57 protein-coding genes and 1 pseudogene (1 of these 58 cut by a window edge) are annotated in these 57,671 nt (G+C 38.3%); 52 read left to right on the top strand and 6 right to left on the bottom strand.

Annotated features, from left to right (window positions below; translation table 11 throughout):
* From ACTJJ9_RS03150 to ACTJJ9_RS03130, 5 genes are all read left to right on the top strand, one after another.
* Positions 1-539, top strand: partial view of a UDP-N-acetylglucosamine 1-carboxyvinyltransferase gene (locus ACTJJ9_RS03150; RefSeq protein WP_145580177.1) — the 3' portion only. The gene continues 751 nt to the left of window position 1, outside the view; only the last 539 of its 1,290 coding nucleotides appear in the window; its start codon lies beyond the left edge, outside the window; its stop codon occupies positions 537-539.
* A 573-nt stretch (positions 540-1,112) separates the two neighbouring features.
* Complete coding sequence (rho, locus tag ACTJJ9_RS03145; protein ID WP_095301763.1) at positions 1,113-2,384, top strand: transcription termination factor Rho; 1,272 nt, start codon at positions 1,113-1,115, stop codon at positions 2,382-2,384.
* A 217-nt stretch (positions 2,385-2,601) separates the two neighbouring features.
* Complete coding sequence (gene rpmE / locus ACTJJ9_RS03140) at positions 2,602-2,808, top strand: 50S ribosomal protein L31 (RefSeq protein WP_095301764.1); 207 nt, start codon at positions 2,602-2,604, stop codon at positions 2,806-2,808.
* 371 nt (positions 2,809-3,179) lie between these two features.
* Positions 3,180-3,806: a thymidine kinase gene (locus ACTJJ9_RS03135; protein ID WP_145580178.1), complete on the top strand. Its 627-nt coding sequence runs from the start codon at positions 3,180-3,182 to the stop codon at positions 3,804-3,806.
* A gap of 433 nt (positions 3,807-4,239) precedes the next feature.
* A complete protein-coding gene (locus ACTJJ9_RS03130; RefSeq protein WP_440768441.1) occupies positions 4,240-10,377 on the top strand; it encodes a lamin tail domain-containing protein in 6,138 nt (2,045 codons plus the stop codon).
* 121 nt (positions 10,378-10,498) lie between these two features.
* On the opposite strand, the gene ACTJJ9_RS03125 is transcribed toward ACTJJ9_RS03130, so the two are convergent.
* A complete protein-coding gene (locus tag ACTJJ9_RS03125) occupies positions 10,499-11,023 on the bottom strand; it encodes a MerR family transcriptional regulator (protein WP_145580179.1) in 525 nt (174 codons plus the stop codon).
* A 211-nt stretch (positions 11,024-11,234) separates the two neighbouring features.
* Entirely contained in the window at positions 11,235-11,621 is a 387-nt protein-coding gene (gene gloA2, locus ACTJJ9_RS03120) for an SMU1112c/YaeR family gloxylase I-like metalloprotein (protein WP_145580180.1), read from the bottom strand.
* Positions 11,622-11,775: 154 nt separating this feature from the next.
* Between gloA2 and prfA the strand changes: the two genes are divergently transcribed.
* From prfA to ACTJJ9_RS03090, 6 genes are all read left to right on the top strand, one after another.
* Positions 11,776-12,846, top strand: a complete 1,071-nt coding sequence (gene prfA, locus ACTJJ9_RS03115) for a peptide chain release factor 1 (protein ID WP_145580181.1) — start codon at positions 11,776-11,778, stop codon at positions 12,844-12,846.
* A gap of 6 nt (positions 12,847-12,852) precedes the next feature.
* The gene (prmC, locus tag ACTJJ9_RS03110) at positions 12,853-13,713 is read left to right on the top strand and encodes a peptide chain release factor N(5)-glutamine methyltransferase (protein ID WP_145580182.1); all 861 of its coding nucleotides are present in this window, start codon (positions 12,853-12,855) and stop codon (positions 13,711-13,713) included.
* Between the two features lie 259 nt (positions 13,714-13,972).
* Positions 13,973-14,641, top strand: a complete 669-nt coding sequence (spoIIR, locus tag ACTJJ9_RS03105) for a stage II sporulation protein R (RefSeq protein ID WP_145580183.1) — start codon at positions 13,973-13,975, stop codon at positions 14,639-14,641.
* A gap of 176 nt (positions 14,642-14,817) precedes the next feature.
* A complete protein-coding gene (locus tag ACTJJ9_RS03100) occupies positions 14,818-15,261 on the top strand; it encodes a hypothetical protein (RefSeq protein ID WP_145580184.1) in 444 nt (147 codons plus the stop codon).
* 154 nt (positions 15,262-15,415) lie between these two features.
* Positions 15,416-16,459, top strand: coding sequence for an L-threonylcarbamoyladenylate synthase (locus tag ACTJJ9_RS03095; protein WP_145580185.1), 1,044 nt, complete (start codon positions 15,416-15,418; stop codon positions 16,457-16,459).
* Between the two features lie 325 nt (positions 16,460-16,784).
* Positions 16,785-17,345 (top strand): manganese efflux pump MntP, encoded by a 561-nt coding sequence (locus ACTJJ9_RS03090; protein WP_095301774.1) that lies wholly within the window; start codon positions 16,785-16,787, stop codon positions 17,343-17,345.
* A 184-nt stretch (positions 17,346-17,529) separates the two neighbouring features.
* Here ACTJJ9_RS03090 and ACTJJ9_RS03085 read toward each other — a convergent pair whose 3' ends face one another.
* Entirely contained in the window at positions 17,530-18,504 is a 975-nt protein-coding gene (locus ACTJJ9_RS03085; protein WP_145580186.1) for a CobW family GTP-binding protein, read from the bottom strand.
* A gap of 241 nt (positions 18,505-18,745) precedes the next feature.
* On the opposite strand from ACTJJ9_RS03085, the pseudogene ACTJJ9_RS03080 reads away from it, so the two are divergent.
* The 26 genes and pseudogenes from ACTJJ9_RS03080 to spoIID form a co-directional block, all read left to right on the top strand.
* A pseudogene (locus tag ACTJJ9_RS03080) lies at positions 18,746-20,158 on the top strand (alkaline phosphatase); the annotation flags it as partial.
* A gap of 129 nt (positions 20,159-20,287) precedes the next feature.
* Positions 20,288-20,653 carry an LPXTG cell wall anchor domain-containing protein gene (locus tag ACTJJ9_RS03075; protein WP_255451759.1) on the top strand — a complete coding sequence of 122 codons (366 nt, stop codon included), beginning with the start codon at positions 20,288-20,290 and terminating at the stop codon, positions 20,651-20,653.
* A gap of 99 nt (positions 20,654-20,752) precedes the next feature.
* A complete protein-coding gene (locus ACTJJ9_RS03070) occupies positions 20,753-22,174 on the top strand; it encodes an alkaline phosphatase (RefSeq protein WP_145580188.1) in 1,422 nt (473 codons plus the stop codon).
* Between the two features lie 152 nt (positions 22,175-22,326).
* Positions 22,327-23,340 carry a permease gene (locus ACTJJ9_RS03065; RefSeq protein ID WP_255451751.1) on the top strand — a complete coding sequence of 338 codons (1,014 nt, stop codon included), beginning with the start codon at positions 22,327-22,329 and terminating at the stop codon, positions 23,338-23,340.
* Positions 23,341-23,370: 30 nt separating this feature from the next.
* Positions 23,371-24,228 carry a TIGR03943 family putative permease subunit gene (locus ACTJJ9_RS03060; protein ID WP_145580189.1) on the top strand — a complete coding sequence of 286 codons (858 nt, stop codon included), beginning with the start codon at positions 23,371-23,373 and terminating at the stop codon, positions 24,226-24,228.
* A gap of 444 nt (positions 24,229-24,672) precedes the next feature.
* On the top strand, positions 24,673-25,122 hold the full coding sequence (locus ACTJJ9_RS03055; protein WP_145580190.1) for a low molecular weight protein arginine phosphatase: 450 nt from the start codon (positions 24,673-24,675) through the stop codon (positions 25,120-25,122).
* A 26-nt stretch (positions 25,123-25,148) separates the two neighbouring features.
* On the top strand, positions 25,149-26,450 hold the full coding sequence (locus tag ACTJJ9_RS03050) for a methyl-accepting chemotaxis protein (RefSeq protein WP_145580191.1): 1,302 nt from the start codon (positions 25,149-25,151) through the stop codon (positions 26,448-26,450).
* 41 nt (positions 26,451-26,491) lie between these two features.
* Positions 26,492-26,938 carry a ribose 5-phosphate isomerase B gene (gene rpiB / locus ACTJJ9_RS03045; RefSeq protein ID WP_095301781.1) on the top strand — a complete coding sequence of 149 codons (447 nt, stop codon included), beginning with the start codon at positions 26,492-26,494 and terminating at the stop codon, positions 26,936-26,938.
* Between the two features lie 18 nt (positions 26,939-26,956).
* Positions 26,957-27,529, top strand: coding sequence for a TIGR01440 family protein (locus ACTJJ9_RS03040; RefSeq protein WP_145580192.1), 573 nt, complete (start codon positions 26,957-26,959; stop codon positions 27,527-27,529).
* A gap of 437 nt (positions 27,530-27,966) precedes the next feature.
* The gene (glyA, locus tag ACTJJ9_RS03035) at positions 27,967-29,208 is read left to right on the top strand and encodes a serine hydroxymethyltransferase (RefSeq protein ID WP_095301783.1); all 1,242 of its coding nucleotides are present in this window, start codon (positions 27,967-27,969) and stop codon (positions 29,206-29,208) included.
* A 199-nt stretch (positions 29,209-29,407) separates the two neighbouring features.
* Positions 29,408-30,037, top strand: a complete 630-nt coding sequence (upp, locus tag ACTJJ9_RS03030; RefSeq protein WP_095301784.1) for a uracil phosphoribosyltransferase — start codon at positions 29,408-29,410, stop codon at positions 30,035-30,037.
* Positions 30,038-30,152: 115 nt separating this feature from the next.
* Positions 30,153-32,375 (top strand): S8 family serine peptidase, encoded by a 2,223-nt coding sequence (locus tag ACTJJ9_RS03025; protein ID WP_440768440.1) that lies wholly within the window; start codon positions 30,153-30,155, stop codon positions 32,373-32,375.
* A 219-nt stretch (positions 32,376-32,594) separates the two neighbouring features.
* On the top strand, positions 32,595-32,816 hold the full coding sequence (locus ACTJJ9_RS03020; RefSeq protein ID WP_095301535.1) for an AtpZ/AtpI family protein: 222 nt from the start codon (positions 32,595-32,597) through the stop codon (positions 32,814-32,816).
* 7 nt (positions 32,817-32,823) lie between these two features.
* On the top strand, positions 32,824-33,192 hold the full coding sequence (locus tag ACTJJ9_RS03015; RefSeq protein WP_095301536.1) for an ATP synthase subunit I: 369 nt from the start codon (positions 32,824-32,826) through the stop codon (positions 33,190-33,192).
* 21 nt (positions 33,193-33,213) lie between these two features.
* Entirely contained in the window at positions 33,214-33,948 is a 735-nt protein-coding gene (gene atpB / locus ACTJJ9_RS03010) for a F0F1 ATP synthase subunit A (protein WP_095301537.1), read from the top strand.
* A gap of 81 nt (positions 33,949-34,029) precedes the next feature.
* A complete protein-coding gene (gene atpE, locus ACTJJ9_RS03005; protein ID WP_095301538.1) occupies positions 34,030-34,242 on the top strand; it encodes a F0F1 ATP synthase subunit C in 213 nt (70 codons plus the stop codon).
* A 244-nt stretch (positions 34,243-34,486) separates the two neighbouring features.
* Positions 34,487-35,005 carry a F0F1 ATP synthase subunit B gene (gene atpF / locus ACTJJ9_RS03000; protein ID WP_095301539.1) on the top strand — a complete coding sequence of 173 codons (519 nt, stop codon included), beginning with the start codon at positions 34,487-34,489 and terminating at the stop codon, positions 35,003-35,005.
* The gene (locus ACTJJ9_RS02995; protein ID WP_095301540.1) at positions 35,002-35,547 is read left to right on the top strand and encodes a F0F1 ATP synthase subunit delta; all 546 of its coding nucleotides are present in this window, start codon (positions 35,002-35,004) and stop codon (positions 35,545-35,547) included. Before atpF ends, ACTJJ9_RS02995 begins: the two co-directional genes overlap by 4 nt.
* Before the next feature lie 15 nt (positions 35,548-35,562).
* The gene (gene atpA, locus ACTJJ9_RS02990) at positions 35,563-37,074 is read left to right on the top strand and encodes a F0F1 ATP synthase subunit alpha (RefSeq protein WP_145580194.1); all 1,512 of its coding nucleotides are present in this window, start codon (positions 35,563-35,565) and stop codon (positions 37,072-37,074) included.
* A gap of 137 nt (positions 37,075-37,211) precedes the next feature.
* On the top strand, positions 37,212-38,072 hold the full coding sequence (locus ACTJJ9_RS02985) for a F0F1 ATP synthase subunit gamma (RefSeq protein ID WP_145580195.1): 861 nt from the start codon (positions 37,212-37,214) through the stop codon (positions 38,070-38,072).
* Between the two features lie 165 nt (positions 38,073-38,237).
* Complete coding sequence (atpD, locus tag ACTJJ9_RS02980) at positions 38,238-39,656, top strand: F0F1 ATP synthase subunit beta (protein WP_095301543.1); 1,419 nt, start codon at positions 38,238-38,240, stop codon at positions 39,654-39,656.
* Positions 39,657-39,681: 25 nt separating this feature from the next.
* A complete protein-coding gene (locus ACTJJ9_RS02975) occupies positions 39,682-40,077 on the top strand; it encodes a F0F1 ATP synthase subunit epsilon (RefSeq protein ID WP_095301544.1) in 396 nt (131 codons plus the stop codon).
* A 682-nt stretch (positions 40,078-40,759) separates the two neighbouring features.
* A complete protein-coding gene (locus tag ACTJJ9_RS02970) occupies positions 40,760-40,990 on the top strand; it encodes a DUF1146 family protein (RefSeq protein ID WP_095301545.1) in 231 nt (76 codons plus the stop codon).
* Positions 40,991-41,258: 268 nt separating this feature from the next.
* Positions 41,259-41,984, top strand: a complete 726-nt coding sequence (locus ACTJJ9_RS02965) for a YwmB family TATA-box binding protein (RefSeq protein ID WP_145580196.1) — start codon at positions 41,259-41,261, stop codon at positions 41,982-41,984.
* 32 nt (positions 41,985-42,016) lie between these two features.
* Positions 42,017-43,321 (top strand): UDP-N-acetylglucosamine 1-carboxyvinyltransferase, encoded by a 1,305-nt coding sequence (murA, locus tag ACTJJ9_RS02960; RefSeq protein ID WP_095301547.1) that lies wholly within the window; start codon positions 42,017-42,019, stop codon positions 43,319-43,321.
* Positions 43,322-43,757: 436 nt separating this feature from the next.
* Positions 43,758-44,765, top strand: a complete 1,008-nt coding sequence (gene spoIID, locus ACTJJ9_RS02955) for a stage II sporulation protein D (RefSeq protein ID WP_145580360.1) — start codon at positions 43,758-43,760, stop codon at positions 44,763-44,765.
* Positions 44,766-44,788: 23 nt separating this feature from the next.
* Here spoIID and ACTJJ9_RS02950 read toward each other — a convergent pair whose 3' ends face one another.
* The gene (locus tag ACTJJ9_RS02950; RefSeq protein ID WP_095301548.1) at positions 44,789-45,169 is read right to left on the bottom strand and encodes a VanZ family protein; all 381 of its coding nucleotides are present in this window, start codon (positions 45,167-45,169) and stop codon (positions 44,789-44,791) included.
* A 139-nt stretch (positions 45,170-45,308) separates the two neighbouring features.
* Between ACTJJ9_RS02950 and ACTJJ9_RS02945 the strand changes: the two genes are divergently transcribed.
* The 13 genes from ACTJJ9_RS02945 to ACTJJ9_RS02885 all read left to right on the top strand — a co-directional run bounded on the left by ACTJJ9_RS02945 (position 45,309) and on the right by ACTJJ9_RS02885 (position 55,280).
* Complete coding sequence (locus ACTJJ9_RS02945) at positions 45,309-46,295, top strand: M23 family metallopeptidase (RefSeq protein ID WP_145580197.1); 987 nt, start codon at positions 45,309-45,311, stop codon at positions 46,293-46,295.
* Positions 46,296-46,745: 450 nt separating this feature from the next.
* Positions 46,746-47,048 (top strand): DUF4212 domain-containing protein, encoded by a 303-nt coding sequence (locus tag ACTJJ9_RS02940; protein WP_145580199.1) that lies wholly within the window; start codon positions 46,746-46,748, stop codon positions 47,046-47,048.
* Positions 47,049-47,112: 64 nt separating this feature from the next.
* Positions 47,113-48,762, top strand: coding sequence for a sodium:solute symporter family protein (locus ACTJJ9_RS02935; RefSeq protein WP_145580200.1), 1,650 nt, complete (start codon positions 47,113-47,115; stop codon positions 48,760-48,762).
* Positions 48,763-49,163: 401 nt separating this feature from the next.
* On the top strand, positions 49,164-49,439 hold the full coding sequence (gene spoIIID, locus ACTJJ9_RS02930; RefSeq protein WP_095301552.1) for a sporulation transcriptional regulator SpoIIID: 276 nt from the start codon (positions 49,164-49,166) through the stop codon (positions 49,437-49,439).
* A 153-nt stretch (positions 49,440-49,592) separates the two neighbouring features.
* Positions 49,593-50,594: a rod shape-determining protein gene (locus ACTJJ9_RS02925; RefSeq protein ID WP_095301553.1), complete on the top strand. Its 1,002-nt coding sequence runs from the start codon at positions 49,593-49,595 to the stop codon at positions 50,592-50,594.
* Between the two features lie 204 nt (positions 50,595-50,798).
* A complete protein-coding gene (locus ACTJJ9_RS02920; protein ID WP_095301554.1) occupies positions 50,799-51,605 on the top strand; it encodes a flagellar hook-basal body protein in 807 nt (268 codons plus the stop codon).
* Positions 51,606-51,620: 15 nt separating this feature from the next.
* Complete coding sequence (locus ACTJJ9_RS02915; RefSeq protein ID WP_145580201.1) at positions 51,621-52,457, top strand: flagellar hook-basal body protein; 837 nt, start codon at positions 51,621-51,623, stop codon at positions 52,455-52,457.
* 12 nt (positions 52,458-52,469) lie between these two features.
* Entirely contained in the window at positions 52,470-52,751 is a 282-nt protein-coding gene (locus ACTJJ9_RS02910) for a DNA-directed RNA polymerase subunit beta (protein ID WP_233452341.1), read from the top strand.
* Positions 52,752-52,855: 104 nt separating this feature from the next.
* Positions 52,856-53,290 carry a 3-hydroxyacyl-ACP dehydratase FabZ gene (gene fabZ, locus ACTJJ9_RS02905; protein WP_095301556.1) on the top strand — a complete coding sequence of 145 codons (435 nt, stop codon included), beginning with the start codon at positions 52,856-52,858 and terminating at the stop codon, positions 53,288-53,290.
* A 269-nt stretch (positions 53,291-53,559) separates the two neighbouring features.
* Positions 53,560-53,859 carry a hypothetical protein gene (locus ACTJJ9_RS02900; RefSeq protein WP_095301557.1) on the top strand — a complete coding sequence of 100 codons (300 nt, stop codon included), beginning with the start codon at positions 53,560-53,562 and terminating at the stop codon, positions 53,857-53,859.
* A 308-nt stretch (positions 53,860-54,167) separates the two neighbouring features.
* Positions 54,168-54,422: a spore coat associated protein CotJA gene (locus ACTJJ9_RS02895; protein WP_095301558.1), complete on the top strand. Its 255-nt coding sequence runs from the start codon at positions 54,168-54,170 to the stop codon at positions 54,420-54,422.
* A gap of 1 nt (position 54,423) precedes the next feature.
* Complete coding sequence (locus tag ACTJJ9_RS02890) at positions 54,424-54,690, top strand: spore coat protein CotJB (protein ID WP_095301559.1); 267 nt, start codon at positions 54,424-54,426, stop codon at positions 54,688-54,690.
* A 20-nt stretch (positions 54,691-54,710) separates the two neighbouring features.
* Positions 54,711-55,280, top strand: a complete 570-nt coding sequence (locus tag ACTJJ9_RS02885) for a manganese catalase family protein (RefSeq protein WP_095301560.1) — start codon at positions 54,711-54,713, stop codon at positions 55,278-55,280.
* 48 nt (positions 55,281-55,328) lie between these two features.
* On the opposite strand, the gene ACTJJ9_RS02880 is transcribed toward ACTJJ9_RS02885, so the two are convergent.
* A complete protein-coding gene (locus tag ACTJJ9_RS02880) occupies positions 55,329-55,775 on the bottom strand; it encodes a YwpF family protein (protein WP_095301561.1) in 447 nt (148 codons plus the stop codon).
* A 284-nt stretch (positions 55,776-56,059) separates the two neighbouring features.
* Positions 56,060-56,446, bottom strand: a complete 387-nt coding sequence (locus tag ACTJJ9_RS02875) for a helix-turn-helix domain-containing protein (RefSeq protein WP_174881473.1) — start codon at positions 56,444-56,446, stop codon at positions 56,060-56,062.
* A 297-nt stretch (positions 56,447-56,743) separates the two neighbouring features.
* On the opposite strand from ACTJJ9_RS02875, the gene ACTJJ9_RS02870 reads away from it, so the two are divergent.
* Both ACTJJ9_RS02870 and ACTJJ9_RS02865 read left to right on the top strand, forming a co-directional pair.
* Entirely contained in the window at positions 56,744-57,157 is a 414-nt protein-coding gene (locus ACTJJ9_RS02870; RefSeq protein WP_145580204.1) for a hypothetical protein, read from the top strand.
* Between the two features lie 159 nt (positions 57,158-57,316).
* Positions 57,317-57,664, top strand: coding sequence for a single-stranded DNA-binding protein (locus ACTJJ9_RS02865; protein WP_095301564.1), 348 nt, complete (start codon positions 57,317-57,319; stop codon positions 57,662-57,664).
* Positions 57,665-57,671 lie beyond the last annotated feature (7 nt).

Genomic DNA, 57,671 nt, shown 5'->3' with positions numbered 1-57,671 from the left:
TCGATAATGTAATTCCTCTTCACCTCGAATCACTTATTGCGAAGCTAAGAGAAATGGGGCTTCATATTGAAACAAGTAATGATCAAATTCTCATCATTGGTGGTCAAAAGGAATTGAAGCCTGTTGATATTAAAACCCTTGTATATCCAGGGTTTCCTACAGATTTGCAACAGCCCTTTACTTCGTTTTTAACGAAAGCAACAGGCACAAGTGTTGTGACAGATACGATTTATTCTGCACGCTTTAAACACATTGATGAGCTTAGAAGAATGGGTGCAACGATTAAAGTAGAAGGTCGATCTGCGATTGTAACAGGACCGACAAAGCTACAAGGTGCAAGAGTGAAGGCAAGTGATCTCCGTGCAGGTGCTGCGCTCGTATGTGCAGGATTAATGGCAGAAGGAATTACAGAAATAACAGGTTTAGAACATATCGATAGAGGGTATAGTCAACTTGAAGATAAATTAACAGGTCTTGGTGCAACGATCTGGCGGGAGAAATTATCAGATAAAGAAATAGAACAGATGCAAAATTCATAAATAAGAGATGCAAGGAGAAAGTAGGGGTATCCTGCTTTCTTCTATGTTATCATGCGTGTTCTTAAAGCAAAATTGTATTCTAGTAACAAAGGTATTTAACTTTTGTTTAAGTGAATTGTAGACAAAGAAGACACTATTTCCTTGCATCTTCTTATCCAAAGCTGTTTAAGCTCGATGAAAGCATTTCAAATATCCCCAAACTTCTAATAGATTTTCCGAAAAAGATTGATTAAATTCGAAAAATAGGGTAAAAATAAAGAGTGCTGCATAGAATGCAATTACTGCATAATCTACTTCAAGCTCACCTTCATTTTCCTTCTAATCCCAATGTACTAGTTTCTTCTTAAAGTACAATCGATGGTAAATCTCTTATAACATATATTTGTTATCTGACTAGACTTCATTATTTATCGAATGAACTACCTTAAATAAATGATAGATGGAAAACGGTTAAATGCATGTTCAAACGTGGACAAAACAAGTTGAGATGGTGAAGGGGAACGCTCAACAGTAATGTTTACGAATGAATTGAACACAATACATGAATTGAAAAATAAAAAGAGTGGTGTTTTTATGAGTCAAGTTTCAATTTCTTCATTGGAACATATGAAACTGAAAGAGTTGTACGAGCTTGCCCGTCAATATAAAGTATCTTATTACAGCAAGCTAACGAAAAAGGAATTAATTTTTGCAATCTTAAAGGCGAATGCGGAACAAGAAGACTTATTATTTATGGAAGGTGTTTTAGAAATAATTCAGTCTGAGGGCTTTGGTTTCTTAAGACCGATTAACTATTCACCGAGCTCGGAAGATATTTATATTTCAGCTTCACAAATAAGACGTTTTGATTTACGAAATGGAGATAAAGTATCAGGTAAAGTTCGTCCTCCAAAAGAAAATGAGCGGTACTATGGTTTGCTGCATGTAGAAGCGGTAAATGGTGAAGACCCAGAAACGGCAAAGGAACGTGTTCACTTCCCAGCATTAACTCCTCTTTATCCAGATAGACAAATTTACCTTGAAACAAAACCAAATTATTTATCAACAAGAATCATGGATTTAATCGCACCTGTTGGCTTTGGACAGCGTGGTTTAATCGTTGCCCCGCCGAAAGCAGGGAAAACGATGCTTTTGAAGGAAATTGCGAATAGCATTACGACGAATAATCCGGAAGCTGAGCTTATCGTTTTATTAATTGATGAAAGACCTGAAGAGGTAACAGATATTGAACGTTCAGTTGCGGGTGATGTCGTTAGCTCAACCTTTGACGAGGTTCCAGAAAATCATATTAAAGTTGCTGAGCTTGTATTAGAGCGTGCTATGCGTCTTGTTGAACATAAGAAAGATGTTATTATTTTAATGGATAGTATTACTCGTTTAGCAAGAGCGTATAACCTTGTTATTCCGCCAAGTGGAAGAACATTATCCGGTGGTATTGACCCAGCTGCGTTCCACCGTCCAAAACGTTTCTTCGGTGCTGCCCGTAATATCGAAGAAGGTGGAAGCCTAACAATTCTTGCAACAGCATTAGTTGATACAGGCTCACGGATGGATGACGTTATTTACGAGGAATTCAAAGGGACAGGTAATATGGAGCTTCACTTAGATCGCTCACTTGCTGAAAAACGGATTTTCCCTGCGATTGATATTCGTCGTTCAGGAACTAGAAAAGAAGAGCTTCTAATTCCAAAAGATCATCTTGAAAAGTTATGGGCAATTCGAAAATCGATGTCTGATACACCAGATTTCATTGAGAAGTTCCTAAGAAAGCTACGTCAAACGAAATCGAATGAAGAATTTTTCAGTAATTTAGATGCTGAAATGAAAACAGCTAGAAATCGATAAATCTTTGAGCAACACGGTTCAAATTTGAAGGGAACATGTTTAATAATTAAGTCCCCTTTAATTTCCATATACTACCCTAGAACTTCGGCTTGCTTTTAGACCGTGTCCTTGTTATAATTTCATCATGTGCTTTTCTAGAATTGAGTTGTCAATCGGACGAGTCATTCTAGATGATAACTCTGTTTCAGATGATTCAGGGCGGAAGGAGATGAAAAGAATGAAAACAGGAATTCATCCAAACTATAATAAAGTTATGGTGAAATGCGCTTGTGGTAACGAATTCGAAACTGGTTCTGTTTTAAACGAAATCAAAGTTGAGGTTTGTTCTGAGTGCCATCCATTCTACACAGGACGTCAAAAATTTGCAGATGCAGGTGGACGTGTAGACAAATTCAACAAAAAATACGGCATTACACAAAAGTAATAATGGTAACTTACAACAGGCAAGACGAAATGGCTCTTGCCTGTTTTTTCACGTCTATTTTTAAATGAAACCAATCGTTTCATGCCTGAACCTGTATGTTCAGGAAGTTTAAAGCCACCCTATTAATAGGGAATTAGATAACGAGTCACAGTACATCTGTGCTAAATAAATGAGTGCTTAACGGAAGGCATAAATCGGTAAAAAGACAGATAACTAAGTAGAAATATTACTTTTTTAGTGTCTAGAGAGCACCTAAATCATGAGGTTCAGCTTATTCCTATATTAAGAGAAAAACCTTCTTATATTTAGAAATGTGGGTGCTTGTGCTTTTCTTAAAATGAAACAACGTAGCGAAGGGAGAGGCCGTTTTAATGTATGTAATGAAGCAAAGTGGCTGGCTTGAAGTGATCTGTGGCAGCATGTTCTCAGGGAAGTCTGAGGAATTAATTCGCCGCGTTCGCCGAGCACAATTTGCAAAACAAGAAGTAAAGGTATTTAAACCAGCTATTGATAACCGCTACAGTGAAGAAGAAGTCGTATCACATAATGGAACGGCGATTATTTCCAAACCAATTAAATCATCAAAAGAGATTTTTGACCATATTTCAGAAAATACCGATCTAATTGCTGTTGATGAAGTCCAATTTTTTGACGAAGACATTTGTCATGTTCTTACATTGCTAGCAAACCAAGGCTACCGAGTAATTGCAGCGGGACTTGATCAAGACTTTAGAGGTGAACCATTTAGTGTTGTACCACAATTAATGGCCGTAGCAGAGCTTGTTACAAAGCTACAAGCAGTATGCTCTGTTTGCGGTTCACCTGCAAGCCGTACGCAACGACTAATTAACGGAAAACCAGCATCATACGATGATCCAATCATTTTAGTTGGTGCATCTGAGTCGTATGAACCAAGATGCCGTCATCATCATGAGGTGCCGGGGAAGCCTGTTGTTGATCTTAAAATGCTCAATCGTAATGAGATAAATAGTCTATAAGCATAGAAAGTACATGGGCTAATTTTCTTGCCGGGTTAAACAAAACAAAAACTTCGAAAACGAAGCAAATAATCACAAAAAACACCATGCCAAATGGACGGCATGGTGTTTTTTGTGCTAATACCATTGGAACTTTATGAAAAAACACAAAAAAAACATACATTTTAATCAAATTTAAAGAATTTTAAGGAAATAGATAATATTTTAAGTGATGTACCGTTACCAGATGATTGGATTAAGAAAGATGTCGGTATAAGAAATTGGATTTACTGTGAGTAGGTATAGTGAAAAGGTCTAGGCATTCCTAGACCTTTTTTATTTTTAAGGTTAAAGGGAATTTACAAAATATTAAAGAAACTTTACGTAACCTTTAAATTCCATTTACAAAATTCGATTAGTATTGACATGTATAGCAATTTTTAAGGAGGTACATATGATTAAACATGATGTAAGGCTTCAATGTAAAAGGATTTTTATCCTAACATGTATGGTAACCATTATCTTTTCAAATTTTATGACATTTATCCCAGCAAAGAAAACGTTTGCGGAAGAATTAAATGTCGAAGCAAATCCTTCATCAACTGGTAATGAACAACAACCAACTTCAACTGATCTTAATCTAGAAGAAAAATCAAATCAGGATGCTACCGAAGAGGAGTCCCCAACTGGCGGACAAACGGCTGAACAACCAGCACCGGAAGAAGAACCGGTACCAATAGAAGAACCTCTTCAAGAAAATAATCAAACTGAACAGCCTCAACAAGAAAACACAGCTCAAGAAGAAGCACCCGCGAATGTACAAGAAGAAGCACCTACAAATACACAAGAAGAAGTACCTACAAGTGCTTCAGAAGAAAAACCGCAACTAGAAACACCGACCCAGGAAGAGACAGAAGCAACAGAATTAGAAGTACAAGAGGAACCCTCTATTGAGTCTGAAGACTTTAACAAAAATGCTCATCTCTTAATAACAGAAATTTCTCCAAATAGTAAAGGCACTGATAACTTTGAGTACTTTGAAGTGTACAATAATACAAATCAGCCCTTATCTCTAGCAAATTATACATTTTTATACCGTTATACAGATTCTGGTGAAGAAAAGGTATTCCAAGTACCTGCAACAACAATTGACCCACAGGAAACACTCGTATTTTGGTTTAATAATGCGGGACTTTCACTAGATGACTTTAACAATCATTTTGGAACACAATTAACAAGCGAGCAGGTTGTCGAATACAAAGATGTTTTCCCGGGATTTGCCAACGGTGGAAACCGCGCAGCAGTTATTAAAGATAAGGATGGAAATGAGATAACGGCTGCAACCTATTTACCTAATGAAACAGACAATACCGGGCTTGTCGTTCAATATAAATATGCTCCAGCTAAAACGGAAATGGAAAAACTTCAAGTTTTAGCAGCTCCAAGTCCAGGAGCAATTGAAAACACTCAAGTACCGGCAAAGACAGTCGAGCTACCTGAAATACCTGCTGATACAGAGCCGCCAGTCATTTCGCATAACGCAGTAACCGAAGGTAAGGCGTTACAATCGTTAAAGATTGAAGCTAACGTAACTGATGATCACTTCGTTCATAATGTAACCCTTCATATTAAGGCTGAAGGTGAAAATGAGTTTATACAAATTCCGATGACTAAAAGCACTGAAAATGAGTCAATCTTTACTGTTGAAGTTCCAGGAACAGAAGTCCAAGGAAATATTGTGTACTATATTGAAGCAACAGATGGAACGAATTCCTCTAAAACAGATGAGTACTTAGTTAAAATCGAAACGCCACAGGAAACATATAGTAATCAGCCTTTATTAATTACTGAGCTTTCACCGAACTCTGCTGGTGGAGGAACAGACTACTATGAATTTTTTGAACTCTATAATAATACAAATCAGCCATTAGCATTAACAAATTATTCATTTGTATACAAATATACGGATACTGGAAGTGAGGTAGTCTTCCAAGTTCCTGCGACTACGATTGAGCCACAAGAAACCCTTGTATTATGGTTCAATAACGGGAATCGCACGTTACAGCAATTTAATGAAAACTACGGTACAAACCTACCAGCTGAACAAGTAATAGAATATACAGATACAGCTTTTCCGGGCTTCGCAAACGGTGGAAACCGCGCAATCGTTATTAAAGATAACAATGGAACAGAGCTAGTTTCTGCAGCTTATTTAGGGAATGAAAACGATAATACTGGAGCAGATATTCATTATTTATTTTCAACAGAAGGGACAGAAATGGTTAAATACCGAGTCCTTTCACCACCAACTCCAGGTGTAATTGATTCCGTACAAATACCGACAAAGCCGATTGAAATTGATGAACAACCTAAAGACGTAGAAGCACCTGTTATTACTCATACACCAATTAAATCGGGTGAGGCGTACGCTCCGATAGTAGTTGAAGCAACTGTAACAGATGATAAGGCAGTGCCGTTTGTTACATTGCATTATAAAAAGGCAAGTGATGACTCGTTTACAGCTCTTTCAATGAGTGTAAGTGCGGATACAGGAAGCTATTCGGCTGTTATTCCGGGAACAAAAGTAGATGAATCAATTACGTACTATATCGAAGCTTCTGACGGAACAAATTCTGCAAAAACAGATGAATACGTAGTCGAAGTGAAGAAAGAGGAAGTAGATTATACGAAAATTCCGAAGTTCCTAGTAACAGAAGTTGTCCCAGACTCAGAAAATGTCGGGTCAGCAGATGGCTACGAATTTATTGAAATCTATAATAACACTGATAAGGATATAAGCTTTAAAGATTATAAGATTCAATATCGTTATGGAACAGATCCGGCAAGTGATGTTGTGTGGCCTTCAATTCCAGATGATGTTGTCATTCCGGCACAAGACACGCTTGTTTTTTGGATTATAAACTCACAAAACACAGAACAAACTGTTGCTGATTTTAACGCTAACTATGGCACGAATTTAGTTGAAAATGAAGATATCGTTCGAATTTATAGCGACGGAATGGCTAACGGCAGTACAAGAGGTCTAGTTGTTGCTACAAATACGAAGGAGGAAATATCTGTTTCCTACTACAATGAGGTAGCAAACGTTGATGATACTGTTCCGAATAAAGGGATAGTCTATAAATATCCTGAAGATGGCTCGACACAATCTATAAAAGTGAGCGCAGGAACGGAAGCTGCAACACCAGGTGCGGTAGAATCGTTCCAAGTTCCAAAACAACCGATTCATATCGAGGATGATTCAGTAGCACCAACTGTAATCAATAAAACGAAAGTAACCGAAGTTGAGGAAACTGAAGATATTGAGATTGCAGCTGAAGCAAATGATAATGTTGGTGTTAAATCTGTCACTTTATATTATCGAACAAATGACCAAGAACAGTTTACTCAAACATTACTAAGCTTAGATTCTGAAACACAATTGTATAAAAATATGATTTATGCATCTGATTTAATTGCTAAGCAATCTGTTGAGTATTACTTTGTCGTATCAGATGGGGTAAATGAAACAAAAAGTGATACTTATCAAATCGACATTAAGAGCAAGAATGATGATTCAGATATACGATTGAATGTAAAAGACAATGATATATTATCTGGTACAAAAATCATCAAAGGAACGTCAAAGGAAGAAACTCCTGATGATGTAAAGCTATTTATTGATGAAGCAGAAGTACAAGCAGGTGCTTATAAGTCATTAGAAACTCAAGCTTATTTTGCACTAGAAGTGAACGGTTTAAATACGTACTTTAAAAATGCCGTAACAATGGGTGCGGATGTTCTATACTTAATGGATAAGGATTGGCTATCACATTGGAAAACCTTTACGATTCCGGTGGATGCTGACCGTTTACAACTAGGTGAAAACACTTTAACTGTTCGTGCTGGAAATAAAGCTTCACCATTCCAGTTAGAGGAAAGTGAAGAAAATCGTGATGATTATACGATAAGAAATGTCCGTTTAATTCTAGCAGATGGTACGGTATTAAGGGATCCTGCTAAGAGTGATCCAACTAAGGTTTATGATATGGGGGATGATGGTACATATCGCCCATTTGAGGATTTCACCTTTACGATTTCTGAGGAGCATACACATGCAAAGACATATGCATGGGATACGACAAAGGTTGCTGATGGAAAGCATATTGTAAAAGCTCAAGATCGCGACAATGAAGTTACATCAACAATCTTCGTTGATAATACAGCACCACAGGTGAAGACAACTGTTGAAGAAGGCAAGGAATACAAAGGTGCATTCACAATCGATACAGATGTTACAGATGAAATTGCTGGCGTGAACACTGTTCAAGTGCTGCTTGATAACGAGCAAATTACCGTTCCGTACGAAACAGCATCATCTCAGTTAACACCAGGAGAGCATACGTTAACAGTTGTTGCAGAGGATAAAGTAGGTAACGTAACAGAGGAAGTTGTCAAATTCTCTGTAAACAATGAAAATCCTAGTCTACCCGAGCTTATCTCACCAGCAGATAGCCTAACGACACCGGTAGATGGTGATGCGAAATTAAAGGTAAAAGTAACAGACCCAACAAATGATGAGTTAGATGTAACGTTCTATAAAGGCTACCAATATGACGTTGCTGATACGAATCATGTAAAAGCCTTCAAAAATGCGAATGATATTGAGCCACCATCTGTTATGGTACCGGATGGAGAGGAAAGCTTTACATCAGATGATATTTCGTTAGTTGCGGAAAAGGATGGGGAATATTTAACGACAAATTCTGATACACAGTTCCCATACCATCGCTTTGATGTAACTGTAGATGAGTCAGTTGATGAAAATGATAAGATTGAACTCTCATGGACTGGTCATTCCCTAGAGGGTAGAAAGGTTTCAATGTATGCATGGAACCATCAAACGAATAAATGGGATTTAATTACGTATAACATCGCTGGCAAGGAAGATTTTGAACTAAAGGGCAATGTTACGGTAAATGAATATGTAAAGGATTCAAAAATAAATGTACTCGTTCAAGATGAAATTCCAAGCAGTCCAGATGAGTATGATTACACATTCGTATGGATGTCTGATACACAATATTATTCAGAATCCTACCCATATATCTTTGAAAAGCAAACAAATTGGATTGCCGAAAAGCAAGAAGAAATGAAAATCAAATATGTCTTCCACACAGGAGATTTAGTTGATGAATCAGATAAGCTAGAACAATGGCAATATGCTGACCAATATATGAAGGTGCTTGATGATAATAATATTCCGTACGGCGTTCTAGCTGGTAACCATGATGTTGATCAATTATCAAATGATTACACGGAATACTATAAATGGTTTGGCGAAGACCGATTTGTAGAAAAAGACTACTATGGTGAATCATATAAAAACAATCGAGGACATTATGATCTCATCTCAGCAAATGGCAATGACTTTATCATGGTTTACATGGGCTGGGGAGTTGAAGCTGAGGATTTACAATGGATGAATCAGGTATTAAGTGAATACCCAGATAGAAAGGCGATTTTAAACTTCCATGAATATTTACTAGTTTCAGGAAATAGAAGCCCGATTGGTGAAACGATTTATAAGGAAGTTGTAGAAAAGAATCCTAACGTTATCGCCGTTCTTAGTGGTCACTACCATGATTCTGAAACATTAGTAAGTGAAATTGATGATAATGGTGACGGAGTAGCGGACCGTGAAGTTTATCAAATGCTTGGCGACTACCAAGGTGGTCCTGAAGGCGGTCAAGGCTATATGAAACTATTACATTTTGACCAGGATAATAATCGAATTATCGTCAACACATATTCACCATACTTAGATGACTATAATTTCTATGATCCCGCAGAATTCCCTGGAAAAGATGAAATGATAATCAACCTTGATTTACAAGTAGATAAAAAGCAAGTAGCAACTGATTATTTCACTGTCAATGTAAAAACAGATGAGGAAATTGGTAAACAAGAAAATGTTGCAAGTGGTTCAACTGCTGAAGTCACATGGGAAGGACTGACTGAGAAACAAACCTATTCCTGGTATGTGATAGCAGAGGATGACTATACGGGAACATCTGAATCACCGATATGGTCATTTACAAAGGGTAAAAATGAACAACCTAATCCAGGAAATGGCGAAGAAAAGCCAGGCGATGGAGAGAACCCACCAGGAAATGGTGGAGAAAAGCCGGGCAATGAAGAGAACCCGCCAGGAAATGGTGAAGAAAAGCCAGGCAATGGAGAGAACCCACCAGGAAATGGTGAAGAGAAGCCGGGCAATGGGGAGAACCCGCCAGGCAATGGTGAAGAGAAGCCAGGCAATGGGGAGAACCCGCCAGGAAATGGCGAAGAAAAGCCAAATAACGGAGGAATCACTCCAGACAAAGATGGAGACACTCGAGGAAACGATGATAAAACACCTACAGGTAACTCAGGTGAGAAGGAGCGTCCATCTATAGGGCAGGAGCAAAATGGTTTAAATATTTTACCGAATACGGCAACAAGTAACTTTACTTTCTTGCTTATTGGTATGATCATTTTTGCGGCTGGTGTAGCGTTTATGATTATCCGTAAAAGAGAAAAAAGTATTTAATCAAAACAAAAGGCTGTCTCTAAGAACTTCTTAGAAGACAGCCTTTTTCTATAATCAACATCTTAAATGTCTAGCTTACTGTGAGATTAATGACTTCAAAGAATAAGATTTGCTTACCCTATTAAAAACTAAAAATCGAACTGATTAAGTTTTTCCGCTTCGTCTTTTTAGGTGCAGGAGATTGATCGAAAACTAAAACATTATCTTTTACATGCTCACGTTTTTGTTGGTTTTGTTCAAGCTCAGCAACCTTCTCTTCTAAAGACGAAATTTTTGCTAGTAATTCCTCCATCTCTTTACGATGCTGAAGAACTTGGTATGATACAACATCATCAGCTTTACTTCTTATTTTTCTCTCTAGCTCATCGATCCGGTCATTTAATACTTTCATTTTGGAAGAGTCATAAGTTGGAGTAATTTTTGCAGTACCTGTTCGTTGTTCGGTTTTGATAGGTTTTTGAGTAGATGGCTGATTTTCTGTTGAAGCAGTCTGCTGCTGAACCTGCTTTAATCGCTTGACATCCTCTTCCGTAAATTGATAATGGCCAAGCTCATTTTTTTCTAATTGCATGTCCAACTGATTTACCCATCTCATTAATGTCCGTCTTGAAACCCCGAGCTCTTTTACGACAGTAGCTGTATTCATCCGTATTCCTCCCTGAAATTGAGTAGTTATGAAGGAAAAGTATTTCTCCTTCGAATTCCATTGACTATTCCTTCGTCCCAGAATTAGCAACCTGTATATGTACCTTTTCTATTCTTATAGCTAGTTCCCTTCACGTTAGACAAAACAAGTTTATATTCGGCAAAGAAAGTGGAAGTTTTACATAATATGAATACAGCCTGTCGATGTTTGCTTAAGCTTCGTATAGCTCGATAGGAAGCCCATCAGGATCCTGGAAGAAGGTGAATTTCTTATCTGTAAGTGGGTCAATTCGAATCGGTTCTACTTCAACACCTTTACTTGCAAGCTCTTTAACAGCCTCTTCAATTGCTGAAACTTCAAAGGCAAGATGTCGTAAGCCAACAGCTTCAGGCTGTGTAGGTCGCTTAGGTGGATTTGGGAATGAAAATAGTTCGATTTGATAAACATCATTCACCATTAAGTCTAATTTATAGGAATGTCGCTCCTCACGGTAAACCTCATTAAGGATACGAAGCCCAAGTATTTCTGTATAAAACGCTTTAGATATCTCATAGTTTGAGCAAATAATCGCAATATGATGGATTTTGTTTAGATTCATCTTTCTACCTCTTTTCCTATAAGTGCATTCATATAATCATAGTTTACCATCAAAATTTTCCTCTGACTGTATCTGGATGTCAATTTGCTTTTGACGCTTTATCTGACCTATACTATAATTAAAACGTTATGCATGAAAATTGAGGTGAACATGTATGTTAGATCGTTTACAATCGGTTGAAGACCGTTATGAAAAACTAAATCAGCTTTTAATGGATCCGGATATTATCAGTGATTCAAAAAAGCTACGTGAATATTCTAAAGAACAATCAGATTTACAAGAAACAGTTGAGGCTTATCGTGAATATAAAGAGGTTCGTGAGCAGATAGCTGACACGAAATCAATGCTTGAGGAGAAGCTCGATGCTGAAATGCGAGAAATGGCAAAGGAAGAGCTTTCTGAACTAGAAGAACGGGAAGAGGAACTAACAAATCGCTTAAAACTGCTTCTAGTTCCAAAGGATCCGAATGACGATAAAAACGTTATTATGGAAATCCGTGGTGCAGCAGGTGGTGAAGAGGCTGCATTATTTGCCGCAAACTTATATCGTATGTACACCCGTTATGCTGAAACACAAGGCTGGAAAATTGATGTAATGGAAGTAAATGCGACAGGTACGGGCGGATATAAGGAAATTATCTTTATGATTAATGGAAAGGGAGCCTATTCAAAATTAAAATTTGAAAATGGTGCCCACCGTGTTCAACGTGTTCCTGAAACAGAATCAGGCGGACGTATTCATACATCAACCGCAACAGTTGCAGTTCTCCCTGAGGCAGAAGAGGTAGAGGTTGAGATTCATGAAAAGGATATTCGTGTTGATACGTTTGCATCAAGTGGACCAGGTGGACAAAGTGTTAATACAACAATGTCTGCTGTCCGTTTAACACATATCCCAACAGGGACAGTTGTTTCCTGTCAGGACGAAAAATCACAAATTAAAAATAAAGAAAAGGCTATGAAGGTTCTTCGTGCCCGTGTTTATGATAAATTTCAACAAGAAGCACAAGCAGAGTATGACCAAAACCGTAAGCTAGCGGTTGGTACAGGTGATCGCTCTGAACGGATTAGAACGTATAACTTCCCGCAAAACCGTGTAACGGACCATCGTATTGGTTTAACGATTCAAAAGTTAGACCAAATTTTAGAAGGAAAGCTTGATGAAGTGATTGATGCATTAATCGTTGAGGATCAATCAAGCCGTCTTCAAGCTGCGCAAGATTAAAAATAGATGAAATATGTATTCGAAGCCCTGAACTGGGCTTCTTCTTTTTTAAAGGAAGCGGGAAGAGATGAAAATGCGGCTGAGCTATTGCTCAAGCATCATTTACAAATGAGTCGGGCATCGATGCTTGCAAATTTGAGACTGGTCCTCTCAGATGAGCAGCTTGAAGCCTTTAAGTCTGATGTTATGAAGCATGCTTCAGGAATACCTGTACAGTATTTGATTGGCTATGAGGAATTTTATGGACGACGTTTTTACGTAAATGAAGAGGTGCTTATTCCCCGTCCTGAAACAGAAGAGCTTGTAGAAGGAATTTTACAGCGAACAAATCAGTATTTTGATGGGGATGAACCGTTAGAAGTTGTAGACGTTGGGACAGGAAGTGGTGCAATTGCCATTACGCTAGCTCTCGAAAATCCAAGATATCATGTACGAGCAATTGATATCGCACAAGAATCATTACAAATCGCAGAAAAAAATGCGCTTGAGCTCGGGGCAAACGTCCAATGGCTTCACGGTGATTTACTTGAACCGATATCAAGTCAAAATAATCTTAAGAAAGTGGATATTCTCGTATCAAACCCACCATATATACCTGACGCTGATATTGAGACACTATCAACAATTGTCAAAGACCACGAACCAATCCGAGCCCTAGCTGGTGGAAAGGACGGATTAAACTTTTACAGAAGGCTTATCAAAGACATGGTGCCTCTACTCAACGAAAAAGCACTAATTGCCTTTGAAATCGGAACAGGACAAGGCCAAGATGTAAAACAACTAATCGAACAAACCCTCCCAACAGCTAAAATTGAAATTATCTCCGACATCAACGGAAAAGAACGCATGGTCTTCGCAGCAAAATAATTGGTTGGGGGACAACTTTTGGTTGGGGGACAGTCCCCCAACCAAGCTTAAAACATGATTTTATGAGATTAACACTCAAAATGGGGGACAGTCCCCACTTCACACAAATCCCCCTAGGACAAGGGTTTGTTCGCTAATAGATTTAGTCTGTGCCCCTTTTTGGGGACAGTCCCCAAAAAAACTAGCAAACTATTTTTGAAAAACTAGTTTAGGAATCTCTCTCTCTGTCCATACTGTTTACCAAGGGAGGAGAGAGATGATGAAAAAACAAAAACTTGCATTTATATATATATTTCTATTATTTATTGGGGCTGTTGCAAATGTCTATAAAGAGCCGGTAGCAGCAAGCACAACAAGTGCTGAGGAGCCTGTCGTTATTCCGGAAGAGGCGATTCGTTTACGGATTCTAGCGAATAGTGATTCTGATGAGGATCAAGCGTTGAAAAGAAAAATCCGTGATGAGGTAAATAAAGAAATCACGCAATGGGTTGCCAAGCTAACTTCAGTAGAAGAAGCGAGAAAATTAATTCAATCAAGATTACCAGAAATTGAAAATATTGTTGAGCGTGTTCTTGATGAGGAAAATAAACAGCAGTCGTACTCAGTAGATTTTGATAATGTTAGCTTTCCAACAAAGCTCTATGGAAATTTCATCTATCCAGCAGGTGAATATGAAGCGATTTTAATTAGTCTTGGTGAGGCAAAGGGTGCTAATTGGTGGTGTGTATTATTTCCACCGCTATGCTTCTTAGACTTCTCGAATAGTGAAGCAGTTCAAGCCGCAGAACCAGAAGATAGCAATACAAATGACAAAGAAAAAACGGATGAAAAATTAGCAGTACTAGTCGTTGATGAGGAAGAAGAAAAAGAAGAGGAAGTAGAAGTAAAATTCTTCTTAGTAGAATGGTTCCAAGGCTTGTTTTCATAGAAATAAAAAAAGGGTGGGGACAGTCCCCACCCTTAAAAGATCCTATCAACACAACGTTTTCACTAGTAAAATAATCTGTAAAGCGCTTAATTGGGGACAGTCCCCAAAAAAATAGAATAAATCTAGTTTTTGCCTCATAGAGTTGAAGTAGAAATAACAAATTATGAGGTGAGAGTATGTTTTATCAGTTAAAGGTTGCAAAAGAGAAGGATTTAAATAGGCTTGTAGCGTTTGTTGATATGGCTGGGGTCAGTTCAGAGGGATTTGAACGTTTAATAGATTATTTTGTCATAATGGAAAATGAGGAGCGAGAGATTGTCGCCTGTATCGGGATTGAACCAATGGAGGACACAGGGTTATTACGTTCACTTGTCGTATCGGACAAGCTGAAGCAAGCCCACATCTTAACTCTTTTTCAAAGCATTCAATCACTTGCTGAACAAAAAGGATTAAAAGATCTGTATTTAGTCACAAACAAAGAAGCATCTGTCCAATTTTTATCATTAATGGGCTTTGATGAAATTGACCAGGAGAAAATCCCCTCAAAATTAATGGCTTTACAGCATATGAAGGAATCAGCAAATGACACAAATGCAAAAATAATGGTAAAATCCACATAATGTGGATATATCCACATAGTTTTCCACAATAACCACAGCCTTATCCACAAAATGTGGATAAGGCTTGTTTTCATGTCGTTCATTTTATATACTACAAGGACGAATATGCTATGATTAGTAATAGAATTGAACGGTGAAAAGGGAGTTAGAGTAAATGAATACAAAAATATGGACTGTGGATGACTCGGAAAACTTATCCACTAGTTATTCACATATTTCACAAGCAGCAAAATTATTAACAGAAAATGAAGTAGTCGCCTTTCCGACAGAGACCGTTTACGGATTAGGTGCTAACGCTTATTCAGATGAAGCGGTCCAAAAGATTTTTGCAGCAAAGGGGAGACCAGCCGATAACCCGTTAATCGTCCATATTGCTTCGAAAAAAAGTCTGGATGATATCGTGACAAATATTCCTGACTATGTGTATAAACTGATCGATGAATTTTGGCCAGGTCCGTTAACGTTTATATTACCCAAAAAAGGTGAGAGGTTATCGAAACTCGTCACAGCTGGACTTAATACAGTAGGCGTAAGAATGCCTGATCATCAGCTCGCCCTTGCTTTAATTAAGGAGGCAAATGTTCCAATTGCAGCACCTAGTGCAAATCGTTCAGGAAAACCTAGTCCAACCCTTGCCTCACATGTATATCATGATTTAAACGGGAAAATTGGTGGAATTGTTGACGGGGGCCCAACAGGTGTTGGCGTTGAATCAACAGTATTAGATTGTACAACAAACATCCCGGCAATTTTACGCCCAGGTGGAATAACAAAGGAGCAACTTGAAAAGATAGTTGGTGAAGTATCCGTTGACAAGGCGCTTGTTGAAGAGGGACATGCACCGAAGTCACCCGGAATGAAATATACACACTATTCACCAAATGCGCCCGTCATTATAGCAAACGGAAATTATTCATTTATTCAAAAGCTAGTAAATGAATATAAGGAAGCAGGAAAATCTGTAGGTGTACTAACAACAAGTGAAGGAATCCCCTATCTTCAAGCAGATAAAGTCATCGCCTGTGGAAGCAGAGATGATTTACGTACGGTCGCAACAGATCTTTATGATACGTTAAGAACATTTGACGAAACGGATATCGATATTATCATCAGTGAAAGCTTTCCGAAGTCAGGAGTTGGAGAAGCGATCATGAATCGCCTGCTTAAGGCAGCGGGTAACCGTGTAGTAGAAGAATAAAGAATGAATGTCCCAAGCTATTCAAAGATAGCCTTGGGATTTTTTTAATGAATTGATAATGGCAGGTAAAATAGGGCCTCCTGCTCCCTCCACTTGTAAGTTTTCCGCTGACACACTTAGTGCCTCCATCCATGCCCATCCTATAAATTAAAAATTCAAGTGAATAACAAATCATCGTAATGTTTTTAGACACAATCAAAAAATATATCTGACACCATAGGTATCATCAGCTATTAAGGAATAAATAGAGCGGTCTACCCCTTAAAAGTTCTAATTCGAATCGGACGTGCATAAAGTTAACTAGGCGTGTCCGAGGAGGGTAAAGATGAGTTTAGAAACGGTGATAAATGAACTTTTTACATTAATAATTATGGCATTGGCACTTGGCATGGACGCATTTTCTGTAGGCCTTGGGATGGGCTTAATTAGACTTAGAATGAAACAAATCTTTTACATCGGTGTCACAATCGGTGTATTTCATATAGTAATGCCATTAGTTGGAATGGTAATTGGAAGGCTATTAAGTGATACCTTTGGAACGATTGCAACATTGCTTGGCGGTGGATTATTAATATTACTCGGAGCGCAAATGATATTTGCGTCATTTAGTAAGGAAGAAAAGCCGTTAATAACACCTGTAGGAATGGGGCTCATCGTGTTTGCCCTTAGCGTGAGCTTAGATAGCTTTTCAGTTGGTTTAAGCTTAGGAATCTATGGGGCAAAAACGATTTTAACAGTTGCTATTTTTGGAATCATTAGTATGATTTTAACATGGTTTGGACTGCTTATTGGCAAAAGGGTTCAATCATGGATTGGCTCATATAGTGAAGCTCTTGGAGGCAGTATTTTATTTGCTTTTGGCATAAAATTACTTTTTTCCTTTTAACTAGCTCTGAAATTACGGGTAGTTCGGAGCTCTCCATTGCCTCTTGAGATAATCTATTGCAGCAATTCCGAGAGTCACCATATCGCTGGCGTTCCTGTGTATAGAATGACTGCATTACTTATGATGACAAGAAAAAGCCGGGTCTCTATTCATGAATCAAAGAGACTCGGCTTTTTGCTTTAAATTATTTATTTTGTAATAGAAGCTCATATGACTCTTTAATACGCTCACTATCGAGACGATCGCCTATCAAAATAATGATGGAGGGCTGTGATGTCTCAACTTCTTCAACGTAAAGGCGCCCTGAGGAATATTGAAAAGAGTAGGCAGTCGCACCATCGTTAAACGTAATGATTCCCTTTCCTCTAATAACATCGTTAGGAAGTTGTTTAAGCCATGCTTCAAATTCCTTTTTAGTAAACTTAGGGACGTCTGTTAATTTCACTGCTTTTAGCGTTGCATGTTGATGATCGTGCTTATGATTACAATCATCTGAATGACAGCTACATGTTGGCTGCTCAGCTTCTTTCGTAAGCTCTAATGTCTGCACTCTAGATAGCAGCAACTCGTTTATTGCTACATCACCAAATGTTGATTTTATAATTGGCGTTTCGACACTAGTTGTTTTACGTATGGAGGCAAGAATCTTTTCTAGTTTTTTCTCTGTTACTAAATCGGTTTTATTCAATACAATGAGTGAAGCGCAGTTGATTTGTTCCTTTAATAGCGTTCGAATTTCCTTTGAGCTTGAAAAGATACTTTGATATTCAAGATATTGACTCGCATCAACTAAGCTAATGATGGAGCGGATTGCAAAATGATCAATATAAACAGGGGCTGTTATCGCCTCGACGATTTCAGATGGATTGGCAACACCTGTTCCTTCTATGAGCAAAATATCAACAGAGTTGTCAATAAATTGGTTAAGCGTTAATTTTAAATCCTCCTGCATCGAGCAACAAATGCAGCCATTTAATAATTCAACCATTTTTTCTGTCTTAAAAAGATGTGATTCGACATTTGTATCACCGAGTTCATTTAAGATAATGCCAACCTTTTTTCCTTTAAGCTGACTATCCTCTACTAATCTCTTTAATACAGTAGTTTTTCCGCTACCTAAAAACCCACTAATGATATAAACATCGGTTACTTGACTCATAAAAGTACCCCCGTTCTTTTCTGTAGCTAGAAAATATCGTTTTTGTTTTACCTCAAATAGGAAGCATTACGACTAGATCCTTTCTATCATATTTCTTCCTTCGCGCTTCGACAATATTCTTTTCGAAAATTTACAAAATCTTAACGAAATCTACAAAATACGAAAAAGGTAGCTTAACAATATAAAACTACCATTGTATTTGTATGGGAAAAATATATTCAAAGGAGGAAATGTAGTGGTAGTGAAACGTGGATTATCAAAAAAACTAGTCACCTTTGGCGTTTTGTCTACTTTAGTCATTGGAAGCTTTGCAGGATTAAGACAAGAATCGGCAAAGGCGAATACTGAAGAGACACCTGAAATAAAAAACGTCATTTTTTTAATTGGTGATGGGATGGGGCCTTCCCCGATTGCAGCACATCGTTATATGAAGGATGATCCTTCGACAAAAGAAATGGAATTAACGGAATTTGATAAACACTTAGTCGGTATGCAAACAACATATCCTGATGACCCAGCACAGAATATTACAGATTCAGCATCAGCAGCTACTGCTATGGCATCTGGTATCAAAACATACAACAATGCTATTGGGATGGACCCTAATAAAAATCCATACGAAACAGTTCTAGAGCAAGCGAAAGAGGACGGAAAGGCGACAGGTCTTGTTGCAACCTCTGAAATTACACATGCAACACCTGCATCATATGGTGCCCATGATGAAAGTCGTAAAAACATGGATGCGATTGCTAACGACTATTACGATGAATTAATTAATGGCAATCATAAAATTGATGTATTACTTGGTGGCGGCTCTAGCAATTTTATTCCAGAAGACGGTCGCAAAATCGATAATCGCAACCTTGTCGAAGAATTTCAAAAAGATGGGTATAGCTATGTGACGACAAAAGAAGAATTACTAGCTGACGAAAATGAGCAAGTTTTAGGGTTATTTGCAACAGGTGGTCTTCCTAAAATGATCGACCGACCAGACAGCATTCCTTCTTTAGAGGATATGACAAAAGTAGCTATTGATAAATTAAGCAGTGATGAACAGGGCTTTTTCTTAATGGTAGAGGGAAGTCAAATCGACTGGGCTGAGCATGATAATGATATTGTTGGCACAATGAGTGAAATGGATGATTTTGAAAAGGCGTTTAAAGCAGCAATTGATTTTGCTGAACAAGACGGTCACACATTAGTTGTAACAACAGCTGACCATGCAACAGGTGGATTATCACTAGGCGCAAACACAAAGGCTACTCCAAATGGAGATTATAACTTCCATGTAGGGCCAATCAAAGCCTTCAGCAAAACACCTGATTATATTGCGGCAGAAATTTTCGCTGCTGGTCCAAATGCTGATGTAGAAGCAATTATGAAGAAATATATTGATGCTAATTTTTATAGCCAAATTTCAGCGGAAGAAATTCAAGCTGTCAAAGATGCAGTCCAAACAAATAATTTAACAGAAATCGATAATGCAATTGAAGCGATTGTTAATGAGCATTCTGTAACAGGATGGACGACAGGTGGTCATACTGGTGAAGATGTTCCTGTTTATGCATATGGCCCACAAAAAGAACGTTTTGCAGGATTAATTGACAATACAGAACAAGCAAAAATTATCTTTGCATTATTAGAAGAAAATAAAATTCCAGTAACCGAAGATCCGGGGACAGAAAATCCAGATCCAGGTACGGAAAACCCAGACCCGGGCACAAATAACCCAGACCCAGGCACAGAAAATCCAGATCCGGGTACAGATAAACCAGATCCAGGTATGGAAAATCCAGACCCGGGCACAAATAACCCAGATCCAGGTACGGAAAACCCAGACCCGGGTACAGATAAACCAGATCCAGGCACGGAAACGCCAGACCCAGGAGCAGATAATCAAGATCCTGGCACAGATAACAAAGGCAATGACACAAAAGACCCAGGTAACGGCACAGATAAACCAAGTGACGGTACAAAGGATCCAAGTAATGTCTCTGATAAGCCAAGTGTAGATACCGATAATAATGGATTCAACTTACCGAAAACAGCAACAAATGTTTATAACCTATTAATAGTAGGGTTCATCATTCTTATTGCAGGTGGGGGCTTTGTTCTTTACCAAAGAAAGAAAGCAAAAATGAATGCTTAATAGAATGTTACTTTAATAGAAATGCGGGGACGCGCGTACGATTGCGTTCCTAAAATCCCTTATTCATTTTTTATAAGTAAATAAACAGGAGGTAAACCAATGGTCTTTAATCGAGCGATTACGAAGAAGCTTGTCACAGCTGCTGTGTTATCTACAGTCGTTGTTGGTAGCTTTGCGGGTCTGAACCAGGATTCAGCAAAGGCTGAGGATGAATCTGCATCTAAAGTAAAAAACGTCATCTTCCTTATTGGTGACGGGATGGGACCTTCAACAATAGCTGCGCACCGCTATATGATCGATGATCCTTCAACAAAAGAAATGGAAGGTTCGGAGTTTGATAAATATTTAGTAGGTATGCAAACAACATATCCAGATGATCCATCGCAAAATATTACCGATTCAGCATCTGCTGCTACAGCGATGTCTTCAGGATATAAAACATATAACAATGCAATCGGTATGGATAACGACAAGAAGATTTACAAAACGGTTCTAGAACAAGCGAAAGAGAACGGAAAAGCAACAGGGTTAGTTGCCACATCTGAAATCACTCATGCTACACCTGCATCATATGGTGCCCATGATGAGAGTCGTAAAAATATGGATGCTTTAGCAGATGATTATTATGATGAGTTAATTAATGGCGAGCATAAAATTGATGTCCTTCTAGGTGGCGGAGCTTCAAACTTTATTCCTGAGGCAGGACGTAAGAAGGATAATCGTAACCTAGCAGAAGAATTTGTAAATGATGGCTATAGCTTTGTTACAAATAAAGAAGAATTATTAAATGATACAAATGGACAGATTTTAGGATTGTTTGCAAATGGTGGGTTGCCAAAGGCGATTGACCGTGATGAAACAATTCCTTCTTTAGAAGACATGACTAAGGCAGCTCTTGATCGTTTAAGTCAAGATGAAGATGGCTTCTTCTTAATGATCGAAGGAAGTCAAATCGACTGGGCTGAGCATGACAATGATATCGTTGCAACAATGAGCGAAATGGCAGAATTCGAACGTGCATTTAAAATGGCGATCGACTTTGCTGAGCAGGATGGTGAAACATTAGTTGTAACGACAGCTGACCACGCAACTGGAGGATTAACTTTAGGAGCGAATACGAAGGCGGTTGCTAATGGTGATTATAATTTCCATGTAGGACCAATCAAAGCATTTAACAAAACTCCTGATTATATTTCAGCAGAAATCTTTGCGACAGGTGCAGAGGCAGATGTTGAGGCAATTATGAAAAAATACATTGATGCAGACTTCTACAGCCAAATAACAGCTGAAGAAATTCAGGCAGTTAAAGATGCAGCAGCTGCAAACAATGGTACAGAAATTGATAATGCGATTGAGGCCATTGTCAATGAGCATTCTGTAACAGGCTGGACAACAGGTGGACATACCGGTGAAGAAGTTCCTGTCTATGCGTATGGACCAGAAAGCTCACGTTTTAAAGGGTTACTAGACAATACGGACCAAGCAAAAATCATTTTTGATTTATTTGAAAAAGCGAAGTAAATAAGGGGAGAGTAGAAGGTTTTATTGTAAAAACCTTCTACTCTTTATCCATATCCTCATCCACTCACTCTCTTAACAAGATATATCCCAATGATGAATGTTTACTAGAGATGAAAAAATTGTAATGAAACTTGGATAAAGGGGTTTTTATTATGAAAACAACAATGCTGAAGCAATCGAAGGAGATAATTGGTCTCGTTTTAGTTGCACTATTTATCTACTTTTTTATTTTTTGGGACTATAAGCAATTTCAGTCTGAATTTTCGATCCCTCAGCAATGGTTAAATTTGAATACAATATTTTTAAGTATTGTTATTGAAGCAATTCCGTTTATTTTACTAGGTGTTTTTGTCTCTTCACTTATTCAAATCTTTGTGTCGGAAGAAACAGTTAAAAAGTATATACCGAAAAATGCAGTCATTGCCGTTATTCCTGCTGCTTTACTCGGGGCGATTTTTCCTGTTTGTGAATGTGCAATTGTCCCTGTTGTCAGAAGGCTAATTAAAAAAGGAATGCCTCTTCATGTTGCATTTGTCTTTTTAGCATGTGCGCCGATTTTAAATCCTGTCGTTGCAGCATCAACATACTTTGCTTTTCAGTCTAATCCATCTATTTTAGTCGGGCGCATGGGCTTAGCATTCGTATTATCAATGATTATAGGACTTGTCATCTATTTATTTTTTAAAAATAGTAATCAATTAAAGCTAACTTCAGAAGAACTAGTAGGTAATGAAGCGCAAAAGCAAGAAACAACATTGCAAGTAAATAAATGGAAGGCGACCTTTTACCACGCTAGTGATGAGTTTTTTGATATGGGGAAATACTTGATTCTAGGTGCATTTATCGCTAGCTTATTCCAAACCTTCTTAAATCGAGAGGTGCTTTTATCCTTAGGATCAAATGAATTTAGCTCACCGCTTGTGATGATGGGCTTTGCATTTGTTCTGTCACTATGCTCAGAGGCAGACGCCTTTGTTGCAGCATCGTTTGGTACGACATTTGCACCGGGTGCTCTGCTAGCATTCCTCGTTTATGGTCCGATGCTAGATATGAAAAATACGATACTATTATTTGCCTATTTCCGGACGAAATTTGTTCTTTGCTTCATTATCATTGTTACAGCTATCGTCTATTTTGGCGTTATCATCTATCAACAGTTTATTTAAGAAAATAAAAAGAAGAACGGAGGAAAGCAGATGGATCAAACGAATGACTTAGGCTTTCAAAAATATATTCGAGGCATTATTTTAGTAGGCTTCACTTTACTATTATTTAAATTAATTATTTCAGGTGATATTACAAACTTCATTGCCCCTAAAATGCTCCCATTCGTCTATTTTGCAGCGGGGACGTTTTTGATATTAGGGATTCTCCAAATTTGGCGAAGTGATTCAAAGAAGGAATTAGACATTTATTGCGATTGTGGGCTTGATCATACAGGGAAGAGATCACCAGTGAAATCCTTATTTGTATATTCTCTATTTCTCTTTCCTGTTTTAACAGGGTTTATGTTTCCTGAAGTAGTGTTAGATAGTTCCGTCATTAAAAATCGTGGTATAAATTTTGGTACTGCGAATACACAGGTTGAATCAGCACAGACAGCAAGCAATGAAACGAAAACGACGACGGCTGAAACGAGTAGCCCAGAAGCGAAGAGTGTTGATGAAATGTATTTAGAAGGCTTGCTGAATAGTGATAAAATTACAGTAACCGATGCTGAATACTCAAAAATAACAAAGTATATTGAAACTAATTTAGATAAGTTTGTAGGGAAAGAAATTGAAATTGTTGGCTTCGTTTATCGTGAACCTGATTTTGCCCAGGATGAAATGTCGATTTCTAGATTTACAGTTTCATGCTGTGTAGCTGACCTTCAGGTAATGGGAACGATGGCAACAGGGGAAGCAGCAAAAGATTTGAAAAATGATGAATGGGTAAAGGTAACGGGAGTCATTAATAAAACAAACAAAAATGACCGAGACATTCCTTTAATTGAAATCGGCAAGCTTGAAAAAATAGAAGCTCCATCAGACCCGTATATATACGTATTTTAATTGTTAAAAAGTAAAATAGAAGATAGAGGCAATGGTGTTCTCGCATCATTGCCTTTTGTTATGTTTTTTAGCTGAATAGAATAAGAAGATAACAATTTCTACAAAGGAAGTGTATGTCCTTGATGAATTCCCCTTACAATTGAGTAAAGTACATACAATGAAAACGAATTGAATAAAAAGAATACGAGAACAGCTAATGAGAAAAATTCAATAATTGTGATTTTGATTCCTCTGTTTTAAACTGTGAAAGTATCCTATGTTAAATAATAGAGGATAGAAGCTTTTGATTTCTTGTCATGAGGTTATGTATTCAGGAATAATGTAGATAACTACCCTTTCCGTGGAAGGGTTAGAACTAGGTATAAAGAATTATATAAAAATTTCAAAACTTGACTATTTTCTTAATAATATTTCCATTATAATGATAAAAGGGAGTGTTTTTGTATGACTAAAGTACTATTTGTTTGTACAGGAAATACGTGTAGAAGTCCAATGGCAGAGGCATTATTGAAGCATCTGAAAACATCTGAACAAATTGAGGTGAAATCAGCGGGAGTTTTTGCTATGGATGGGAATAACGCATCCCCCAATGCGATTGAGGCGCTACGTGAAAAGGGTATTGCGTGCGAGCATCAATCTTCAAGTTTAAGCCCTGAACTAGTTGAATGGGCAACGATTATTTTAACGATGACGAATAGTCATAAACAATCAGTGATCGATTATTATCCAGACGCGGGGCGCAAAACGTTCACACTTGCAGAATATGTTGGTGAGAAAGGAATGGGGAATAAAGACATTACCGACCCGTTTGGAGGCTCGTTATCTACTTACAAGCAAACATTAGAGGATTTAGAAAAGTACATTTCAAAATTGATAGAACAACTTGAAAGTTAGAAAAATGTTGAAGAGGAGAAACAAGGATGAAAAGCAGAAAAAAATATAAGTTTAGTCTTAGACTGAAGCTTGTCGTGTTTACAACAGTATTGGCGTTAATAACCTATTCAACTAGTGCGTTTTTTATCTATTATCTAGTCAATTTTGCTGACAATATTATTGATGAAGAAGTTTTTACATTAATTACTTTAATATTGGGGATTATTTGGTCAGGGATTCTCACATACTTTGGTGCAGGCTTTATAACAAGAGCCTTACACAGACTTGAAACTGCAGCATATAGAGCAGCAGATGGTGATATTCATGAGGATGTTCCAGTACCGAAAAGCGATGATGAAATTAAAGGCTTAACACTTGCGTTCAATCAAATGCAACAAAATATGAGAAGTATGGTGCAAAGCATTGAGGACAATTTTCAGGAAACAAATGAGCAGGTGAAAAAAATGGCAGTCGCTTCAAGTAATGCTGCAAAGCAGGCGGAAGCAATTTCGACAACTGTTCAAGAAATTTCACGCGGTGCTGATCAATCTGCTAGTTCAATTCAAGAGACAGCCTCAGCGGTAGAGGATATTATTGAATTTGCAACACAAGTAGAAAACAAAGCAGCCTCTTCTGAAAAAATGTCCAATGAAATGGTTTCATCTCTTTCAGAAAGTAAGCAGGTGTATGATTCCTTAATTTCAGGGATACAAAAATTAGCAGAAGAGAATGAAGCATCGATGACAGCGGTACGTCGCTTAGAGGAACATGCGAATGAGGTTTCAACAATTGTTTCGTTAGTTGGCGATATTGCCAATCAAACAAATTTATTAGCATTAAACGCATCTATTGAAGCAGCGAGAGCAGGTGAGCATGGTAAAGGATTTGCTGTCGTGGCAGAGGAAGTAAGAAAGCTTGCTGATGAGAGTGCAAAAGCAGTTCAAGGGATTACAGGGCTAATTGAAAATATACAGCAAGAGGTTCAAAATGTAGTTGGTCAAATCGGAGAACAAGTAGAAACCGCAAAGGCACAAGCACACAATGGCCAAACGTCTGGTAAAATGCTTGAAGAAACGAGTCAATCTATTATGGAAGTTGCTAAAGCTGTTTCGCAAATTAGCGGACTTGTCCAACAACAAATGAATTCTCTACAAACGACTGGTGCACAATCAGAGGAAGTGGCGGCAATTGCTGAGGAGACGTCAGCAGGTGCTCAAGAAGTCGCATCTGCTATTGTCGACCAAACAAACCATATTGAGCAGTTAAATGATTTAAGCGCAAGCCTTGCGGAAAGTGCGGACAAACTAAGGAAAAACATTGATCGATTCAATATCCAAGCGGTAAAATAAAAGGATAGAGATTAAATGTCAAAATTCTTTAGGAGGATACAATGAAAGTAGCAATTGCGTCAGATCATGGTGGTATCAATATTCGTAAAGAAATTATTGCATTATTAGAAGAAATGAACATTGAATATAAAGATATGGGCTGTGAATGTGAAACATCTGTCGATTATCCAGATTATGCGATTCCTGTTGCAAATATGGTCGTAAGTGGTGAAGTAGATAGAGGAATTCTAATTTGTGGGACAGGTATAGGAATGAGTATTGCAGCGAATAAAGTAAAAGGAATCCGTTGTGCCTTAGTCCATGATACATTCAGTGCTAAAGCAACACGGGAGCATAATGACACGAATGTTCTTTCAATGGGTGAGCGTGTTATCGGTCCAGGACTTGCTCGTGAGATCGCGAAAATTTGGTTAACAACTGAATTTCAAGGTGGGCGTCATGCAACACGTGTAGGCAAAATCAGCGAATACGAAAACGAACATTTATAAGAAGGAAGCGGAAAACAAATGGCAAATCTCGAAGGTTGGCAGCGTAATTTATCGGTGCTGTTAGAGGATTTTCATGCCCAGGCCCAATTGGAGGCTGGCGATTTGCTTGTCATTGGGTGCAGTACGAGTGAAGTAATTGGAGAAAAGATAGGTACAGCAGGCTCTGAGGACGTAGCCAAAATGATTTTTCACTTGCTTTCTCAGTTTCAGCAAAGCACAGGTGTGCACCTTGCCTTTCAATGCTGTGAACATCTTAACAGAGCGTTAGTAGTTGAAAAAGCCGTTGCAAAGGAAAAAGGCTTTGACGAGGTGACGGTCATTCCTGTCAAAAAGGCAGGAGGTTCAATGGCGACCTATGCATATCAGCACATGGAACATCCAGCTGTTGTAGAGTTTATAAAAGCAGATGCGGGTATTGATATCGGTGATACTTTTATCGGCATGCATCTAAAGCATGTCGCAGTGCCACTTCGAAGCAAAATCAAACAAATTGGTTCTGCCCACGTTACAATGGCGAAAACCCGTCCAAAGTTAATAGGTGGTTCTAGAGCGGTTTATGAATTAGACATTGATAATCAGACGTGCCGCTAACCAAATGACCTCGGAATTGAACCGAGGTCATTTTTTTGTAGCTTTCGTTCTTCTTTAAACGTTTGTTAAAAATACTAGGCTCTTTTCTAAAAACGGATATATTAATAAGAAATCAACCTTTACTCCAATTTCGCATTTAAATAAAATAGTTGCGGAATTTTCAAACATTATAGTTGACATTGTCAGAAAAAGTAACGAAAATAGGTGTATTAATCTTTTGAACAAAGATGAACTCAAATCGTAATAAAACGAATAATTAAAACATTATTTGCGAATAATATTCGTTTTTAAGGTTCGGTTTTTTGAAAAATAGTAAGATTTACGAAAATATTTTAGAAAATCTATTACATTCTTGCTAATTACCGTGTACAATATAGATGGAATTAGACGTTGTAATTTATCTTATAGGTTTGAAATGAAGGGAGATACGATTCAGAATGAAACATTTACCAGAACAAGATGCGAAAATTTTTGAAGCGATTCAGTTAGAGCGTAAGCGTCAAGAGTCGAAAATTGAATTAATTGCATCAGAAAACTTTGTTAGTGAAGCAGTAATGGAAGCTCAAGGTTCAGTCCTTACAAATAAATATGCAGAAGGATATCCTGGCCGTCGTTATTATGGTGGTTGTGAGCATGTTGATGTTGTCGAAGATATTGCAAGAGAACGTGCAAAGCAAATTTTTGGAGCAGAATATGTTAACGTACAGCCACACTCTGGAGCACAAGCAAACATGGGCGTGTATTTCACGATTTTAGAGCATGGTGATACTGTTTTAGGGATGAACTTATCTCACGGCGGTCACTTAACTCACGGTAGCCCAGTTAACTTTAGTGGTGTTCAATACAACTTTGTTGAATACGGTGTTGACGAAGTAACACATCGCATTAATTATGATGATGTGTTAGAAAAAGCAAGAACACACAAACCAAAATTAATCGTTGCTGGTGCTAGTGCATATCCTAGAGCAATTGACTTTAAGAGATTCCGTGAAATTGCTGATGAAGTAGGAGCGTATTTCATGGTCGATATGGCACACATTGCAGGACTTGTTGCTGCTGGCTTACATGAAAATCCAGTGCCATATGCAGACTTTGTTACAACTACAACACATAAAACACTTCGTGGACCACGTGGCGGTATGATTTTATGTAAAGAAGAATTCGGTAAGAAAATCGATAAATCGATCTTCCCTGGTATTCAAGGTGGCCCGCTAATGCACGTAATTGCTGCGAAGGCAGTTTCATTCGGTGAAGCACTTCAAGATAGCTTCAAAACGTATGCTCAAAACATCATTGATAATGCAAAGCGTTTAGCAGAAAAATTACAATCAGAAGGCTTAACACTTGTTTCGGGTGGTACTGATAACCATTTATTATTAGTAGATGTTCGTTCACTTCAATTAACTGGTAAGGTTGCTGAACATGTGCTTGATGAAATTGGAATCACTGTAAACAAAAATACAATTCCTTTTGAAACAGAAAGCCCATTCGTAACAAGCGGAATTCGTATTGGTACTGCAGCTGTAACAAGCCGTGGCTTCGGTTTAGAGGAAATGGACGAAATCGGTAGCATTATCGCGTTTGCTCTTAAAAACAATGAAGATGCAGCAAAATTAGCAGAAGCTAAGCAACGTGTAGAAGCTTTAACAAGCAAATTCCCTTTATATCGTAATCTATAAGAAAAGATAACAGGACGACAAGTGAATTGTCGTCCTTTTTGCATTGATAAACAAAATAATAAAGCGAGCAATGGAACTAAAAATCCCCTCACTAGTGTTTAAGTCCTGAAAATAATGTATAAATCCATTGATATAACTTGAAACTATTATCGATTTTCTGTAAAATTTATTGAAGTGTTTAAGAAAAGGAGATGATTTGGTGGGGAAGGTATACGTTTTTGATCATCCATTAATTCAACATAAACTTACATATATTCGTGATAAGAATACAGGAACTAAAGAATTTCGTGAGCTAGTTGATGAAGTAGCAAGCTTGATGGCCTTTGAAATTACAAGAGATTTGCCTCTTGATGAGGTTGATGTAGAAACACCTGTTACAACAGCAAAATCAAAAGTTCTTTCTGGGAAAAAGTTAGGAATTATTCCAATTTTACGTGCAGGTCTTGGGATGGTGGACGGTATTTTAAAGCTTATCCCTGCTGCAAAAGTTGGACATGTCGGTTTATATCGTGACCCTGAAACACTTCAACCAGTAGAATACTATGTAAAGCTTCCATCAGATATCGCAGAACGTGAATTAATTGTCGTTGATCCAATGCTAGCAACTGGCGGCTCTGCAGTAGAAGCGATTGATAGTCTTAAAAAACGCGGTGGAAAAAACATTAAATTTATGTGTTTAATCGCCGCGCCAGAAGGCGTTGAGGTTGTGAAGGAAGCACATCCTGACGTTGATATTTATATTGCAGCTTTAGATGAAAAGCTAAATGATCATGGTTATATTGTCCCTGGGTTAGGAGACGCTGGTGACCGATTATTTGGAACGAAATAATTTTGAAGAGAACCTATTTGTAGGTTCTCTTTTTTCATAGAGCAAAGTAGACGTAACACTACACTCTCTACATGATTTTTTCATAATGGAGCAAACTAAGAGTGAGGTGGAACGAATGAACTTAACAACAAGAGCTTCAATCCTTTTTCTCCTAATCATGCTTTTTACAAGCAACGTCCATGCGATTACATATCCTGGACGCCCGCCACTCCCGACTGAAGAGCATTCGAAAATAGAGCAAATGCTATTCGTCGTCGATAAAGAAAATGTCACTTCCTTTAAGCGTAAAGTAAAATCATTTCCAAGCATCAAAATCCGCCAAACGTTTAATCATGTTTTCACTGGATTTTCTTTAGAAGGTCCTCCTAATCTTTTAACACAATTAAAAAAAGAAAATGCCGTTGTACACGCTAGTCCTGTCGTTCCTTTTCAAGCTCAAATTGATGAAAGCGTCCCGTTTATTGGTGGTAAAGATGTTAGAGGGTTATTTGATCAGGTGAATCATCGATTAACAGGGAAAGGTGTGAAAATTGCTGTCATCGATACAGGGATTGATTATCATCATCCTGATCTATCACGGAATTACCGTGGAGGATACGATTTTGTGGATAATGATGATGATCCGATGGAGGCAAGCGATATAAGAGGTAGTGAAACGTTGCATGGAACACATGTAGCAGGTGTCATTGCGGCTAATGGAAAGCTAAAGGGTGTTGCTCCTGAGGCGGAAATTATTGCGTATCGAGCGTTGGGGCCGACTGGTATGGGAACATCTGAGCAAGTAATAGCAGCGATAGAAAAGGCGATTGAAGCAAAGGTCGATATTATTAATCTTTCCCTAGGAAATACGATTAATGGACCTGATTGGCCTACTAGCTTAGCTCTTAATAAGGCGGTTGAGTCAGGGATTGTTGCGGTTACGTCGAGTGGTAATTCTGGCCCGAAGGTTTGGACGGTTGGTTCACCTGGTACGTCTGAGAAGGCAATCTCAGTAGGGGCATCATCCCCACCTTTGCAAATGCCTTATCTAAAACTACATGGTACAAGGCACTTAATTAGAATGAATGAGATGCAAGGTGCCAATGCTTGGGATTTGAAAGGGTCTGAAACGATCGTCTATAAAGGATTTGGAGAAGAGAAGGACTTTAAGGAATCAGTCCATAAACAGGTTGTCCTTGTTGATAGAGGAAAAATGACCTTTACCGAAAAGGCGATCAAAGCCAAAAAGGCTGGTGCAAAGGCGGTTATTATTGCGAATAATGTAAAAGGGCCGTTTGCAGGAGCATTAGAAATGGAACTAGACATTCCCGTTGTTTCTATTTCTAAAGAGGCAGGAGACAGAATAAAGCGAGAGCTAAAGGAACATGATCGTGCACAAACGATCTATATAAAGGAAGAAGACAAGCTAGCCAACTTCAGCTCAAGAGGACCTGTGACAAATACATGGGCAATAAAGCCAGATGTCGTTGCACCGGGTGTAGCCATTACAAGTACGGTTCCACATGGATATTTAGCCCTTCATGGTACAAGCATGGCGGCGCCACATGTAGCAGGGGCATGTGCTCTTATTAAACAAGCCCATCCTGACTGGAGCCCTGAACAGATTAAAGCCTCTTTAATGAATACAGCAAAACGATTAATGAATAAGGAAAAGAATAGACTGAAGCCAACTGAGCAAGGCAGTGGGCGGATAACTATAAAAGAAGCTATTAAGGCAGAAGTGCTAGTCTACCCTGGCTCACTCACTTTTGGGCAATACAATAAGAAGGATTTGCGCACGAAAAAAACGGTAAAACTAACATTAGATAATCAATCCACACAAAAGAAAACGATATCATTCGAAATGCCAAAAGCGAAAATGGGTATCCAATGGAAGCTGCCCACGCCAACCCAGCTAAAGCCAGGTGAGAAAAAACAAGTAGAAATAAGCCTTGATATCACGCCAACCCGCTTAAAAGCAGGAATACATGAAGATTGGCTCGAGCTTGATGCAGGTAAAGAAAGAATAAGTCTTCCGTATATTTATGTTGTGGATGAACCTAACTACCCGCGCTTAATGGGCTTTGAATTTACACATGGGGACAGTCCCCATGAATATAAGTACCAAACGTATTTACCTGGTGGGGCAGATGAGATGGGAATTGCTCTTTATGATCCGGACACATTAGCGTTTATAGGATTTTTGGACTGGCAAAAAAATGTGTCTCGAGGCATTGTAGAAAAAGTTGTGACGAAGGAAAAGCTATCGTTAAAACGAGAAAGCTATAAGGCTGTAGTTTTTGCGAAAAAGGATGGAAAGGAAGATGTAATTGAAACAAATATTTTACTTAGTGAATGATTAATGAGATTGAATAAGTCAAGGGGTTTTTTAGCAAAAATGTGAACAATTTGTGATGGTTCGGTAAGATTGTGAATATTTTAACTTTAAACGGATTGACATGACCTTTATGCTATTGTATGCTAAACGAGGGTGTAATGATAAGGTTTACAAAACCTTTTCAAAACCCTTTTTAACCCCTTATACCATTTATAAATCAAGTAACGAGGATTTATATATATGCGACAAAAACCACGACACCCCTTGCATGCAATGGGGCTGATGTCAGCTATCTTATCTCAGTTGGTTGGATCAACTTTAATTGGGATTTTTGGCGGAAAATGGCTCGATCATCATTTTAAAACGGAACCATTGTTTTTAGTCGTAGGCCTTCTGCTTGGACTAGCTACTGGTATTTATGCCATGTATAAATTAGTCCACCACTATTTCTCAGGAGAATAAACATTTCATGTTTGATATGCATCTGATGTTTCGCAGATATCGTAAATACATATTTTATCTACTCGCCATCTATGTATTAGGATGGGGTTTTACGGAATATCAGTCTGTCTTTCTAGGGCTCATTCTAGGAACAAGCATTACTCTGTATAATTTGTGGATTATGGTAAGAAAGCATCGTCAATTTGACCTTGCCATAAAAGAAGGAAGAAAAGCGGGGTCGTTAGGAACAACGTCACGAATGGCCGCAGCAGGTGTTGCAGTCTTTTTTGCTATTAAGTTTCCTGACTATTTTAATTTGTACAGTGTTATCATTGGATTAATGACGATGTATGTCGTTATTATGATAGATTATGTTATTCAACATTCACGCGCTTAGCTGGGAAGAGAGGTGAATCTATTGGATCACGGAGCTCCTGTGGTAAAGTTTTTAGGTCTTACTTTTAATTTATCAAATGTACTGATGATTACGATTGCTAGTTTAATCGTTTTCTTAATCGCTTTTTTTGCTACGCGTAAATTAGCGATGAAACCAACGGGAATGCAGAATTTTATTGAATGGGTTGTCGATTTTGTTAAGAATATTATCGGCAGTACAATGGATTGGCAAACAGGTGGGCGTTTTTTAACGTTAGGCATGACATTATTAATGTATGTATTCGTAGCAAATATGTTAGGTCTACCATTTGCAATTGTAGTTGGACATGATCTATGGTGGAAGTCACCAACTGCAGATCCAGCCATCACTTTAACTCTAGCAATTTTAGTAGTAGCATTAACACACTACTATGGCATTAAGATGAAAGGTGTTTCTGAGTATGGTAAGGATTTTATCAGACCAATGCCTTTTATGTTCCCACTTAAGATTATTGAAGAATTCGCAAACACATTAACATTAGGTCTTCGTCTTTACGGGAATATTTATGCAGGTGAGATTTTATTAGGCTTACTTGTAGGTCTAGGTACAAGTGGTTATGCTGAAAGTTTAGGAAATGGTATTCTCGGCTCGCTAGTAGCTGCAATACCGATGTTAGCATGGCAAGGTTTTAGTATCTTTGTTGGTGCTATCCAAGCGTTTATTTTTACTATGTTAACGATGGTTTATATGGCACATAAAGTGAGTCATGACCATTAATCAATATATGTTCAAAACATTTGAACACTTATTAAGAAATGAAATACTATTTTTCATACATTTAAAGGAGGAAATTTAACAATGGGTTTATTAGCAGCTGCAATTGCAATTGGTTTAGCGGCACTAGGTGCTGGTATTGGTAACGGTCTTATCGTATCTCGTACAGTAGAGGGGATTGCACGTCAACCTGAAGCTCGTGGAGCTCTACAAACAGTTATGTTCATCGGGGTTGCATTAGTTGAGGCGATTCCTATTATCGCCGTTGTTATCGCGTTTATCGTTATGGGTCAATAATAAAAAGATAAAATATTCTATATGGCGAAGATCATTCGAACCGAACCTTCGCCATTCCTTTATTACAAACATAAGGGGCAGTAAGTTTCTACTTGTGCTTTCGTACTAGTAGATGAACTGCCCTTACTTGTCGGTAGTCTATCAACCTCAAATGAAAAAGAGGTTGAGCTTAACTTAGAAAAAAACAGTTTACTGTCATTATCATAACCCATCATGGAACTCTTGAAGGGAGTGAAACCGAGCTATGTTAACTTTTGATCTAGTATTAGGTGCATCAACTGGCCTAAACACAGGTGATATCGTATTCCAGCTCTTAATGTTCTTAATCCTTCTTGCATTACTAGGAAAGTTTGCATTTGGACCTGTAATGAACATTATGAAGCAGCGTGAAGAGCATATTGCCAATGAAATTAATAGTTCTGAAGAAAGAAATAAAGAAGCACAAAAACTAGTAGAAGAGCAACGTGAAATGTTAAAGCAAGCACGTGTTGAAGCTCAAACATTAGTAGAAAATGCGAAAAAGCTTGGTGAGCAACAAAAGGAAGATATTATCCAAGCTGCTCGTGCTGAAGCTGGCCGTTTAAAAGAATCAGCATTGAAAGAAATCGAACGTGAAAAAGAACAAGCTGTTGCAGCGTTACGTGAGCAGGTTGCTTCTCTATCTGTCTTAATTGCATCGAAAGTAATCGAAAAAGAGTTGGATGAAAGAGAGCAAGAAAAATTGATTAACGACTACATCAATGAGGTAGGCGAAGGTCGATGAGCAAAGAAATCGTTGCGAACCGTTATGCATTAGCTCTTTTTCAACTTGCAAAAGAACAAAACACGATTGAAAAAACTGAAAGTGAATTACTCGTTGTTAAAGAAGTATTTTCTTCGAATAAGGAGCTTTTAAATGTACTAAACCATCCGAAATTTTCTAAAGAGGCGAAAAAGTCAATTGTAACTGAAGCATTTCAATCGCTGTCACAGCATGTTGTAAATACTTTATTAATACTAGTTGACCGTCATCGTACAAACCTCGTTACAGAGGTAGTAGATGCTTTCGTTCAAAGTGCAAACGAAGCGCGTGGTACAGAGGATGCGATTGTATACTCTGTTCGTCCACTTACAGATGTTGAATTATCATCAATCTCATCTTCATTTGCCAAGAAAATCGGTAAGGTATCATTGCGCTTGCAAAATATAGTCGACAAAAACCTAATCGGTGGCGTAAAGCTACGTATCGGTAATCGTATATATGATGGAAGTATAAGCGGAAAGCTTGAACGTATAGAGCGACAAATTGTCGCAAATAGATTGTAGATAGGGGTGAAACTCATGAGCATCAAAGCTGAAGAGATTAGTGCGCTTATAAAGAAGCAAATTGAAAACTATCAGTCAGAAATAAAAGTTAGCGATGTAGGTACAGTCATTCAAGTTGGGGACGGTATCGCTCGTGCTCATGGCCTCGACAATGTCATGGCTGGAGAGCTTTTAGAATTCTCAAACGGCGTTATGGGTATGGCTCAGAACCTAGAGGAAAATAACGTTGGTATTATCATTTTAGGACCATTCACAGATATTCGTGAAGGTGACGAAGTTCGTCGTACAGGACGCATCATGGAGGTTCCTGTAGGTGAAGCGTTAATCGGACGTGTTGTTAACTCATTAGGACAACCGGTAGATGGCCTTGGTCCAATTGAAACGACAAAAACTAGACCAATTGAAAGTCCAGCACCAGGTGTAATGGATCGTAAATCAGTTCATGAACCACTTCAAACTGGTATTAAAGCGATCGATGCGCTTGTACCAATCGGACGCGGACAACGTGAGTTAATTATCGGTGACCGTCAAACTGGTAAAACATCTGTAGCAATCGATACGATCTTGAACCAAAAGGATCAAGATATGGTTTGTATATATGTTGCAATTGGTCAAAAGGAATCAACGGTTCGTGGTGTTGTTGAAACATTACGTAAACATGGTGCATTAGATTACACGATCGTTGTAACTGCTTCTGCATCACAACCAGCTCCATTATTATACTTAGCTCCTTATGCTGGTGTAACAATGGGTGAGGAATTCATGTACAATGGCAAGCACGTGCTTGTTGTTTATGATGACCTTTCTAAACAAGCTGCGGCATACCGTGAGCTTTCATTATTACTTCGTCGTCCTCCAGGTCGTGAAGCATACCCTGGTGACGTTTTCTATTTACATTCTCGCTTGCTCGAGCGTGCAGCAAAATTAAGTGATGCAAAAGGTGGCGGTTCACTAACTGCATTACCATTTATTGAAACACAAGCAGGTGACGTTTCTGCTTATATTCCAACAAACGTTATCTCGATCACTGATGGACAAATCTTCCTTCAGTCTGATCTATTCTTCTCAGGTGTTCGTCCAGCGATTAACGCAGGTTTATCTGTATCTCGTGTCGGTGGTTCAGCACAAATCAAAGCGATGAAGAGTGTAGCTGGTACATTGCGCTTAGACTTAGCGTCATTCCGTGAGCTCGAATCATTCGCTCAATTCGGTTCAGATCTTGATAAAGCAACACAAGCAAAATTAGCTCGTGGTGCTCGTACTGTTGAAGTATTAAAACAAGGTCTTAATAAGCCATTAAAAGTAGAAAAACAAGTTGCGATTCTTTATGCATTAACAAAAGGATTCTTAGATGATATTCCGGTTGCGGATATTACTCGTTTTGAAGAAGAATTCTATGCATATTTAGAACAAAACCATGCAGCTCTTCTTGAAGAAATCCGTACAACGGGTAAACTTCCGAAAGATGAAGATATGGCAGCGGCTATTGAAGGCTTCAAAAAGACTTTTGCTCCTTCTGAACAATAATTTTCTGATTGATATGATAGGGTCTGATTCCACCCACAATTGTCATAGTTAGCGGATTTCATTAATTTGCTTATCTATTTATTTAAGTGGGGTCTGACCCTTGTTAGATGATTTTTTTAAAAAGGTGGTGAGAACCTTTGGCATCATTACGCGATATAAAATCAAGAATTAATTCAACGAAAAAAACAAGTCAGATTACGAAAGCGATGGAAATGGTTTCTGCTGCGAAATTAAATCGTGCAGAAAACAATGCAAAAGCATTTGTACCTTACATGGAAAAGATACAAGAGGTTGTTGCGAGCATCGCAAACGGTAGTTCTGATGTAAGCCATCCGATGTTGGAGAGCAGACCGGTTAAGCGTACTGGATATTTAGTCATTACGTCTGACCGTGGACTTGCAGGTGCCTTTAACAGTAGTGTTATCCGTGCTGCCTATCAAGCTATCCAAAAACGACATAATTCAAATGACGAGTTTGTTGTCATTGCAATTGGACGAATGGGTCGTGATTTCTTTAAAAAGCGTGGAATGAACGTCATTTCTGAAATCATCGGTGTTGGCGATGAAACGAACTTTTCACAGATTAAGGATATTGCTAGCGGTGCAGTTAATATGTACGCTGACGAAACATTTGATGAGCTATATATGTATTACAACCACTTTGTAAGTGCGATACAACAAGATGTAACGGAGAAAAAGCTTCTTCCATTATCTGATATCGCTTCTTCTGATCAAAAGCTAACATCATATGAGTTTGAGCCAAACGAGGAAGAAATTCTTCAAGTGTTGTTACCGCAGTATGCTGAAAGTCTCATCTATGGAGCATTACTCGACAGTAAAGCTTCTGAGCATGCAGCACGTATGACAGCAATGAAAAATGCAACGGATAATGCAAAAGAACTTATCGACGGCTTAACATTAACATATAACCGTGCTCGTCAAGCAGCAATCACACAAGAGATTACTGAAATTGTCGGCGGTGCGGCTGCATTAGAATAGTATAACAATTGATAATCATTTAGTTTGGTGTCTAGCTCCAATGCCTAGCCAGTTAAGTCTAGCCAATTAGGAATGGAAGGCAAAGAACGCCTTCTTTTCGTGATTGTCTTACTTACTAAACGGCTTTGCGAGGTGCTAACGCATTTTATGATAGGAGGGAAAACGATGAATAAAGGACGCATTACCCAAATTATGGGTCCGGTTGTTGACGTTAAATTCGAAAGTGGTCAACTGCCAGATATTTATAATGCCCTTACAATCAAAACAGAAGGTAGTGAAACTGAAGTAGCTGTAGATCTTACTTTAGAGGTTGCCTTACATTTAGGTGATGATACAGTACGTACAGTTGCGATGTCTTCTACAGATGGACTTGTGCGTGGCTTGGAAGTAACAGATACAGGTGCTCCTATCTCAGTTCCTGTAGGTGATGTTACTTTAGGTCGTGTATTTAACGTATTAGGAGATAACATCGACTTAGATGCTCCAATCCCAGCTGATGCTCGTCGTGACCCAATTCACAGACAAGCTCCTAAGTTTGACCAGCTTTCAACAGAGGTTGAAATTTTAGAAACAGGGATTAAAGTAGTTGACTTATTAGCACCTTATATTAAAGGTGGTAAAATTGGTCTATTCGGTGGTGCCGGTGTAGGTAAAACCGTATTAATTCAGGAGTTAATCAACAACATCGCACAGGAGCACGGTGGTATTTCTGTATTCGCTGGTGTTGGTGAGCGTACTCGTGAAGGAAATGACTTATACCATGAAATGACTGACTCTGGTGTTATTAAGAAAACAGCAATGGTATTCGGACAAATGAACGAGCCGCCTGGTGCACGTATGCGTGTTGCGTTAACAGGTCTTACAATGGCTGAATACTTCCGTGATGATCAAGGACAAGACGTTCTTTTCTTCATGGATAATATCTTCCGTTTCACACAAGCAGGTTCAGAGGTTTCTGCCCTACTTGGACGTATGCCATCTGCCGTTGGTTACCAACCGACATTGGCTACAGAAATGGGTCAATTACAAGAACGTATCACATCAACTAACGTTGGTTCTGTTACATCTATCCAAGCGATTTATGTACCTGCCGATGACTATACGGATCCGGCTCCAGCTACAACGTTCGCTCACTTAGATGCAACAACAAACCTTGAGCGTAAATTATCTGAGATGGGTATTTACCCAGCGGTAGACCCACTTGCTTCAACTTCTCGTGCATTGTCACCAGAGATTGTTGGAGAAGAGCATTATGAAGTAGCACGTAATGTTCAACAAACATTACAACGCTATCGTGAGCTTCAAGATATTATCGCTATTTTAGGTATGGATGAATTATCTGACGAAGATAAGCTTACGGTTGCTCGTGCTCGTCGTATTCAATTCTTCTTATCTCAAAACTTCCACGTTGCAGAGCAATTTACAGGACAACCAGGTTCATATGTACCTGTAAAAGAAACTGTACGAGGCTTTAAAGAGATTCTTGAAGGTAAGTACGATCACCTTCCAGAGGATGCGTTCCGTCTAGTTGGACGTATTGAAGAAGTTATTGAAAGTGCAAAACAAATGGGTGTAGAAGTCTAATTTTGGGACCTAGGAGGGTATGAGTATGAAGACAGTATTAGTCAATGTCGTTACTCCCGATGGCCCAGTTTACGATGCAGACGTAGAGATGGTGAGTGTAAAAGCTCAAAGTGGTGAGCTTGGTATTTTACCAGGTCATATTCCTATGGTTGCTCCATTAGAAATTGGTGCAGTTCGCCTAAAGCAAGGGAGTGGCACGGAGCTTGTTGCAGTAAGTGGTGGCTTTATCGAGGTTCGCCCTGATAAAGTAACGATTCTTGCTCAAACTGCCGAGAAAGCCGAGGATATTGATGTTGCTCGTGCTGAGGCGGCGAAGAGACGTGCTGAAGAACGTCTAAATCATAAATCAGACGAAATCGATTTTAAACGTGCTGAATTAGCACTTCGCCGTGCGATCAACCGTTTAAACGTAACGAAATAATAGAAAAAGGATGATATAAGAGAGCATTCTCCTATGTTATCCTTTTTTCATTTAGGTGTTTAAGCGCTATCATAAGGAAAAATCAACGAAACATACTCCACAATTCCAACGAAAACTATCCTTTACTAAACACATTCAAAAAATCTGCTTAATAATGAGTGAAATACTGGAAAAAGAAGGGCGAAATCGTTTTTAGAAACATTTAATTTACAGCCTTAAATTTACTTTTTTTGTAACAATTTATACATAAATAATAAGGTCATTTTAAGGATAGCTGTAGTAAAATAATAAGGTTGAAACAAGAAATTAATGTATTATTTTTTAAAAATTTGTAAACTAGAACCTTTATTCATTAAATTTTTGATAAATTTAAAAATCAATCATGTTAAAAGAAATTTTATATATACTATTCAAGGGTATATACCAAGTGTAAAAAGGTTCTTATACAAATTCTTCGTATTATAGAAGCTTGAAAAACTTAGGATTATTTGATTTATGTAAAAAGTAAAATAATCCACAAAAATGAAGTTTTACCCAGTAGGTCAAATTATGCTTGTATTTTTAGAAAAATATTGTATGATGTAATTTGCTTTGTTGAATTTGATTCAAACATGCATAATTGACAGAGATTAATTCCATCCAAATGGATCAGATTAATCATCATTATTGGAGGGATGAAGGGATGCCCGATTATAGCCATATGGCTCTTATTAGTATGGTTGTAAGTCTTGCCTTTATGATTATCACCTGGTGGGCTTTACAGGCATTGAATATTGAAAAATGGATGAAACCGGGCAAAGTAATACAAGCAAGAACATTATTAATACTTTTGACGATTGCTATAGGATCAATTGTTAGTAATTTTTTTCTTGATTATTTGTTATGGTCTCAACAACTCCCTTTTTTATTTTAAAATGAGCGATGTTCTTCTTGGTTAAATGTGGCTAACGCCGCTTTATAGTAACAAAGGTTAAACGACAAGGAGTCATTGCTATAAAAGAAATTATCTGCACTATTCCTTCTTAAATGGAGAGCATCGTCTTGATAAAAGCTGTTTATAGGTCTTATGTCCAGGTACTTGGCTACATAGACAAAGGATTCTGTCTAATAATGACGACTATTTCCACGTATGTCATTTCCTAATCCGGTAACAATGTTATTAAGGAGAGGAAGTGACCGTTATGAAAAAAAGAGAAATAGCAGTTATTATATTTACAATGATGCTTGTATTCACTATGGTGACGAATAGAGGAGTAGCTGAAAACGAATCAAAATTATCTATACTTGCAGAAGCTATGCAAGAGCAAAGCGTTCAAATCGACGATTGGACTTTATATGCAAAGAAGAATGTCGAGAAAAAAACGATAGAAGAAATGAAACTATTTACAGAGCAATATCGTCATTATAATTGGACGTATGAGCAAGATGAAGAAAAGATTAAAGCGATCGGTGTATTTGACAATAAAAAAGAAAAAAAGCTTGAAAAACTTCAATTAATAACAACCCTCAAAAATGAAATGGAGCAAACGTATATCCTTTATGAGGTTAAAGGTGTAGGTGTGCAATCAAACTGGGACGAAATTGAACAAGACTTTAAGGAAAATGCATTCGACATTTTTCATGAAAATCCCACAATTTTCGCTTGTATCAATGGAACATTTGATGATATGATTGAAGTTAGTTTGAATAACAATGCTAATAAATTTTTAAAACAGTTTAAAGCTCATTCTGTAGAGAAGCTTCAAGAGGAGAATTTTCTCTCAGTATCAGCCAAAACAGCATTATGGGAAGATTTTATTCCAACAACTAACGATGAAATGAACTTGCAACTTGCATTGAGAACTGACGGATTGGGCGATAGTACTACGGTCGTTATAGGAACACCAATCATTACGTCTGAATATTAATATAGAGAAATTGGGACGCGGAGGGGAATACTTTGGAAAAAATCATCGTCCGCGGCGGTCGTAAGTTAAACGGTACTGTAAAAGTAGAGGGAGCAAAAAATGCCGTTTTACCTGTCATCGCTGCATCTTTGTTAGCTAGTGAAGAAAAAAGTATCATCAATGATGTACCTACGCTCTCCGATGTGTATACAATTAACGAAGTTCTGCGTCATTTAGGTGCAGATGTCCATTTTGAAAATAATCAAGTTATTGTAGATGCATCAAAAGAGCTATCAACTGAAGCACCATTTGAATATGTTAGAAAAATGCGTGCCTCTGTTTTAGTCATGGGAGCACTATTGGCTAGAAAGGGTCGTGCACGTGTTGCATTACCAGGTGGCTGTGCAATTGGTTCACGTCCAATCGATCAACATCTTAAAGGCTTTGAAGCAATGGGCGCTACAATTAAAGTCGGAAATGGCTTTATTGACGCTGAAGTAAAGGGAAGATTAAAAGGCGCTAAAATTTATTTAGACTTCCCAAGTGTTGGTGCAACAGAAAACATTATTATGGCGGCTGCATTAGCAGAAGGAACTTCCGTTATTGAAAACGTAGCGAAAGAACCAGAGATTGTTGACCTTGCTAACTATATTAATGCAATGGGCGGAAAGATCCGTGGTGCTGGTACTGGAACAATTCGAATCGAAGGAGTTTCAAAGCTAAAAGGGGCATATCATACGATTATTCCTGATCGCATTGAAGCTGGTACGTTTATGGTTGCTGCTGCTATTACTGGTGGAAATGTATTAGTACAAGGAGCAGTGCCAGAACATTTAACATCACTTGTAGCGAAAATGGAAGAGATGGGTGTTACGATTATTGAAGAGAAGGATGGTCTGCGTGTAATTGGACCAGAAACCTTAAAATCCGTTGATATTAAAACGATGCCACACCCAGGCTTTCCAACAGATATGCAATCACAAATGATGGCATTGTTACTACAAGCAAATGGTACTAGTATGATCACAGAAACAGTTTTCGAAAATCGCTTTATGCATGTCGAAGAATTCAGACGCATGAATGGAGATATTAAAATCGAAGGACGCTCTGTCATCATTAATGGACCTGTTGGTTTACAAGGTGCAGAAGTTGCAGCGACTGATTTACGTGCTGGTGCAGCCCTCATACTTGCAGGTTTATGTGCAGAAGGTCATACAAGAGTTACGGAACTTAAGCATCTTGATAGAGGCTATGTAGACTTCCATAAAAAACTTGCGAGCATCGGTGCTGACATCGAACGAGTAAAAGAAGAAATCGTCGAAACTTCTGACCAACAGCAAGCTGCTGTCTCAGATTAATTAAAAACATCATAATGCCTTCATAAAAGAAGCAGGAGTCTTAATGGCTATCCTGCTTCTTTTAATTTTCCCTGATACCAAAGAAAAGCGGAAGCTCCTTGCTTAGCCCCAACAAGCCAAGTGGCATAATGGGCTCGTGACCTAGAGGGGCTAGGAGCTAAAGCTAGAGAAAGAAAGCCCCTCACTAAGCCTTTCGAGTAAGACATGAAATAGGCTTACTTTAATTGTAAAATAAAGACTTTACTAGAGTACCTTTTTCTGTGAGATTTTATACATTTATTTTAAAAAATACTTTAATATATGTAGATAATTTAATACAAAAACAACTTTTCCAAAACAATCAAACAAACAGTCATAAATGCTTGTCCAAGCCCATAAGATGGACTAGAGAGTGATACTTACTCTAAATCTTATTGGAGGCTTATACATGAATCAAATGAAACCAGTTCTATTTGCACTAGGAAGCTTATTTATCATCATACTACTCATTCCAACACTATTAGTAACCCCGTTTATGGATGAATCCAAAGGGAAGTTAGGTAAGGAGGTTACGGTTACAAAGAATGAGGAAGTTCCCACATTAGCCGAATCTCCAGTAGCAGTTCCAGTATATCGGAGTCAATCAAAGCAAATTGAAAACATTCCTTTAGAAGAGTATGTCATAGGTGTTGTAGCGTCAGAAATGCCTGCAGAATTTGAGACAGAAGCTCTAAAGGCACAGGCATTGGCAGCGAGAACGTATATAACGAAGCAATTAATGAATGAGCAAACATTAAGCGCCCCAGAAGGCTCAGTTGTGACGGACACACAAATGCACCAAGTATTTAAAAATAAGGAAGAACTCCAGAAAATCTGGGGAGATGATTATACGTGGAAGCTAGAGAAAATAACCGAGGCGGTAGCAGCGACACAAGGCCAAATTCTTACATATGATAACAGGCCGATTGATGCATCCTTTTTCTCGACAAGCAATGGCTATACGGAAAACTCCGAAGCATATTGGAAGGAATCGATTCCTTATTTAAGAAGTGTTGAAAGCAAATGGGATGAGGATTCCCCCAAATTTTACGATCAAAAGGTTATCCCGATCGCAGAATTTGAAAGTAAGCTTGGAGTTGATATCGACAAATCAATTGGTGAAATCAAAGAGCTTACACCAGGTAAACGTGTAGCAAAGGTTGAAGTTGGAGGTAAGGAATTTACAGGTCGAGAAATAAGAGAAAAGCTTGAGCTCAAATCCTCTGATTTCACCTGGGAAATAAAAGGTGACTCTGTCGTTATCGAAACAAAGGGATTCGGTCACGGTGTAGGAATGAGTCAATATGGAGCAAATTTCATGGCCGAAGCGGGAAAATCTTATAAAGATATCGTTTCCTATTATTACAAAGGAACAAAGGTAGCAGAAGCAGAGCCTTTTTTAACTAAATATACAGCCCAAAAATAAAAAAGGAGCCATCAGGTTCCTTTTTATTTTTTCGCTTTTCCCGTAAAATATTTTCGTTTTGCGATCCAATACGATACTGCAACACCAATCGTATCTTTAACAAAATCAATCACAGTTGCAGAACGAGATGGAACAAATGATTGATGGATCTCATCCGTCAGTCCATACAATATAGCGATAATTGCTGCAAGGATGCTAGCGCGCTCACTCCATTTGTTATGGGCCATAAACGCGAAGGCGATAAGCCAATAGAGAATGGCAAATTCAATTAAATGCAACGATTCCTTTAATAAAGCATCAAATGAAAAGGGAGTTTTAACAATTGCATCTGCAGGGTTACTAGACAGGATCCAAATGAGCACCATATATAAAAGGGGAAGTAACGTGATGATCGTTTTTTTCATTCTTAGACATTCCTTCCAAAAAATTTTTAAAAACAATACATATTATTATAAACAATGCGCAAACTAAATTTAAAAAAATTTTTTTTAACGTGTATATAATCTCTCGAATCTGTTCAGAATGATGTCTGAGGTGATAAGAATGAGAGAGGAAGAAAAGAAACGTACTTCTCAAAATAGTAAATTTCAAAATTTTTTTAGAAAGCGTTGGGTATTTCCGGCAATTTACCTAATGAGTGCAGCAGTTATCCTTACAGCAGTTTTATGGTACCAAAATATTAGCAATGACGTAGCAGAGGATTTAAAAACTCCTAAGCAAGGAGAAAATGCAATAGGGGATCAAGAAGCAGTTGAAGTAAATGCACTTAAAGAAAACTTCAAAATGCCTGCTTTAGATCCAGATTCAGTTAATGTTGTGAAGAAGTTCTATGACCCTAATGCGTCAACAGAGGAGCAAGAAGCAGCATTAGTGTATTATGAAAATTCATACCGCATGAATAAAGGGATTGACCTTGCAAGAGAAGACCAAAAGGAATTCGATGTTGTTGCATCACTAAGCGGTACAGTAACAAAGGCTGAAAAGGATCCAATTTTAGGGTATGTTGTAGAAATTGAGCATGAAAATGATGTTGTTACAGTATATCAATCATTATCATCAGCAACTGTTGAAGAAGGAGACAAGGTTGAACAAAGCCAACCAATCGGTAAAGCGGGTAAAAGCCTTTACAATGAAGAAGATGGCGTTCATGTTCACTTTGAAATCCGCAAAAATGGCGTTGCGATGAATCCTTTAACATTTATGGATAAGCCGGTAACATCCGTAAATGAACCAGCACAGGAAGAAACAACAGAAGAATCAGCAGCTGATGAGCAAACTTCAGAGGAACCAATGACTGAAGAGGAATCAACAACAGAAGAACAAACTTCCGAAGAGCAAACGACTGAGGAAGAATCAACAACTGAAGACTCAAGCAGTGAAGAATCTAAAGATAAAGATGCTGAAGCAGGAGATAAGTCTACTGAAGAAACTCCAGATGCAAATAAAGATGCTGAAAATGGAGAAACTGAAACAGAAGGCAGCGAGCAATCAAACGAGCCTGAAGCATCTAATAATACATTAAATTCATAAGAAAAATACGAGGTTGTCTCAAGATGAGAGCGACCTCGATTTTTTTTGCAAATTTCAACCAGTCGTTCGAATTATGTCGAGAAAAAAATCAATAGTGGTGCTCATTTTCTATTGACCATCATCAACGACCACTTCATAATAAAGACTGTTAAACTCTCACCTAAATACAGGCTGGAGGTGGAAATCTGCCTTAAAATGATAACGCTTACAAAAGGGAAGGAGAAATGAGCTTGATTTTCTTTATTATCATGCTAGTCATTACAGGTTTTTCTCTAGTTGTTTGCATACGTAAACGCAAGCCTCAATTTTTACTTATACCAATCTTATCGCTACTAATCTACTTCATCGTACAAATAGCTTTAGTCCCAGCACCATTTTTCGAAACGGTAAAATTTATTTTTAGTTTGTCTTAACCTTAAGTGACATTATCTATTATCTCGGAGGTGCTAAATGAAGAAAATTGATAAAAGGAAAGCAGATGCTTACTTTAAGGTGCGTACACGTAATATTATGATTTATTTACTTATAGGTTTTTTATCCTCGTTTGGAGTCGTTTTATTTGCTGAGCCATTAAGTGGATTTTCAATAAACGGACTTCCTTTCCATTACTTCATGGGGGCACAGGGCGCCGTCGTCATTTTTATTCTTTTATTATTTATAAATGCAAAAGTAAGTGATTCCGTCGATCAAAAATATGGAATTGATGAAAAACGAAACGAACAGCTTGGTGCAGGAAAAACGCTTGATCATTAATAAACAAAAATAAAAGGGGTAACGATAGATTATTTTTCAAAATCAGGCAATAAGGGGGATTTTTATGGATGCACAATTTATCGTTTCGTTAACGATTATTTTATTAACCTTTGCACTATATATTGGCATCGCCATTTATAATACAGCAAAACAAACATCAGATTTTTATGTAGCTGGCCGTGGGGTACCACCGATTTTTAATGGGATGGCAATCGGAGCTGACTGGATGAGTGCAGCGTCATTCATTGGAATGGCAGGAACGATAATGCTTCTTGGATATGATGGCCTTGCTTATATAATGGGGTGGACTGGCGGCTATCTATTATTAACATTCTTACTTGCGCCACAGCTTAGAAAATATGGACGTTACACAGTACCTGAATTTATTGGTGATAGGTACAATAGTCACTCAGCTCGTGTCATTGCAGCTATCTGTACGATTATTATTAGCTTTACTTATTCGATCGGTCAATTATCTGGCTCTGGCGTCGTTATCGGCCGCCTTTTTGAAATTGATGCAAAAATCGGGACGATGATTGGCGTCATCCTAATCGCCTTTTATGCAGCCTTTGGAGGAATGAAGGGCATTACATGGACACAGGTAGCTCAATACATCATTCTCATTATCGCTTACCTCATACCGGTCATTTTTATGTCATTACAAATTACAAACAACCCTGCACCATGGCTTTCCTATGGGAAAATCGTTGAGGAAATGGGGGAACTGGATCGACAGCTAGGAATCTCGGAATATTTCGCTCCGTTTACAAATGATACAAAATGGCAGTTTCTTGCATTAATGTTTACCTTAATGGCCGGTACTGCAGGGCTTCCCCACGTTATTGTTCGCTTTTATACGGTTTCAACGATGAAGGCTGCAAGATGGTCTGGAGCATGGGCACTTTTATTTATCGGGCTTTTATATTTATCTGCTCCTGCCTATGCAGCATTTTCACGATTTATATTAATGACAAATGTTGCTGGTAGAAAGCTATCTGAACTGCCTGCTTGGACAGAGACATGGGTCAATACAGGAAAGCTGCAAATTGCTGATGGCAACGGTGACGGAATTTTACAATGGAATGAATTAATTATTTCCAACGATATCGTTGTCATGGCAACACCGGAAATTGCTAATTTAGGGATGTTTGTTATCGGCTTAGTTGCTGCAGGAGCGATGGCAGCGGCTCTCTCAACTGCAGGCGGGCTTATGATTGCGATCTCTTCCTCCTTTGCTCATGATATCTACTATCGTGTTTTAAAGCCTCAGGCGAGCGAGAAAAACCGTTTAGCGGTCGCGCGTTGGTCAATCGTTATTGCGACATTATTAGCCGGTGTCATCGCTCTAGACCCGCCAGGAGCGATTACCCAAATCGTTGCATGGGCCTTTGCGCTTGCATCAGGAACATTTTTCCCTGCTCTATTAATCGGTGTATGGTGGAAGCGGTCAAATACGCCAGGGGTTATTTCAGGAATGATCGTTGGCTTAGCGGTTACGTTAATTTATATCTTTGCTTCAAAATACGGCGGCTTTACGATAGCGGGAATTATCGATACCGGGGCAGGTGTATTTGGGGCCTTTGCTGGTATCGTCACAAATATCATTGTCTCATTATCAACAAAAGCTCCATCAATTGAAAAACAGGGGGAGGTTATTAATTTACGCTATCCAGAGCAAATGACATATAAAGATGGAGAAGTATGGATGGATTAACAGCGTTCTTGGACGATCATGGATACATGGTCGTCTTTTTTTGTTTGGATCAATTTACCAATTCGAGTGACAGATACCTATATATTTCCATTTTATCGACAAATTTCTCGGGAAATATTCATGAAAATAATGAGGGAATCATCTGCTTATTTCCTAAGAAAATATAAAAAAAAGAAATAAACCCTTGTCCCTCCTGACATTTCTTGCATATTCCATCAACCAAGCTAATAAAATGTTACAAACCTATCAAAGAGAGTGTTTGAGGTGAGGGATCGTGAGTGTATATTCTAATCGCAGTAGCATAGGCATCATTCATTCATCTAAGAGAATACCGACAAAGTGTCTTGGCATGCGAGTCTCATTTCACACTTCTCACATCCATATTAGGGAGGTCGAGTGGTGTGCACGATTACATCAAAGAACGCACAATCAAGATTGGGAAATATATCGTGGAGACAAGGAAAACAGTTCGTGTCATAGCGAAGGAGTTTGGCGTTTCCAAAAGTACCGTCCATAAAGATTTAACGGAGAGGTTACCAGAAATAAACCCTGATCTTGCGAATGAAGTAAAGGAAATACTTGATTACCATAAATCAATTAGACATTTGCGTGGTGGCGAGGCAACAAAGCTTAAGTACAAGAAGGATGAAATTTTAGAAGAAGAGCCTGTAAAATAATGAGACTATCTAATTCATTGTAAATCGACAAATCCCTACATAATCAAACTAAATTATTTTACAAAATCATACTATTTTTTTCATTTTATGATACAATATTTAATTAGGTTAGATATTCTGGGAATGAAGATTTGCAAGGAGGATATAGATAGAATGTTTGCAAGGGATATAGGTATAGATTTAGGTACTGCTAATGTGCTGATCCACGTGAAAGGGAAAGGAATTGTACTCAATGAGCCATCGGTTGTAGCATTAGATAAAAACACAGGAAAGGTTCTTGCGGTTGGTGAAGAGGCTAGACGCATGGTAGGGCGTACTCCTGGGAATATTGTTGCTATTCGTCCTTTAAAAGATGGAGTCATTGCGGATTTTGAAGTAACAGAGGCAATGCTCAAGCACTTTATCAATAAGCTTGATGTAAAGGGTTTATTTACGAAGCCACGTATGCTTATCTGTTGCCCAACTAATATTACTTCTGTTGAGCAAAAAGCTATTAGAGAAGCTGCAGAAAAAAGCGGCGGTAAAAATGTATTTCTTGAGGAAGAGCCAAAGGTCGCAGCGATTGGTGCGGGAATGGACATCTTCCAACCTTATGGAAATATGGTCGTTGATATAGGCGGTGGAACTACAGATGTCGCTGTATTATCTATGGGCGATATTGTCACCGCCTCATCAATTAAGATGGCAGGGGATAAGTTTGACTCTGAAATCTTAAATTATATTAAACGTGAGTACAAGCTATTAATTGGTGAACGTACTGCTGAAGACATTAAAATAAATGTTGCAACGGTATTCCCAGGCGCACGTTCTGAAGAAATTGAAATACGTGGACGAGATATGGTCACAGGTTTACCACGCACAATTTCAGTGAATTCAAAAGAAATTGAAGAGGCACTTCGTGAATCAGTTGCTGTTATTGTACAAGCTGCGAAAAGTGTTCTTGAAAGAACGCCACCTGAACTTTCAGCTGACATTATTGATCGCGGTGTTATACTAACTGGAGGCGGCGCTCTGCTAAACGGACTTGATTTATTATTAGCAGAAGAGCTTAAACTGCCAGTATTAGTTGCAGAGGCACCAATGGATTGTGTTGCGATCGGCACAGGCATTATGCTAGACAACATGGACAAATTACCACGCAAAAAACTTGGCTAATATATGACGAAAAAAGAGTCTACTAGATGGACTCTTTTTTCATATGTTCAATTGTTTAAAACCCTCACACGAAATAGTCATTCTTTTCCTAAAAAAATGTAATGAGAAAACTGTCCTTCTCCTTTATAATGGTAATTAGGGAATTCTGTCGAAAAAGAATTCAATTTGTCCGGCAAGAATTATTTTACGAAGGTGGAGATATATATGTTAAGAGGTTTATATACAGCTACAGCTGGTATGGTGGCGCAACAAAGAAGAACAGAAATGCTTTCAAATAATATCGCAAATGCCAACACAGCTGGGTATAAAGCAGACCAAGCCTCTGTCCGTGCATTTCCTGAAATGCTGCTAAAGAGAATCGATAACCAACCAATCCCATCTACAGTTGGTTCAATCAATACTGGTGCATACGTACAGGAAATCAATAATAAATACAATCAAGGCGATATTCGTGAAACAGGATTATTAAGCGATGTAGCACTTGTTGAGCAAAATGTCCCAATACATCCTGAAACAAATCGAAAGGGATTCCTCCTCTTTGCTGTCGAAAATCAAGCTGGGGAAGAACGCTATACACGCAATGGTAATTTTACACTTGATGAAAATGGAACACTTTTATCAAGTGGTAACCCGGTGCTTTCAACAGCAGGACAACCGATTCAAATTCTAGCAAATGATTATCAAATTACTGAAGATGGTGACATTTTTGCAGGTGGGGAATTTATCGCACAAATCGATGTCCGCTTTGAGGATGATGTCCGCAACCTTGTAAAGGAAGGCAATGGATTGTACAGAACAGCTGATAATACAAACATCCCAACAGCACTAGGTAACGGCGAGGTTCAATATAGCTTAAAGCAAAATTATCTCGAAGGTTCAACGGTTGATATTGCTCGTTCTTATACAGATATGATGACATCTTATCGTTCGTTTGAAGCAAATCAAAAGGTATTACAAGCATATGATAAAAGCATGGAAAAGGCCGCAAACGAAATTGGCCGGATAGGTTAATAGGGGGAACAAACAATGCTACGCTCGATGATTACAGCAACAAATACAATGGGCCAGCTTCAAAAGCAGCTTGATACAATTGGCCATAACTTAGCAAATATCGATACACAAGGCTATAAAAGAGAGCAAACAGCTTTTTCAGAGCTTGTGAGACAGCAGTTCAATAATCAAACAGATGCCGAGGCAGAAATTGGTCGCTTTGGAACAGAGCTAGGTATTACACAAGGCACTGGTGCAAGGCTCAATAGCAACTTAGTATTTAGCCAAGGAACACTTAAGCAAACAGGGCGTTCACTTGATATTGCCTTTACATCACCAAATCAGCTTCTGCAAATTGATGTTGATGGCGAAACGCAATATACAAGAGACGGTTCTCTTTATTTATCGCCAACAGCTGATGGGACGAATCGCTTGCAGTTAACAACAGCTGAAGGCAGAAATGTCCTTGATGAAAACGGAAATCCAATTATTTTTGAAGAAAATTTTAAGGAAATTCAAATTTCTCAAGATGGAACGATTACAGCTGTACCAAATAATGACAATGACCTGCCACAAGTATTTGGATTGGGTGTTGTGCAAGTAGACCGTCCACAATTGCTCGTTCAAGCAGGAAATAATCGTTACAGCCTAAGTGAAAACCTAGGTAATGTACAATTGGATGAAATCTTCACATATCTTGAAGGTGCCCTACGTGGTGAAGTATCCATGCAGCAAGGTGCATTAGAAATGTCAAATGTCGATTTATCAAAGGAAATGACTGATATGATGGTCTCCCAGCGTTCATACCAAATGAATGCAAAGACGATTACAATGGGTGATCAAATGATGGGGTTAATAAACGGTGTTAGATAGGAGTTAGGTCTATTGGTTGCAAAGGAAACGATGAAAGTTACTAGCCGAGAAGAAATGAAAAAAGCAAAAAAAGCCAAGAAGGTACAAGAAGGAACGGATCAAAAGGGAAAGAAACGGATCCGTATCAGATTAATTCCAATATGGATAAGAGTATTGCTTGTTCTTATTTTCATGGTGGTTAGTGCAATTGTCGGTGTTATCGTAGGCTATGCAGTAATTGGCGATGGAAAGGCCTCAGACGCACTCGACAAATCAACATGGCAACACATCATCGACCTAGTTGAAAAAGAATAATCAAAAAGAGTATACTATTAATAATTGGGAAGGTGTATGCCTTCCTTTTGTCGTATACATACGTAAGACTTTATGTAAATTTAATAATAAGGAGAAAAATACATATGTTAGATATTCAACAAATTAAAGAAATTATCCCGCATCGTTATCCTTTTCTACTCGTTGATCGAATTATCGAAGTAGAAGAAGGAAAGCATGCAGTAGGAATTAAAAATGTTACAGCGAATGAGGAATTTTTTAACGGACATTTCCCAGACTATCCTGTAATGCCAGGGGTTCTTATTGTTGAAGCAATGGCCCAGGTTGTAGGAGTAGCAATGTTACAAAAAGAGGAAAACCGTGGCAGAATCGCATTTTTCACAGGAATTGACAGCTGCCGTTTTAAAAGACAAGTAAAGCCAGGTGACCAGCTAAGACTAGAGGTTGAGGTAACTCGTGCAAGAGGCTCAATCGTCAAAGCTACAGGTAGAGCAACTGTTGATGGAGAAATTGCTTGTGAAGCTGAAATGATGTTCGCATTAGGTGCAAAAGAAGAATAAAAATTCAAGGACAATTTGACCAAGTTTAGGTTGAATTGTCCTTTTTTTATGGCTTTTTTCTAAATAGTACTAACTATATAAGGGTTTAGTACTGAAGCGTAAATCAGCCCCGAACGACTACACTGTAAAAGAGCAACAAAGTTTGCAAAACAGCCTTCTATATATAAGTAGTATTTTGAAAATTTATGTAATGATTTTTTTATTTTTGGAAAAGCTATTCAAGGACATGTGTAAAAATATGTTATCTAAATTTGAAAGGAGAAAACAGCATGAGTAAAAAATGGCTATTAATGTTAGTCGGTTCACTGCTTGCAGCGATGCTCGTAACGGGCTGTGCAACAAATGATGACCCGGATCCAGCACCACAAGAAGAAAACATGGATAACAACCAACCGGGTGAAGATGGAGGACAAAATACAGATACAACTGGAAATGGCAATGATGATAATGATATTAATGATGAAGTTCAAAACAATGGAAATGATGCAGGCGACATCTTAGATGGCACGAATGAAGAAAACAACAATGATTTAGAACCAAATGATGAAGAAAAGAAAGATGAAAAATAACTAATGGAGAAGGCTGACATTGATGTTAGCCTTTTTTTAGTTAAAAGAGCGGTCGAATCTTGTCGAATGACAGATTTTTCCCGAAAGTTGACAAATTTTCTGCAAAAGTTAGGAGATTTTCTCCGAAAGTTGACAAATTTTTAATAAAAGTTGACAAATACACTGAAACTGCAGCTTATAAATTTTTAAGATTAGCAGGCATAAGTATCAAATCATTAAGAATAGGATAGTAATAGATTAGCAAAAAAATGGCTAGTGTAGCGTAGCCCAATAATGCTAATGCTCACTTTAAAAAAGAGGTGATAAAGATGAAAGGTCCTCAAGAGCAACAACAGCCAGCCTTCACCAGAGTTAAGAGCTATCAGCCGTTTCACAGTCGTTTTGACCCGTGCCCACCAATCGGATTGAAGTATTATTCAACACCTCCGCATCTATATATGGGTTTTCAACCACCAAATTTACCGCAGTTTTCACCACAGGAAGCATTGAGAAAAGGAACGCTTTGGCCAGCCTTATATGACCCTTATAAAAATCCGTATAAAGGAAAAAAGGGGGTAAAGTAGTGTGAGCAAACATCAACTACCTGATGAATATTATCAGCTATTAGAGGAAATCCAAGCGATTGACTTTGTTCTTGTCGAGCTAACCCTTTATTTAGATACCCATCCGAATGATGTTCAAGCAATTCAACAATTTAACCAATGTACGGCTTACAGCAAGCAGCTAAAACAGCAATTTGAAGCAAAATTTGGGATGCTGCAGCATTTTGGCGGCAGCTTTGCAGATGCAAATTGGAGCTGGGGAAGAGCTCCATGGCCATGGCAAGTATAAAGAGAGGAGAGTGTTATTGAATGTGGATTTACGAAAAAAAGCTGCAATATCCAGTAAAGGTAAGTACATGTAATCCATTTCTCGCAAAATTATTAATTGAGCAATATGGTGGGGCTGATGGAGAATTAGCGGCAGCCCTTCGCTACTTAAACCAACGCTATACAATACCAGATAAGGTCATCGGGCTGTTAAACGATATCGGTACAGAGGAATTTGCTCATTTAGAAATGATTGCGACGATGATTTATAAGCTAACAAAGGACGCAACACCTGAACAGCTAAAAGCAGCAGGAATTGCTCCACACTACGTCGATCATGACAAGGCCCTCTTTTATCATAATGCAGATGGTGTACCATTTACTGCGACGTATATCCAAGCAAAGGGCGATCCAATCGCTGATCTTTATGAGGATATCGCGGCAGAGGAGAAGGCACGCGCTACATACCAATGGATTATTAATATGTCAGATGATCCTGATTTGAATGATGGCCTTGCCTTCTTAAGAGAAAGAGAAATTGTACACTCACAACGGTTTAGGGAAGCAGTTGAAATTTTAAAAGAGGAGCGAAATAAAAAGAAATTTTTCTAAAAGCAAACAGGACTTGGCTACCCGAGAATGCCAAGTCCTGTTCATATTTTATAATCTTGTCGTATCCTTCTTAATGTTTACGTTCTCGGTAAATGCCTCAATCAGAGCATCGCCAGTAAGTCCTTGACCCATTAAGGTTCTAAGCAATACCTCTGGGTCGTGTAATCGCCTTGAGGCATGAAGTCGGCCATCAATTAGAATCGATAAATCCTGCTCCAATGGCGTAATCGTTTTGATTTTCCCAACGATTTGTGCCGGTGTATTCGTTTTTTTCGAGATCGTGACAAAGGCTCGAATTTGTGCCTTTGCATCATATAATTGCTCAAAGATTGGCTGGAAATCCTTATCGATTAAAGCCTCAATTAGCCACGAGTTTTCCCCATCCTCTCGATTAAGCACTAAGCCATCCTTCAAAGGGATCGCAAGTAGCTTCTTTTCACCTTCAGCTTCATGTTCAACTTTTAAATCGACTAGCTTGAATGTTTTTATGATCATCACCCTCTTTAAGCACGTAAGTTTTTTTAAAACGCTCTGTTACACTTGATTGTTGATTTCTGCTTCAGGCATTCGCCTTTTGCGGGCGGCCGTCCGGGAGGTTGACACGCTTCTTTAAGTAGGAGTCTCATGCCTTCCGCTTTTTCTAAATTGTCTAGCTCCAGCGCCAAGCCCGTCGAGTCACAATCGATATAGGAATTACAGTTCCATACGTCTTGTGCTTGTCGGAGCTGTTCAAGGCGCCTCCGCTTTTCTTATAACATTATATCATAGCGCTCACTAGCTTATTCTGCCAGCTTTGCAGATTTCTCTATCGTTGTAATGATTAGATCCTCAATAATTCTACGTTCCTTTGCTTTAAGCTTAAGCAATGTTTGAATGCTAGCTACCAATCGAGGCTGTTTACAGAGATAGTCAACGATTGGTGTCAGTGGATGTTCAATTGTATAGTTCATAGATTCCTCAAAAATACTGTCAGTTGTCTGATGTGTAGCTCCGAGTAATTTCTCGATTTGGATATTAAATGCCTTGCATAGTGAAAGAATATAGCTGAGGTCAGGCACTTGCTCTCCTGATTCAAGCCGTGTAATAACCGGTCGGGAAACACATAGCTTATCTGCTAATTGCTGTTGAGACCAGCCGTTTAACTCACGGTAATACTTCATATTCATTTTAAATTTCTCCAACTCATTCATAGAACCATTCCCTTTCTATCTGGTTCCCCTACATCCAAATGCCAGCAAAGTCCAACTTGAGAACTTTTTCCTATTTGTACGAAAATTAATCATTTATAGATATTTTGACCTATAAAAAGCATACTGAAAAAAATGGAAGATTTAAAGAGGAAAAGGGTAAAATTTCCTGAAATTTAGTTAAAATCCACCTAATAAAATGATTGGAGGAATTTTGAAAAAATTAGTAGTAAGCTATACTACGAGTGTAAAAAATAATAATGTGAGGGAGAAAAGGTGAACATTAAATTAAAATGTGTTTATTTGAAAAAGGATGAAACGAATAAGCTTCAAGGAAACGAGGCTAATTCAGATGAACTAGTTACATTGCGGGTAGGTGGTGAGAAAAAGGGACGATTTAACTATCATCATTTCCGAGTTCCTCTCGAAGCAACAGTTGAAATTCATTATGAAATTGAAAAGCCTAAGGGATTGTTGAGACTTATTTTTCATATCACTAATCCGGATTTATCGATTCATTATTATCAATGGAACGAAGAAAAGCAATGTTACCTTGGGGCACCTCTTGAACAAGACATCATCAAATCCTCTTCCTTTCAAAGGATCCTTCAAGGTATAAGCTTCTCTGGAAAAAAACATTTCTCATACATCGTGAATCCTCCCCAAAGATTAAAAGATTTATTAAATTAGTAAAATACAAATGAATAAATGAAACCTATGAACGACAAAAGATAAAAACAAAGGTCAAACTTATCCGTGTAATCCATACAAAATGAAAATTTACACGTTTTTCCAAATAGGACAAATCAATTACAATACAGTTGTACATGAAAGGAAAGGAGGGAAAAGGTGATTAATCAAGTCATACTAGTAGGCCGTCTAACGAAGGATCCGGAAATTCGTTATACAGCAGATGGTGCTCCTGTTGCAAATATTACTCTTGCAGTAAGCAGACAATTTCGAAACAATGCCGGTGAAATTGATACCGACTTTGTGAACTGCACCCTTTGGCGGCGGACAGCTGAAAACACAGCAAACTACTGTCGAAAGGGCTCCATTGTAGGTGTAATAGGTCGGATTCAAACTCGAAGCTATGAAAATGCGGAACGGACACGTGTTTACGTTACAGAAGTTGTCGCAGACTCCGTTCGCTTTATGAGCGGCAAACCGCGTGAACTTGTGGAACAGGAAGCCTAAAAACCAG

Origin of the sequence: Metabacillus sp. 22489 (genome assembly GCF_052044855.1) — a bacterium.
Taxonomy (GTDB): domain Bacteria; phylum Bacillota; class Bacilli; order Bacillales; family Bacillaceae; genus Metabacillus; species Metabacillus niabensis.
The sequence above is the reverse complement of the archived record's forward strand: the minus strand, read 5'-3'. Positions and strand labels throughout refer to the sequence as shown.

Coding starts and splice junctions, on each gene's coding strand:
- rho (WP_095301763.1), top strand. CDS start 1,113: ATGAGTCAAGTTTCAATTTCTTCATTGGAACATATGAAACTGAAAGAG.
- rpmE (WP_095301764.1), top strand. CDS start 2,602: ATGAAAACAGGAATTCATCCAAACTATAATAAAGTTATGGTGAAATGC.
- ACTJJ9_RS03135 (WP_145580178.1), top strand. CDS start 3,180: ATGTATGTAATGAAGCAAAGTGGCTGGCTTGAAGTGATCTGTGGCAGC.
- ACTJJ9_RS03130 (WP_440768441.1), top strand. CDS start 4,240: ATGATTAAACATGATGTAAGGCTTCAATGTAAAAGGATTTTTATCCTA.
- ACTJJ9_RS03125 (WP_145580179.1), bottom strand. CDS start 11,023: ATGAATACAGCTACTGTCGTAAAAGAGCTCGGGGTTTCAAGACGGACA.
- gloA2 (WP_145580180.1), bottom strand. CDS start 11,621: ATGAATCTAAACAAAATCCATCATATTGCGATTATTTGCTCAAACTAT.
- prfA (WP_145580181.1), top strand. CDS start 11,776: ATGTTAGATCGTTTACAATCGGTTGAAGACCGTTATGAAAAACTAAAT.
- prmC (WP_145580182.1), top strand. CDS start 12,853: ATGAAATATGTATTCGAAGCCCTGAACTGGGCTTCTTCTTTTTTAAAG.
- spoIIR (WP_145580183.1), top strand. CDS start 13,973: ATGAAAAAACAAAAACTTGCATTTATATATATATTTCTATTATTTATT.
- ACTJJ9_RS03100 (WP_145580184.1), top strand. CDS start 14,818: ATGTTTTATCAGTTAAAGGTTGCAAAAGAGAAGGATTTAAATAGGCTT.
- ACTJJ9_RS03095 (WP_145580185.1), top strand. CDS start 15,416: ATGAATACAAAAATATGGACTGTGGATGACTCGGAAAACTTATCCACT.
- ACTJJ9_RS03090 (WP_095301774.1), top strand. CDS start 16,785: ATGAGTTTAGAAACGGTGATAAATGAACTTTTTACATTAATAATTATG.
- ACTJJ9_RS03085 (WP_145580186.1), bottom strand. CDS start 18,504: ATGAGTCAAGTAACCGATGTTTATATCATTAGTGGGTTTTTAGGTAGC.
- ACTJJ9_RS03075 (WP_255451759.1), top strand. CDS start 20,288: ATGGAAAATCCAGACCCGGGCACAAATAACCCAGATCCAGGTACGGAA.
- ACTJJ9_RS03070 (WP_145580188.1), top strand. CDS start 20,753: ATGGTCTTTAATCGAGCGATTACGAAGAAGCTTGTCACAGCTGCTGTG.
- ACTJJ9_RS03065 (WP_255451751.1), top strand. CDS start 22,327: ATGAAAACAACAATGCTGAAGCAATCGAAGGAGATAATTGGTCTCGTT.
- ACTJJ9_RS03060 (WP_145580189.1), top strand. CDS start 23,371: ATGGATCAAACGAATGACTTAGGCTTTCAAAAATATATTCGAGGCATT.
- ACTJJ9_RS03055 (WP_145580190.1), top strand. CDS start 24,673: ATGACTAAAGTACTATTTGTTTGTACAGGAAATACGTGTAGAAGTCCA.
- ACTJJ9_RS03050 (WP_145580191.1), top strand. CDS start 25,149: ATGAAAAGCAGAAAAAAATATAAGTTTAGTCTTAGACTGAAGCTTGTC.
- rpiB (WP_095301781.1), top strand. CDS start 26,492: ATGAAAGTAGCAATTGCGTCAGATCATGGTGGTATCAATATTCGTAAA.
- ACTJJ9_RS03040 (WP_145580192.1), top strand. CDS start 26,957: ATGGCAAATCTCGAAGGTTGGCAGCGTAATTTATCGGTGCTGTTAGAG.
- glyA (WP_095301783.1), top strand. CDS start 27,967: ATGAAACATTTACCAGAACAAGATGCGAAAATTTTTGAAGCGATTCAG.
- ACTJJ9_RS03025 (WP_440768440.1), top strand. CDS start 30,153: ATGAACTTAACAACAAGAGCTTCAATCCTTTTTCTCCTAATCATGCTT.
- ACTJJ9_RS03020 (WP_095301535.1), top strand. CDS start 32,595: ATGCGACAAAAACCACGACACCCCTTGCATGCAATGGGGCTGATGTCA.
- ACTJJ9_RS03015 (WP_095301536.1), top strand. CDS start 32,824: ATGTTTGATATGCATCTGATGTTTCGCAGATATCGTAAATACATATTT.
- atpE (WP_095301538.1), top strand. CDS start 34,030: ATGGGTTTATTAGCAGCTGCAATTGCAATTGGTTTAGCGGCACTAGGT.
- atpF (WP_095301539.1), top strand. CDS start 34,487: ATGTTAACTTTTGATCTAGTATTAGGTGCATCAACTGGCCTAAACACA.
- ACTJJ9_RS02995 (WP_095301540.1), top strand. CDS start 35,002: ATGAGCAAAGAAATCGTTGCGAACCGTTATGCATTAGCTCTTTTTCAA.
- atpA (WP_145580194.1), top strand. CDS start 35,563: ATGAGCATCAAAGCTGAAGAGATTAGTGCGCTTATAAAGAAGCAAATT.
- atpD (WP_095301543.1), top strand. CDS start 38,238: ATGAATAAAGGACGCATTACCCAAATTATGGGTCCGGTTGTTGACGTT.
- ACTJJ9_RS02975 (WP_095301544.1), top strand. CDS start 39,682: ATGAAGACAGTATTAGTCAATGTCGTTACTCCCGATGGCCCAGTTTAC.
- ACTJJ9_RS02970 (WP_095301545.1), top strand. CDS start 40,760: ATGCCCGATTATAGCCATATGGCTCTTATTAGTATGGTTGTAAGTCTT.
- ACTJJ9_RS02965 (WP_145580196.1), top strand. CDS start 41,259: ATGAAAAAAAGAGAAATAGCAGTTATTATATTTACAATGATGCTTGTA.
- spoIID (WP_145580360.1), top strand. CDS start 43,758: ATGAAACCAGTTCTATTTGCACTAGGAAGCTTATTTATCATCATACTA.
- ACTJJ9_RS02950 (WP_095301548.1), bottom strand. CDS start 45,169: ATGAAAAAAACGATCATCACGTTACTTCCCCTTTTATATATGGTGCTC.
- ACTJJ9_RS02945 (WP_145580197.1), top strand. CDS start 45,309: ATGAGAGAGGAAGAAAAGAAACGTACTTCTCAAAATAGTAAATTTCAA.
- ACTJJ9_RS02940 (WP_145580199.1), top strand. CDS start 46,746: ATGAAGAAAATTGATAAAAGGAAAGCAGATGCTTACTTTAAGGTGCGT.
- ACTJJ9_RS02935 (WP_145580200.1), top strand. CDS start 47,113: ATGGATGCACAATTTATCGTTTCGTTAACGATTATTTTATTAACCTTT.
- ACTJJ9_RS02925 (WP_095301553.1), top strand. CDS start 49,593: ATGTTTGCAAGGGATATAGGTATAGATTTAGGTACTGCTAATGTGCTG.
- ACTJJ9_RS02920 (WP_095301554.1), top strand. CDS start 50,799: ATGTTAAGAGGTTTATATACAGCTACAGCTGGTATGGTGGCGCAACAA.
- ACTJJ9_RS02915 (WP_145580201.1), top strand. CDS start 51,621: ATGCTACGCTCGATGATTACAGCAACAAATACAATGGGCCAGCTTCAA.
- fabZ (WP_095301556.1), top strand. CDS start 52,856: ATGTTAGATATTCAACAAATTAAAGAAATTATCCCGCATCGTTATCCT.
- ACTJJ9_RS02900 (WP_095301557.1), top strand. CDS start 53,560: ATGAGTAAAAAATGGCTATTAATGTTAGTCGGTTCACTGCTTGCAGCG.
- ACTJJ9_RS02895 (WP_095301558.1), top strand. CDS start 54,168: ATGAAAGGTCCTCAAGAGCAACAACAGCCAGCCTTCACCAGAGTTAAG.
- ACTJJ9_RS02885 (WP_095301560.1), top strand. CDS start 54,711: ATGTGGATTTACGAAAAAAAGCTGCAATATCCAGTAAAGGTAAGTACA.
- ACTJJ9_RS02880 (WP_095301561.1), bottom strand. CDS start 55,775: ATGATCATAAAAACATTCAAGCTAGTCGATTTAAAAGTTGAACATGAA.
- ACTJJ9_RS02875 (WP_174881473.1), bottom strand. CDS start 56,446: ATGAATATGAAGTATTACCGTGAGTTAAACGGCTGGTCTCAACAGCAA.